The following is a 57,341-nucleotide window of genomic DNA, read 5'->3' on the forward strand; positions in this document are numbered from 1 at the left end:
TGACGGACGGGGCCTGTGAGCACCGGTAGTTGTTGCCCGAGGCCGTGTGGTGCACGAAGGCGGCCTTGACCTTCTTCGTGTAGACGAAGCCCCTCTCCCGCAGGCTCTCGTCCGCGCCCCAGCCCCGCCGCGTCACGATCCGCGGGCGCGGCCCGATGTACGGCTTGACGCGCTCGCCCCCGGCCGGTTCCGCGGAACGCCGGGCGAGCAGGTCGCGTTCGGTGGCCTGCCGGCTGAGGGCCGGGATCTCGACGGCGCCTAGGGGGGCGACGTCGGTGTTGACGGCGGAGGCGGCGGTCGCGCCCTCGTCCAGGTACCCGGCGCGGGGGGCGTCGGCCGGGGAGCCCATGAGCGCGGGTTCCGCGCCGGGGTCGACGAGTTCCAGTCGCAGCCCCGAGGGGAGCGGTGAGGTGAGGGTGCCGGCGCGGCCGTCGCCGGACGCGCCTTCGGCCCGCACCCGTACCTCCACGCCGTCTGAGTCGCCCACCCACAGCGGCGCCGTCGCGCCGTGCAGGCGCCCCGAGGAGCCTTCGGCGGTGCCCGGGTCGGCGCCGTGGTCGGCGTGCGTCTCGACGGTCTGCCAGCCGGACCACGCACCGGTGGCGGCCGCGCGGGTACGGACCTGGACCCCGCCGTGCAGGGCGGTGGCCGGGTCGTCCCAGATGACGCCGACGAGCGAGAAGTGGCGTACGTCCCTGCGCTGCAGGCCCTGTTCGGTGACGGCGCCGAGGGCGCGGTCACGCCTGAGCGGGACCAGGGGCAGGGACTGAGTGGTGCCGGGAGCGGCACGGCCCGCCTGGGGCGCGGGTCTCGCGGGCGCAGCGGAAACGGGTGCGGCGGACAGGAGGAGGGCGGCCGCGCAGGTGACACCGACCGAGGAGGTGAGGATTCCACGCATGCCTCAGATCTTGTTCATATTCATACCTATCCGGCTATCCGGGAATTGACGGGCCGTCGGTTCCCGTTCGCCCGAACCGGTGCGTCCCCGTGGCCTCGCCGCCCGGTGCGGCCGCACGCCGCCGCGTACGCTTGCCCGGGTGAACGCCACCGACCGCACCCCTGCCGACCTGCTGCGTTCCGCGCTCGCCGCGGACCCCGGACGCCCCCTGGTGACCTTCTACGACGACGCCACGGGCGAACGCGTCGAATTGTCCGTGGCCACCTTCGCCAATTGGGTGGCCAAGACCGCCAACCTCCTCCAGGGTGACCTCGCCGCCGAGCCCGGCGCCCGCGTCGCACTGCTGCTGCCCGCGCACTGGCAGACGGCGGTGTGGCTGCTGGCGTGCTCCTCGGTGGGCGCGCTCGCGGACGTGGACGGTGACCCGGCGGCCGCGGACATCGTCGTCAGCGGACCGGACTCGCTGGAGGCGGCGCGGGCCTGCCGCGGGGAGCGGGTCGCCCTCGCACTGCACCCCCTGGGCGGCCGATTCCCGCAGCCGCCGGAGGGCTTCCTCGACTACGCCGTCGAGGTGCCGAGCCAGGGCGACCGTTTCGCTCCGTTCGCTCCCGTCGACCCCGAGGAGCCCGCGCTGATCGTGGCCGGGGCGGAGCTGACGGGTGCGGAGGTCGTCGAGCGGGCGCGGGCGGACGCCCCGTCGCTGGACCTGACCGGCCCCGGCTCCCGGCTGCTGTCCGGGCTGCCGTACGACACCTGGGAGGGGCTGAGCGCCGGTCTGTACGCGCCGCTGGCCGCCGGCGGCTCGGTGGTGCTGTGCCGGAACCTGGACCGGCTGGGCGAGGACGCCCTGGCCAAGCGCATCGACAGCGAGCGGGTGTCGGCCACCCGCCACTGACGCGGGCGCCCGGCCGGCGGGAGAGCGGCAGACGAGCGCCGTCGGCGGGAGAGCGGTCGCATTGTCGGGCAGCCTCTCCCTCCCCGCACCCCGAGCCGACCGGATTCACCCGGACGGCTCAGCACGGGCCGCCCTCGCGCCACCCCGGGGCCATCGTCGTAGGAGCAGGACGACACGCTCGTACGTCTCCTCGTACGTCTCCTCGTACGTCATGAGGGGTGGGCCCGCCCGTGACCGATGCCGCACGTTCGTCTCCCGGAGGCACCCACGGCCCGGGCGCGGGTGCCTCCGCCACCGGGGACGGGCTGATACGCCGGCACCGACGGCGGGTGACCCGGTGGGCGGCGCTGGGGCTCGGGGTCCTGCTCGTCGCGGCGGGCGGCGGCGGATGGGCGGTGTACACGAAGCTCAGCGGCAACATCACGGCCGACGAGGCGGCCGCCGCCGAGCTCGCCAAGTACGAGCGCGAGCGGCCCACGGCGCTGGTGCACGGCGCCCAGAACATCCTGGTGATCGGCTCCGACACCCGCAAAGGGGACGGCAACACCGGGTACGGCCGCGACACGGGCACCGAGCGCTCCGACACCGCGATCCTGCTGCACCTGGCCGCCGACCGGCGCAGCGCCACCGCCGTGTCCCTCCCCCGCGACCTGATGGTCGACGTCCCGAGCTGCGCCCGCCGTGGCGGCGGCCGCAGCGCCCAGGCGTTCGCGATGCTCAACTACGCCTACGAGGTGGGCGGTTCGGCCTGCACGATCCGCACCGTCGAGAAGCTGACGAACGTTCGGATCGATCACCACATGGTCGTCGACTTCCACGGCTTCAAGGAGATGGTCGACGCCGTCGACGGGGTCGACGTGTGCCTGAGGAAGCCCATAGACGACAAGGGCGCCAAGCTGAAGCTGCCCGCGGGGAAGGTCACGCTCGACGGCGAGCAGGCGCTCGGGTACGTCCGCGCACGCAAGTCGCTCGGCAACGGCAGTGACACGGACCGCATGAACCGCCAGCAGCAGTTCATGGCGGCGCTCGTGCACAAGGTGCGCGGCGAGGACGTACTGCTCAACCCGGTCAAGCTCTATCCGCTGCTGGACGCGGCCACGTCCTCGCTGACCACCGACCCCGACCTGGCCAGTCTGCGCGGTTTGTACCAACTCGTTCGCGGCGTGCGGGACATCCCTACGGAACGTGTGCAGTTCCTGACGGTTCCGAGGGAGTCGTACGCCTACAACGCCAATCGCGACCAGCTCGTGGAGCCGGCGGCCCGAAATCTCTTCGGGCGGCTGCGTTCCGACGCCCCACGTGGAGGTCGCGGGGAACGGGGCGCCGCGCTCTCCACAGGGCGCCCGTTCCGGGAGCGAGCCCTCCGACGGCCCTTCCCCCGCACCCACGTTCCGCGGGAACACCGCCGCCGAGAACGGGTGCGAGTAAAGCGAGCCCCAAAGCCACAAACTTCTGTTCAGGAAAATAGAACGGATTGCCCGGTTGTAGCCAGGTGTTGCACGGTTGCGTGTCCGTGGAATTCGTCACCGCCGTCGCTCGTCACTGAAGTGGCCGGATAGTGTGAGCGATCCGGTGCACCGCTCGCGAGATGCGTCCTGTGGTCGTGCGCCGTTTGAACGAGACCCGAGCGCCTTGTGGGGGCAAGGCGCCGCGTGGCCCCGACGGAGGATTCGGACAACCGTGGACGCGCAAAGCCGTGGGCGGGCGGACAACATCGATCCCGCAGACCAGTGGGTGTTCAATCCGAACACCGGCGAATACGAAATGCGACTGGCTCCTTCCGCACCGCAATCACCGGTGCCTGGGCCCCGCAGACGAGCTCCGCGGAATGCCGGCGGCGCGCCGCGTGGCCGCACGGCCGCGCCCGAGCGCGCACCGGGGCGAGGGGGCCGGGGCGAGGGCCGTGAGGTCCCGCCGCAGCGCAGTCGGCGCCGGGGCAGCGAGCCCGAGCCGCCGCCCGGGCGCCGCGGCCGGCGGACGGGCAACGCCAAGGGCAAGGCGAAGGCCAAGAAGGTCCTGCTGTGGACCGGCGGCACGATGGCGTTCGTGCTGGTCGCGGCCTCGGCGGCGGGCTACTTCTATATCGAGCATCTCAACGACAACATCACGTCCGTCTCGGACGACGGTGCGAGCACCGGTGGCTTCCGTTCCGACAGGGCGATCAACATCCTGCTGATCGGCACGGACAAGCGCACGGGCAAGGGCAACGAGGGCTACGGCGACAAGGGCAGCGTCGGGCACGCCGACACCAACATCCTGCTGCACGTCTCCAAGGACCGGTCGAACGCGACCGCGCTGAGCATCCCGCGCGACCTGATCGTGGACGTCCCGGACTGCCGGACCAGACAGGCCGATGGCACCGACAAGGTCATCCCGGGCACAGACGGCGTCCGCTTCAACACGAGCCTCGGCCAGGACGGCCGTACGGCGAGCTGCACCATGCGCACGGTCACCGAGCTGACCGGCGTCAAGCCCGACGACTTCATGATCGCCGACTTCAACGCGGTCAAGACGCTCTCGACGGCCGTGGGCGGTGTCGACGTATGCCTCAAGCACCCGGTGGACGACAAGTCCTCGCACCTCAAGCTGCCCGCGGGCAAGTCCACGGTCGAGGGCGAGCAGGCGCTGGCCTTCGTGCGCACCCGGCACTCCGTCGGCTTCGGCGGCGACCTGAGCCGGATCGAGCTCCAGCAGCAGTTCCTCAGCTCGCTGATGCGCAAGCTGAAGGCCAACGACACCCTCACCAGCCCGTCGAAGATGCTGAAGCTGGCCGACGCCGGCACCAAGGCCCTCACGGTCGACGACAAGCTGAAGGACATCGGCAAGCTCAAGGACCTGGGCCTGGAGCTGGGCAAGCTCGACCTGAAGAACCTGACGTTCACCAAGGTGCCGGTCGTCGACAACCCGGCCGAGAAGGTGCCGACCACCGTCGTCCTCAACGACTCGCAGGCGCCCGAGGTCTTCGACGCGATCAAGAACGACGTCTCCTTCACCGCGGTCAAGAAGAAGAAGGAGAAGCAGAAGAAGGACGCGGCCGCCGACCGCCTCAAGGGCTCGAAGGCCGACGCCTCCGAGGTGCGGGTGCGCATCATGAACGGCGGGGCCGCCGGCGGTTCGGCGCAGGACGTCCTGGAGTGGCTGCAGAACAGCGAGGGCGTCCTCAAGTCGGAGAACGCCGGCAACGCCCCCGCCCCGCTCGACAAGACCACCCTCGAGTACGCCCCCGACCAGGCGGACCAGGCCCGCAGGCTGGCCGACATCATGGGGCTGCCGGGCTCCGCTCTGAAGCCGGGCGAGAGCGTGACCAACGCCCAGGGCCTGCCCACGATGTCGCTGACCCTGGGCAAGGACTTCAAGGGAGCGGGCGAGTCGCTCACCGCTCCGACGAAGGCTCCGGACGTGGAGAAGTCCACGGCCGACAAGGAGCAGTGCGCTTCGTAGTTTTCGTAGGTAACCCAACGGGCCCGTCGTGCGTCTAACTCGACGCGGGACGGGCCCGTGTCAGGTCCAGGGCGGGAGGGGCAGCGAAATTGACGCAGAGCGGTGCACGAGGGGAGGCCTCCGCGGGCGGGGACACGATGTCACCCTCCCCGTGGAAGGGGCACGAAGACCCGGGCGGGCCCACGGGTGCAGGACACCCGGGCGGCTCGCGCTCCGGGGGACGGCGCCGCAGGCGGCGGGCCCTTCGCTGGTCGGCCACGGTTCTGGCGGTGGTGATAACGGGCACCGCCGGTGCCGGTTATCTCTACTACCGGCACCTCAACGGCAACCTCAGGAAGGACGACCTGTTCCTCGGTGACGCCAAGGACAGGGCGGCCGCGCCGAAGGCGAACGCGGCCGGGCAGACCCCGCTGAACATCCTGCTGATCGGCTCGGACGCGCGCGACTCCGCGGAGAACCAGAAGCTCGGCGGCGCCCGGGACACCTTCAACACCCCTCCGCGCGCGGACGTCCAGATGCTGCTGCACGTCTCGGCGGACCGCAGCAACATGGCGGTCGTCAGCATGCCGCGCGACACCCTGGTGGACATCCCGCAGTGCACCGACCCCGACAACGGCAAGGTGTACGGCCCGCTCACCTCGACGATCACGAACGAGTCGCTGGGCCGCGGCGGTCCCGGCTGCACGGTCGCGGCCTGGGAGAAGCTCACCGACATCCACATCGACCACTTCATGATGATCGACTTCGCCGGTGTGGTGTCGATGGGCAACGCCATCGGCGGCGTACCGGTCTGCGTGGACGCCAACATCTACTCCCGCTCCTCCGACGGCCACGGCTCGGGACTGAAGCTGAAGGAGGGCACGACGTACATCAAGGGCCAGCGCGCCCTGCGGTGGCTGCGCACCCGCTACGGCTTCGAGGACAACACCGACATCGCGCGCGCCAAGGCGCAGCACCAGTACATGAACGCGATGGTCCGCCAGCTGCGCGAGAACGCCACGCTCAGCAGCCCGAACAAGCTGCGCAAGCTCGCCGAGACGGCCACCACGGCCCTGACCGTCGACACCGGCCTGGGATCCGTGGCGAAGCTGTACGACCTGAGCAACGAGCTCAAGAAGGTCCCCACCGACCGCATCACCATGACGACCATGCCCTGGCAGTACTCCACGACCAACAGCGGCCGGGTCGTGCCCAGGCCGGGGGACGCGGAGAAGCTGTTCCGGCTCATCCGCGACGACATCGCCCTGGACGGCAAGGACAAGAAGAAGCACTCGAAGGCGACGCCGGCCGCGACGGCGTCGGCGGACCCGGCCACGGCGGACGACCAGATCGCCGTACAGGTGCAGAACGGCACCCGCTCCGCCACCGAGGCGCCGGTCTCCGGGCGGGCGGCGGCGGTCAGCCAGCTGCTCGCCGGCAAGGGCTTCACCAAGGCGGTGGCGGACACCTCGGTGACTCCCAGCCAGGACACGACGGTGATCCGCTACCCGAGCGACGACCTGAAGGGCGACGCCCAGCAGGTCGCCAAGGCGCTCGGCCTGCCGGACGACGCCGTGGAGAAGTCGGCGTACGTCTCGGGCGTCACGCTGGTCGTCGGCGCCGACTGGCGCACGGGCACGACGTACACCGCGCCGCAGGAGGACGACACGACCCCGAAGACGGCCCAGGCCATCAACGGCGCGGACAAGTCCCAGTGCATGCACGTGAACCCGGCCTACACCTGGACGCCCGGCCCGACGGACTGAGAAACGTCCGCGGGCCCCGGTCGTGACCGAGACCCGCGGACGGGCGACTCAGGGTCTTACTTCGCGCCGAGCACCGCGGGCCGCCGCGAGGCGATGACCCGCTTGGCCAGTGACTTCGGGCTGGTCAGGAAGCCCCAGCCCCACGACATGTGCATGGTGGCGAGGGCTACGGGGATCTGCAGGCGGGCCTTGGCCGGCAGGCCCTTGCCCGCCGGGACCGAGCCGGCGGCGATCGCCGCGAGGTAGCCGGCCGGAACCACGAAGCCCCACGGGGTGAGGGCGGCGCCGACCACGAGGCCGGCGGCTATCGCGCACACCGCCGTCGGCGGGGCGAGGTAGCGCAGGTTGATGGAGCCCTCGTGGTAGCGGGCGACGACATGCCGCCAGCGCCCGTAGTCCTTGTACTGCTTGGCCAGCGCCCGCACGCTCGGGCGGGGACGGTACGACACCCTCAGCTCCGGCGAGAACCAGATCAGCCCGCCTGCCTCGCGGATGCGGAAGTTCAGCTCCCAGTCCTGGGCGCGGATGAACTCCTCGTTGTAGCCGCCCTGCTGCTCCAGCGCCTCGCGGCGGAAGACACCCAGGTAGACGGTCTCGGCGGGGGCGGCCGCGCCTCCGGTGTGGAAGGCGGCGTTGCCGACCCCGATCTTCGAGGTCATCGCCGCGGCGACGGCGTGCTCCCAGTCGTTCTCACCCTCGGCGTGCATGATGCCGCCGACGTTCTGCGCGCCGGTCTCCTCCAGGAGCCGTACGGCGGTGGAGATGTAGTTGGGGGAGAGCATGCCGTGCCCGTCAACGCGCACGACGATCGGGTGGCGGGAGGCCTTGATCGCCGCATTGAGCGCGGCGGGCGTGCGGCCGGTCGGATTGGGGACGGTGTGCACGCGGGGGTCTTCTGCCACGAGTTCGGCCGCGATCTCGTCCGTACGGTCCGTGGACGGACCCAGGGCGATCACGACCTCCATCTCGCCGGCGTACTCCTGCGCGAGGATCGCTTGGACGGCTCCGCGCAGATGCCGTTCCTCGTTGAGGACCGGCATGATCACAGAAACTGCGGGGAGGCGCACGTCGGGCTTGGCGTTCATAGGGGGCTCACGTTACCGCGAACGAGGGACACGGGTGCGCGCCAGAGGGCCGCTGCCGCGGGCCGGAGATCGTATGGGCCTACGGTGCTCACGGAGTCCCACGTTCGGCCCTCATCCGGCCCCCGTCCGGAGGTGTCCTCCTTGTCCAGCCCGCCCAGGTCCCCGTCCCGGCCCCAGCCCCGCCCGCAGCAGTCCTCCCGCCGTGTGCCGCGTCCGCCCGTACGGCGCAAGCGGCCGCGCTGGGCCATGCGGGCGGCGACGACGCTGTCGGTGGTGGTGCTGGCCTCGGCCGGGATCGGGCATGCGGTGGTCACGAGCCTGGACGCGGACATCGCGCGAGTCGACCCGTTCAAGGACATGAAGAACCGCCCGCAGGCGGGCCACGGCATGAACGTCCTGCTCGTCGGCACCGACGGCCGGGACCGGATCGACGAGCGCGAGCGGCGGGCGTACCACCTGGGCGGGGCGCCCTGTCACTGCACCGACACGCTGATGATCGTGCACATCTCGGAGAACCGGAAGCGGGCCAGCGTGGTGAGCCTGCCCCGCGACTCCTACGCCGAGGTGCCCGCGCACGTCGACGAGACCACCGGCGAGCGCCACCAGCCGCACCCCATCAAGATCAACGCGGCGTACGCGGAGGGCGGCCCGCAGCTGACCGTGCGCACCGTCGAGAACATGACCCGCGTGAAGATCGACCACTACATGGAGGTCGACTTCAGCAGCTTCATGAAGACCGTGGACGTGCTCGGCGGGGTCCGGATCTGCAGCGCCCGCCCGCTGAAGGACTCGTACACCGGCCTCGACCTCCCGGCCGGCACGCACACGGTGCGGGGCGGGGAGGCGCTGCAGTACGTGCGCGCGCGCCATGTCGACGGCGCCTCCGACCTCGGCCGGATGCAGCGGCAGCAGCGCTTCCTGGCCTCGCTGATCGAGCAGGCGACCTCCTCCGGGGTGCTGCTGAACCCCATGAGATTCCGGGACGTGACGCGGGCGGTGCTGAGCTCGGTGCGGGCCGACAAGGGCTTCGGCACGGACGAGCTGCTCGACCTGGGCCGGGCGATGCGGAACTTCTCGCCCTCCTCGTCCGAATTCACCACCGTCCCGATCGGCCGGATGGGATACGCGGTCAAGGGCATCGGCTCGACGCTGAAGTGGGACCGGGCCAAGGCGGACAAGCTCTTCCAGTCCCTGCGCGAGGACCGGCCCCTGACCGTGAAGCGGCCGCCCCGCGTGCAGCCGACGGTCGTGGAGGTGCCGCCGCAGCAGATCCGGGTTCGGGTGGAGAACGGCACCCGCACCGCCGGGCTGGGACGACAGGTCGACGCGGCCCTGGCGGCCACGGGCTTCGCCACCGACCGGCATCCGGTGACCTCCACCGACCAGTCCGCGAAGCGCACGGTGATCATCTACGACCCCCGCTGGGACCGTTCGGCCCGCTCCCTCCAGGCGGCACTGCCCGGCAGCGAGCTACGCGCGAACCGCGGACAGGGCCCGGTGCTCAAGGTGATTGCCGGAGCGGACTTCCGCAACGCGCGCAAGGTACGCGGCGAGGAACCGGCGAAGCCGGACGACGGGGCGGTACGGGGCGACGAGGTGGTGTGCTCCAAGGGCGCGTGACCGCTTGGCGCGCCTGGGGTCCCCCGCCCCAGATCCCTCCAGTCGACGCTTCCCGGCAGCCGGCAGCGCCCGGCGCGCGGGCAGGACCCCGCGCTCAAGGTGATCGCCGGAGCGGACTTCCGCAACGCGCGCAAGGTACGCGGCGAGGAACCGGCGAAGCCGGACGACGGGGCGGTACGGGGCGACGAGGTGGTGTGCTCCAAGGGCGCGTGATCGCTCGGCGCGCTCCGGGAGCCCGGGTGCCTCAGTCCTCGATCCCGTCCGCCGCCCGCTGTTCGCGCAGCTCGCGGATGGCGCGGCGGCGGGCCAGGCGGTGGGTGCGGCGGATCTGGGCCTCCTGGTAGCGGCGCTTGTCGCGCTCGGTCTCGGGGAGGACGGGCGGGACCGGGCGGGGCTTGCCGTCGGCGTCGACCGCCGTGAAGACCAGGTAGGCCGAGCCGACCTGGGTGGCCGGCGCCGATTCGTTCCAGCGCTCGGCGAGGACCCGCACGCCGACCTCCATCGAGGTGCGGCCGGTCCAGTTGACCTGCGCCTTCACATGAACCAGGTCGCCCACGCGCACCGGCTCCAGGAAGGCCATCTCGTCCATGGAGGCGGTGACGGCGGGGCCGCCGCTGTGCCGGCCGGCCACCGCGCCCGCCGCGTCGTCCACCAGTTTCATGATCACGCCACCGTGCACCGACCCGAGGAGGTTGGTGTCGTTGTGGGTCATGATGTGGCTGAGGGTGGTGCGGGAGGCGGACGTGGGCTTGCCCGGGATCTCCGGGAGCTCCTGGGTGTCCCGGGAGACCGTGGTGTCCTGGGTGTCCGATTCCACAGCTGGGGCCTGGTCTGTCATGGCCTCCACCTTATGCCGAGGTGACATTCACGGACTTTGTGTTGGCTTCGCAACAGCCCGGCCCTGATTTGCCACCGACCCTTGTAAAGGACGGGGTCCGGCCCTGCACACTGGGGCGCATGAATGATTGGCCCGAGGGATGGTCCGACGACAACCGCGGCAGACCGTACGGACGCGGCAGCGCCAGCGCGCACCCCGAGGGTGCCCGTGTGATGCGCCAAGTCCGGCGCGGTCCGGCGGCCCCGCCCGGCCAGGGCGGCGCGTACGGCGGCGGGATCCCGCAGCAGCCGTACGGCGACGGCTACGGCCGCCAGGACCCGTACGACAGCGGGTACAACACGGGCCAGGTCTACGGCGGCGGTCGCGGTGGCAGCGGCTTCGTGCCCAACGACAACGAGCCGGATCCGTACTACGGCCAGTACGCGCAGCGCCCGAACTGGGGGCGCCGTCTCAAGCGGATCACGCTCGCGGTCGTCGTGGTGCTGGTGGCCGCCTCCGTGGGCACGTACTTCTGGGCCGACTCCAAGCTGCACCGGGACGTCGACCTGTCCAAGGTCATCGACCGCCCCGAGACCGGCGCGGGCACGAACTACCTGATCGTCGGTTCCGACAGCCGGGCCGGCATGACCGCCGAGGACAAGAAGCGCCTGCACACCGGCTCCGCCGAGGGCAAGCGCACCGACTCGATGATGATCCTGCACGTCGGCGGCAACGGGGACACCCTCATATCCCTGCCGCGTGACTCGAACGTCACCATCCCGAAGTTCAAGGGCTCCGAGTCCGGCCAGATCAAGGGCCCCCTCGGCCCGAACAAGCTGAACGCGGCATACGCGTTCGACGGCCCGCAGCTGCTCGTGCGCACCATCGAGTACAACACCGGGCTGCACATCGACCACTACGTGGAGATCGGCTTCGGCGGCTTCGCGAACATCGTCGACGCGGTCGGCGGTGTGGACATGACCCTGGACCAGGGCTTCAAGGACAAGTGGTCCGGCGCCGACTTCAAGGCGGGCAAGCAGACACTGAACGGCCAGCAGGCCCTGGCCTTCGTGCGTACCCGGCACGCCTTCGCCACCTCCGATCTCCAGCGCACCAAGAACCAGCAGAAGTTCCTCTCCGCGCTGGCCAACCAGGTGGCCACCCCCTCGACCATCCTCAACCCCTTCAAGCTCTACCCGACCATGGGCGCGGGCCTGGACTCGCTGGTGGTCGACAAGGACATGAGCCTGTGGGACCTGGCGTCGATGTTCTGGGCGATGAAGGCGGTCAGCGGCGGTGACGGCAAGTCGATGAACATGCCCGTCTCCGGCTCCACCGGCGGCAATCTCGTCTGGGACCAGGCAAAGGTGAAGACGCTGGTCAACGAGCTGAAGAACGACGAGAAGGTCACCGTCTCCGGCAACTAGACGGTCCCGGAGGCCAGCAGCGCGACGTGGGGAAGGGCCAGGTGCCCTCCCCCGCTCTCGTGGGCGAACTCCGCGCTGAGCCGCTCGTACTCCCGCCTGATCCGTACGACGGTCCGCGCGTCCTGCGCGGTGACGACCAGCCCGATCGTTGCGATGCCGCCGGCGGCTCCGCCCCACCACTCCTCGACGGTCGTCCGGTGCTCCCACGCGAGCTCACCGGCCCGCACTCCCCCGAACCCGGCCTCCTGAAGGAGCCCGGCGAGACCCTCGGGCGTCCGCGCCCAGTCCTCGCCCGGATCCAGGCGCGGCAGGCCCGGCGGCGGTACGGCCCCGGCCGCCGCGCAGGCCTGCCCCAGCAGCTCCTGCCCGGCCCCGCGCCGCGCACCCCACGTCGTCACGGCGACCCGGCCTCCCGGGCGCAGCACCCGCCGCAGCTCGGCGAGCGCGGCCCGCGGGCGGCCGACGTGGTTGATCACGAAGTTCCCGACGACGGCGTCGAACGCGCCGTCCGCGAAGGGCAGCTCCGGCAGTACGGCGACCTCGGCGTCGACCCCGCGCGAGCGCGCGGCCGCGACCATCCCGGCATCGGCGTCCACGGCCCGTACCCGCGCCCCGCGCGCCCGCGCCGCCAGAGCGGCCGTGCCCGTACCCGTGCCGACGTCGAGCACCGCCGTCCCCGCGCGCACTCCCGCGGCGTCGAGCAGCGCCTCGACCGGGTGCGCGCACAGGTGCGCGAAGCTGTTGCCGTAGGCCTCGGCCCGGCCGGCCCACATGGCCCGTTCGGCGGCGTCGAAGGCCTCGGTCGCCCCGTTGATCGTCATGGGTGCCACCCAAGCAGAAAGGCGCCCCGCGGGGCGCCTTCCGGTGATCACCGCTAGGTCACGGCAGGTTGCGCGCCATCACGATCCGCTGAACTTGGTTCGTACCTTCATATATCTGCGTGATCTTGGCGTCGCGCATCATCCGCTCCACCGGGTAGTCCCGCGTGTAGCCGTAGCCGCCGAGGAGCTGGACGGCGTCCGTGGTGACCTCCATCGCCACGTCCGAGGCGAAGCACTTGGCGGCGGCGCCCTGGAAGGTGAGGTCGGCGTCGCCGCGCTCGGAGGCGGCCGCGGCCTGGTAGGTCAGGGCGCGGGCGGCGGCGAGCTTCATCGCCATGTCGGCGAGCATGAACTGGATGCCCTGGAAGTCGGCGATCGGCTTGCCGAACTGCTTGCGCTCCAGGACGTAGCCCTTGGCGTAGTCGAGGGCGCCCTGGGCGACGCCGAGGGCCTGGGCGGCGATGGTGATGCGGGTGTGGTCCAGGGTCTTCATCGCCGTGGCGAAGCCGGTGCCCTCCTCGCCGATCATGCGGTCGGCGGGGATGCGGACGTTGTCGAAGTAGACCTCGCGGGTCGGCGAGCCCTTGATACCGAGCTTCTTCTCCGGGGCGCCGAAGGAGACGCCCTCATCCGACTTCTCGACGACGAAGGCCGAGATGCCCTTCGAGCGCTTCGAGGGGTCCGTCACCGCCATCACCGTGTAGTACTCGGAGACACCGGCGTTGGTGATCCAGCGCTTCACGCCGTTGAGGATCCAGTGGTCGCCGTCGCGGACCGCCTTGGTCTTCATGCCGGCCGCGTCCGAGCCCGCCTCCGGCTCGGAGAGGCAGTACGAGAACATCGCGTCGCCCTGCGCGAGCGGGGTGAGGTAGCGCTTCTTCAGGTCCTCGGAGCCGGAGAGGATCACCGGGAGCGAGCCCAGCTTGTTCACCGCGGGGATCAGGGAGGAGGAGACGCAGGCACGGGCGACCTCCTCGATGACGATCACGGTCGCCAGCGCGTCGGCGCCGGCGCCGCCGTACTCCTCGGGGACGTGCACGGCGTGCAGGTCGCCCGCGACCAGGGCGTCGAGCGCCTCCTGCGGGAAGCGGGCCTCTTCGTCCACCGCGGCCGCGTACGGCGCGATCTTCGCCTCGGTCAGCGAGCGGACGGCGTCGCGGAGCATGTCGTGCTCCTCGGACGGGCGGTACAGGTCGAAGTCAGCCGATCCGGCCAAGGTCTCTCACGCTCCAAAGACGCAGTGATGATGACGCTAACTACCGTTAAGTAACCCAAATTTTAGAGGTCGCCCCGTGCCCCGCCTACGTGAGCTTGGCGACAGCAGGGAATTGCCCGCCGAAGAGCCGGAGCATGCCCCGGCTATGCTCGGGCCCGCATCCCCTGTCGTACCCCTCAGTCGTACCCCTTCTGGAGCATGCATGAGCCTCAAGATCACCGTGATCGGCACCGGCTACCTGGGCGCCACCCACGCCGCGGCCATGGCCGAGCTCGGTTTCGAGGTGCTGGGGCTCGATGTCGTACCCGAGAAGATCGCGATGCTGGAGCGGGGCGAGACCCCGATGTACGAGCCGGGCCTCGACGAGCTGCTGCGCCGGCACGTCACCGGGATCGAGGGGTCCACGGGCCGGCTGCGCTTCACGCGGGACTGGGCCGAGGTCGGCGCGTTCGGCGACGTGCACTTCGTGTGCGTGAACACCCCGCAGCGGCACGGTGAGTACGCCGCTGACATGAGTTACGTCGACGCCGCGTTCGCGTCCCTCGCCCCGCACCTCGCCGGTCCGGCCCTGGTGGTCGGCAAGTCGACCGTGCCGGTCGGCACCGCCCAGCGTCTGGCCGCCTACCTCGCCGAGCACGCGCCCGCCGGGGCGGACGCCGAGCTGGCCTGGAACCCGGAGTTCCTGCGTGAGGGCTTCGCCGTCGACGACACCCTGCACCCCGACCGGATCGTGGTCGGCGTGCACAGCGAGCGCGCCGAGAAGCTGCTGCGCGAGGTGTACGCGACGCCGGTCGGCGAGGGCACGCCGTTCGTGGTCACCGACTTCCCGACGGCCGAGCTGGTGAAGACCGCGGCGAACTCCTTCCTCTCCACGAAGATCTCCTTCATCAACGCGATGGCGGAGGTGTGCGAGGCCGCGGGCGGCGACGTCGTCAAGCTGGCCGAGGCCATCGGCCACGACGACCGGATCGGGAAGAAGTTCCTGCGCGCCGGCATCGGCTTCGGCGGCGGCTGCCTGCCGAAGGACATCCGGGCGTTCATGGCCCGCGCCGGTGAGCTGGGCGCCGACCAGGCGCTGACGTTCCTGCGGGAGATCGACTCCATCAACATGCGCCAGCGCGGCCAGATGGTGGAGCTGGCCCGCCAGGCGCTGGGCGGCGGCTCGTTCCTCGGCAAGCGGGTCGCGGTGCTCGGCGCCACCTTCAAGCCCGACTCGGACGACGTCCGGGACTCGCCCGCGCTCAACGTGGCCGGGCAGATCCACCTCCAGGGCGGCCAGGTGACGGTGTACGACCCGAAGGGCATGGACAACGCCCGCCGCCTCTTCCCGACGCTGGGCTACGCCCCCTCCGCCCTCGACGCCGTGCGCGGCGCCGATGTTGTGCTGCACCTCACCGAGTGGCGGGAGTTCCGCGAGCTGGACCCGGCCGCGCTGGGCGAGGCGGCCGCGGGCCGCGTGCTTCTCGACGGGCGCAACACCCTCGACCCCGAGCTGTGGCGGCGGGCCGGCTGGACGTACCGTGCGATGGGCCGTCCGACCGCGTAACGCCCGTACGACAGGCGCCGGTTGGGCCGAGACTCACTCGGCCGGACCGGCGTCTCGCGCGTCATGGCCCCCGGCCATCGCCGAACTCCCCTCCCCCTTCTGCCCCTTGGCCCGGTAGTGGCGCATCTTCGCGCGGGCCCCGCACACCTGCATCGAGCACCAGCGCCCCCGCCCGGCCGGACTGCGGTCCGCCGTCCGGCCCGTCAGCCGTCCAGCTCGGCGAGCCTCGCCGTGGACGGCTGGCGGCGTTGCCGGGCCTCCTGGGCCGTGCAGTGGGCGCTGCGCAGCACCCGCTGGACGTTGCCCCAGGTCAGCAGGGTGATCTCGGTGTCGGACCAGCCGCGGTGGATCAGCTCGGCGACGAGGTGCGGGTAGCGGGAGGGGTCCGCGAGGTCCTGGGGGTGGGCGGCGCCGGTGTCGTAGGTGCCGGACAGGCCCACGGACTGCGGTCCGGCCACGGTGCGGACGTGGTCGAGGTGGTCGGCGACGTCCTTCACGCTCGGGCCGGTCTGCGCCGCCGTCAGCGGCACCAGGCACAGGCCCTGCGCGGCGCCCAGCTCGGCGAGCAGTTCGTCGGGGAGGTTGGCGGGGTGCGGGCGCAGGCTGCGGGCGGCGGAGCGGGTGCACAGCACCGGCGTCCGGGAGAGAGCGAGGGTGCGGCGTACGACGGCGTCGCCGGCGCCGGAGAGGTCCGCGAACATGCCGAGCCGGTTCAGCTCGTGCACGACCTCCTCGCCGAAGCGGGTCAGTCCCGCCTCGCCCGCCCAGGAGGTGCCCGACAGGGTGAGGACGCGCAGGCCGAGCGAGTGCAGTATGCGCAGGATGCCGAGGGAGTCGTCGAGCGCGGCGGCCCCGGCCGGCCCGAGGACGACGGCGGTACGGCCGCAGTTGCGGGCGTCGATGATCTGGCCGGCGGTCCGGGCGAGCCGCAGGCCCTCGGGGTGCTGCGCGACGACGGTGCGGGCCAGGTCCAGCTGTTCGAGGGTGGCGCCCACGGCCCGGGTCGCGGGCAGCCCCTCGGGCAGGTGCAGCGCCCAGAACAGCGCGCCCACGTGTCCCTCGCGCAGCCGGGGCACGTCCGTGTCGACGTTGCTGTCGCCCAGCTCCAGGTCGTAGCGGGGCAGCAGCGGCAGGGCGCGGGACAGTCCGCTGCACCCGTCGGCGACGGGGTGGGCGGTCAGCAGGGCGTGGGCGCGCTCCAGCGGTCCGGCGTCCGGGGGGCAGTCCGGGACGAGTGACTGACCGGCGGTCGGGAACGGGTCGTCGGGCAGATCCTCGTCGAGGTCGTCGGGCGGGGCGGTGACCTCGGTCGCGGTGGGCAGCTCGTCCCTGAGGTCGGCCATGCGGGGCTCCGTACGTCGTCGTACACGTCGATCGCGGCACGTCGATCGCGGCACGTCGATCGCGCTACGGTCACCGTCGCACGGGGCCGGGAGGGCTTCCTGGTGGGCGGGGCGTTCGGGGGTACCGGCGCCCCGCCCGGTGCTCAGTCGGCCGGGCCGTCGAGCTCCTCGATCGTGGCGTTGGAGGGGGCGTGCGTGGCCTGGAGGTCCCGGGCCACGTCCTCGGCCGCGCCCAGCACCCGTACCGCGTTCTGCCAGGTCAGCTTGGCCAGGTCGGTCTTCGACCAGCCGCGGTCCAGGAGTTCGGCGATGAGGTTGGGGTAGCCGGAGACGTCCTTGAGGCCCTCGGGGGTGAACGCCGTGCCGTCGTAGTCCCCGCCGATGCCGAGGTGGTCGATGCCGGCGACCTCGCGCATGTGGTCGAGGTGGTCGGCGACCGTGGACACCGTGGCGATCGGGCGGGGGTTCGCCTCCTCGAAGGCGTGGTGCAGCTTCATCGCCTCGGCGGTGGTGTCGAGGGGGTGGAAGCCGTGCGCGCGCAGGTTCTCACCGGCGGCGACGGTCCACTCGCCGGCCGCCTGGAGCACGAACTTCGGCACGAACGTCACCATCGCCATGCCGCCGCCCGCGGCCATCCGCTCCAGGACGTCGTCCGGGACGTTGCGCGGGTGGTCGCACACGGCGCGCGCCGAGGAGTGGGAGAAGATCACCGGCGCGGACGTGGTGTCCAGCGCGTCCCGCATGGTTGTCGCGGCCACGTGGGAGAGGTCGACGAGCATGCCCGCGCGGTTCATCTCCCGTACCACCTCGCGGCCGAAGGCCGACAGGCCGCCGACGTTCGGCTCGTCCGTCGCCGAGTCCGCCCAGGCCACGTTGTCGTTGTGGGTGAGGGTCATGTAGCGCACGCCGAGCGCGTACAGGGCGCGCAGGGTGGCCAGCGAGTTGTCGATGGAGTGGCCGCCCTCGGCGCCCATGAGGGAGGCGAGCCGGCCCTCGGCGCGCGCGGCCTCCATGTCGGCGGCCGTGAAGGCGGCCCGCAGCCGGTCCGGGTGCCGGTCGATCAACTGCCGTACGCAGTCGATCTGTTCCAGCGTCGCCGTGACCGCGCCCGGCAGGTCGGAGCGGACGTACACCGACCAGTACTGCGCGCCGACGCCGCCCTCGCGCATCCGCGCCAGGTCGGTGTGCAGGTGGGCGCGCTGGTCGGTGGCGATGTCGCGGGCGTCGAGGTCGTAGCGGACCTGTTCGCGCAGCGCCCACGGCAGGTCGTTGTGCCCGTCGACGACGGGGAAGGAGCGCAGCAGCTCCCGGGCTTCGTCCAGCGAGGACTGTGAGGACGGTGAGGACGGTGAGGTCATGTCCGTCACTTTCCGAACCCGAAGGCGCTCGAACCCTCGACCTTGGCGCGCAGGCGCTTGCCCTTCTCCGTGGCCTGGTCGTTGAGCTCCTGCTGGAACTCCCGCATACGGGCGAGGAGTTCCTCGTCGTGCGCGGCGAGCATGCGGGCCGCGAGGAGACCGGCGTTGCGGGCGCCGCCGACGGAGACGGTGGCGACGGGCACGCCGGCCGGCATCTGCACGATCGACAGCAGGCTGTCCATGCCGTCGAGGTACTTCAGCGGGACCGGTACGCCGATGACCGGCAGCGGGGTGACCGAGGCGAGCATGCCGGGCAGGTGGGCGGCGCCGCCCGCGCCCGCGATGATCACCTTCAGCCCGCGGCCGGCGGCCTCCTCGCCGTACGCGACCATCTCGCGCGGCATCCGGTGCGCGGAGACGACGTCGACCTCGTAGGGGATCTCGAACTCGTCGAGGGCCTGGGCGGCGGCCTCCATCACGGGCCAGTCGGAGTCCGATCCCATGACGATGCCGACAACGGGGCTGGAGCTCATTCGGTGATCGTGCCTCTCAGGTAACCGGCAGCGTGACGTGCGCGCTCGAGAACGTCGTCCAGGTCGTCGCCGTAGGTGTTGACGTGACCGACCTTGCGGCCGGGCTTCACGTCCTTGCCGTACATGTGGATCTTCAGCTGGGGGTCGCGGGCCATGCAGTGCAGGTACGCCGCGTACATGTCCGGGAAGTCGCCGCCCAGCACGTTGGCCATCACGGTCCACTTCGCGCGCGGGCGCGGGTCGCCGAGGGGCAGGTCGAGGACCGCCCGGACGTGGTTGGCGAACTGGCTGGTGATCGCGCCGTCCTGGGTCCAGTGGCCCGAGTTGTGCGGGCGCATGGCCAGCTCGTTGACGAGGATGCGGCCGTCGCGGGTCTGGAACAGCTCGACGGCGAGATGGCCGACGACCTCCAGCTCCTGGGCGATGCGCAGGGCCATCTCCTCGGCCTGGAGGGCGAGCGCCGGGTCGAGGCCTGGGGCGGGCGCGATGACCGTGTCGCAGACGCCGCCCACCTGGCGGGACTCGACGACCGGGTAGGCGACCGCCTGGCCGTGCGGCGAGCGGACGACGTTGGCGGCGAGCTCGCGCACGTAGTCGACCTTCTCCTCTGCGAGGACCGGGACGCCGGCGCGGAAGGGGTCCATGGCCTCCTCGGCGGACTCCACCACCCACACGCCCTTGCCGTCGTAGCCGCCGCGGACGGTCTTGAGGACGACGGGGAAGCCCTCGCCCTCGGCCGCGAAGCGGACCACGTCCTCAGGGTCGGACACGATGCGGTGCCGCGGGCAGGGCACGCCGATCGCGTCGAGTCTCGCGCGCATCACGCCCTTGTCCTGGGCGTGCACCAGCGCGTCGGGCCCGGGGCGGACGGGGATGCCGTCCGCCTCCAGGGCGCGCAGGTGCTCGGTGGGCACGTGCTCGTGATCGAAGGTGATCACGTCACAGCCCTGCGCGAACGCGCGCAGCGTGTCCAGGTCGCGATAGTCGCCGACGACGACCTCGTTCACGACCTGCGCCGCCGAGTCCTGGGGTGTGTCACTGAGGAGCTTGAACCTGATGCCCAACGGGATGCCCGCCTCGTGTGTCATACGAGCGAGCTGGCCCCCGCCGACCATGCCGACTACCGGGAATGTCACGCTCCTAGGGTATCGGCCGCGCCGGGCGCCCCGCCCCGGCCGCCTCTTACCCTGCGCTTTCCCGGTCCTTGCCCGGCCGTTGCCCGGCTCTTGCCCGCCGCTTTCCGCCTGCCTCCGGCTTCTTCCCAGGTTCTTTCCGACGCGTCGGTGCGGCGTGCGCTCGCCCGCAGGCGCCGGAGGAGTCCGCTCGTTACAGTGGCTGAGTTGACGAAACCTACGGACGGGGGCCAGCGCAACCATGGAACGTAGTTCCTCGGGGCTGCGAAGACTCGTAGACGAGGTCGCCAAGTTCGGGGCGGTCGGCGGAGCAGGGATCCTCGTCAATCTGGGCGTCTTCAACCTGGTCAGGCACGCGACCGATCTCCAGGTGGTCCGTGCCGGTGTGATCGCGACCGTCGTCGCGATCACCTTCAACTACGTCGGCTTCCGCTACTTCACGTACCGGGACCGTGACAAGAACGGCCGTACCCGGGAGCTCACGCTGTTCCTGCTGTTCAGCGCGATCGGCCTGGTGATCGAGAACGGCGTGCTGTTCGTGGCGACGTACGGGTTCGGCTGGGACACCCCGCTGCAGAACAACGTCTTCAAGTTCCTCGGCATCGGCGTCGCGACGCTGTTCCGCTTCTGGTCCTACCGGACCTGGGTGTTCCGGGCCCTGCCGGTCCGGGAGAGCGGCGACGGCACGAAGGCGTACGTCGCCGCCCAGTCGTCGAAGAAGCAGCGCCCCCGGCAGCGGGTGCCGCAGGGAAGGCCTTAGGGGCTGCAGGGGCTGCAGGGGCTGTCCTAGCGGACCGTCGGCTCGTCGTCGTCCGGCTTCGGGGTCGGCGGGGTGCGGGACAGGAAGAGGCCGAAGACGGGCGGCTGGGCCTGGAGGAGTTCCAGGCGGCCGCCGTCGGCCTCGGCGAGATCGCGGGCCACCGCGAGGCCGATCCCCGTGGAGTTCCGCCCGCTGATCGTGCGCTCGAAGATCCGCGCGCCGAGGTCGGCCGGGACGCCCGGGCCCTCGTCGGTCACCTCGATGACCACCTGGTTCCCGGTGACACGGGTGCGCAGCGCCACCGTGCCCCGGCCGTGCATCAGCGAGTTCTCGATGAGCGCCGCCAGCACCTGGGCCACCGCCCCAGGCGTACCCACGGCCCGCAGATGCCGCTTGCCCGAGCTCACGATCGCGCGCCCCGCGCTACGGTACGCCGGCCGCCACTCGGCGAGCTGCTGGAGGATGACCTCGTCGAGGTCGAAGGTGACGGCGGAGCCGGTCCGCGGGTCGCGGGAGTTCGTGAGCAGCCGCTCGACCACGTCCGTCAGGCGCTCGACCTGGGTCAGCGCGACGTTCGCCTCCTCCTTCACCGTGTCCGGGTCGTCGGTGAGGGTGATCTCCTCCAGACGCATCGAGAGCGCGGTGAGGGGTGTACGGAGCTGATGGGAGGCGTCGGCGGCCAGGCGCCTCTCGGCGGTGAGCATGCGGGCGATGCGCTCGGCCGAGGAGTCCAGGACGTCGGCGACCCGGTCCAGCTCGGGGACGCCGTACCGCTTGTGCCGGGGGCGCGGGTCGCCGGAGCCGAGGCGCTCGGCGGTCTCCGCGAGGTCGGTCAGCGGGGAGGCGAGCCGGTTCGCCTGGCGTACGGCGAGCAGCACGGCCGCGACCACCGCGAGCAGCGCTACCGCCGCGATGATCAGCAGCGTGCGGCCGACCTCGCGGGTCACCGAGGAGCGCGGCTCCTGGACGGTGACCCGCTCGCCCTCCTCGCCGTCGGCGCTCGCCTCGATGACCTCGCCCTGCGGCTTGGTGCCGACCTCGATCGGCGAGCGGCCGGGGATGCGGATGACGGCGTACTGCTCCTCGGCGACCTGCTTGCGCAGCATCCCGGGGGTCACGTCCTCCGCGCCGACGATGCGGCTGTCCACGATGCTGGCCAGGCGCAGCGCCTCGGAGTCCACCCGTTCCTGGGCGCCCTTGCTGATGGTCCGGGTCTCGACGAGCACCAGTGAGACGCCGAAGACGGCGATCACGACCAGGACGACGGCCAGGGTGGACTGAATGAGACGACGACGCACGAGGCCCTCCGGGCGGTGGCTTTACGAGGACCAGTGTGCCTTGGTCACTGGAAACCCGGGTTCGGGGCAGCGCCCCAAAGGGGCGCGGGGAACTGCGCGACCAGCCCACGACCGCCCGCACCCACGCACCCACGCACCCACGCACCCACGCACCCACGCACCAGCCACAACCCACCACGACGCACAGCACGAAGTCGGCTGAGCCCCAGCGGCAGCGCCTAGCTCTTCTCGAACCGGAAGCCCACACCGCGCACCGTGGCGATGTACCGCGGGTTCGCCGCGTCGTCGCCCAGCTTCTTCCGCAGCCAGGAGATGTGCATGTCGAGGGTCTTGGTGGACGACCACCACGTCGTGTCCCAGACCTCCCGCATCAACTGATCCCGGGTGACCACGCGGCCGGCGTCCCGCACCAGCACCCGCAGCAGGTCGAACTCCTTGGCGGTGAGCTGGAGTTCCTCGTCGCCCATCCACGCGCGGTGCGACTCGACGTCGATGCGCACCCCGTGCGTGGCCGGCGGCTGCTGCGGCTCCGTGGCGCCGCGCCGCAGCAGGGCCCGGACGCGGGCGAGCAGTTCGGCGAGCCGGAAGGGCTTGGTGACGTAGTCGTCGGCGCCCGCGTCCAGGCCGACGACGGTGTCCACCTCGTCGGCGCGCGCGGTCAGGATGAGGATGGGCACGGCGTGGCCCTCGGCGCGCAGCCGGCGGGCGACCTCGAGGCCGTCCATGCCGGGCAGCCCCAGGTCCAGCACCACCAGGTCGACGCCGCCCTGCATTCCGGCGTCGAGCGCCGCGGGTCCGTCCTCGCGCACCTCGACCTCGTAACCTTCCCGGCGCAGGGCGCGGGCCAGCGGCTCCGAGATGGACGCGTCGTCCTCGGCGAGCAGTACACGGGTCATGAGGTGATGGTAGACCGCCCGCGCGTGGCCGCGGGGCGGGACCGGGAGCCCGTGGTTCTTACCTTGCCGCACATTGGTACGAACCTATGAGGGAAGGGTGAGATCATAGGAGGGACCTTCGAAAAGGCGCCTCTGGTTCCCCGAAGCCCTGTGATCCGTGTCTCAAGTCCTTCCATTTCCGGCAGTGTCCTGCCGTATGGTGAGCGGAACGCCTGTAGTACACCAAGGACCTTTGGCGCCACTTGACGCTGAGGGTCTCTTTTGTGTACGGGCTGATGCACATCAGCCTCGAAAGGAATGACCTCTGGCCGGGCTCCGAACGCGCTGACGCGTTCCGGGGCGTGGATCCCGGTGGTCGCCGTCCACTGCTTCCCCGTTCAGCAGGGAGCGGAGCTCCCCTGGGCGTGGGGTGGACGGTGCCCAGCCGGTGCCGGCCGCACCGTCACCGGGCGCGCAACGCTCCAGCGCGCGTCCCGATCAGCAAGGAACGACCATGGCGTCCAGCCTGACGAAGGACTCGGTTCAGCCGGAGACTCCCGGTGCCGACAAAGCCTTCTTCGGCCACCCTCGCGGACTGGCCACCCTCTTCTTGACCGAGATGTGGGAGCGTTTCTCCTACTACGGCATGCGGGCCCTGCTTCCGCTCTACCTGGTGGCCCCGGCCGGGCTGCACCTGGACGCGGCCTCGGCGACCGCGATCTACTCGGTGTACCTGTCCCTCGTGTATCTGCTCGCGCTGCCCGGCGGCTGGATCGCCGACCGCATCCTCGGCCCCCGCAAGACGGTCGCCGTCGCGGGCACGATCATCATGCTCGGCCATCTGACCCTGGCCCTGCCGAGCGCCGGCACCTTCTACGCGGGCCTCGGCCTGGTCGCCATCGGTTCCGGTCTGCTGAAGGCCAACATCTCCACCATGGTCGGCCACCTCTACAACGGTCCGGAAGACCCGCGCCGTGACGGTGGCTTCACGCTCTTCTACATCGGCATCAACCTGGGTGCCTTCGCCGCGCCGCTGATCATCGGCACCGTCGGTCAGAGCGTCAACTGGCACCTGGGCTTCGCCCTCGCCGCGCTCGGCATGGGTCTGGGTCTGGCCCAGTTCCTGCTCGGCTCGCGTCACCTGAGCGACCGGTCGAACGTCGTCCCGACCCCGCTGTCGGCAGAGGAGAAGACGTCCACGCTGCGCAAGGCCGGCCTGTGGGCGGGTATCGCTGCGGTCTTCTACGCGATCGTCGGCTTCTCCGGCGTCTACACGCTGAACTGGGTGATGGTCCCGATCATCATCGCCGGCCTGGTCATCCCGGTCGTCGTCCTCGCCCGCATCAAGCGCGACAAGGACCTCGACGGCACCGAGCAGTCGAAGATGACGGCGTACATCTGGTTCTTCATCGCCGCGGCCGTGTTCTGGATGATCTACGACCAGGGCGGTTCGACCCTGTCGATCTTCGCGGACGGTTCGGCCAAAAACACCATCGCGGGCTGGAACTTCCCGGTCTCCTGGTACCAGTCGGTCAACCCGGTCATGATCATGGCGTTCGCGCCGGTCTTCGCCTCGCTGTGGCTCGCCCTGAACCGCAAGGGCAAGGAGCCGAGCACGGCGACGAAGTTCGCCCTGGGCCTGGTCCTGATCGGTGTCTCCTTCTTCGTCTTCCTGGCCCCGCTCGCGATCGCCGACGGCGGTCACAAGGCGGCCGCGCTGTGGATGGTGGCCATCTACTTCGTCCAGACCGTCGGCGAGCTGCTGCTCTCCCCGGTCGGCCTGTCGGTCACCACGAAGATGGCGCCCGCGAAGTACGCCTCCCAGATGATGGGTGTCTGGTTCCTGGCCGTCACCGCCGGTGACGCCACGACCGGTCTGCTCAGCACCGCCGGCGTCGACCTCAACACGACGGGCATCGTGGCCCTGGAGGCCGCGCTCGCCGTCGCCGCCGGTGTCGCGGTGTGGCTGTACCGCAACAAGGTCAAGCAGCTGATGGGCGACGTCGCCTGACGTCCGCCCGAGGCACGAAGAGGGCCACCGCATCCCTGGGGGATGCGGTGGCCCTCTTCGTATGCGCACGGACCGTGGTGGTCCTGGGGTCTTCTCCTCGGGGCTTTCGTACGGATCAGGCCGGAGCACCGAGTTCCGCCCACACCCTCTTGCCCGTCAGGCCCGGGATCCGCACCACGCCCCAGTCCAGGCAGAGGCGCTGCACGATGAACATCCCGTGGCCGCCGGGGCGTCCGGCGCGATGCGGGGTGCGCGGGGCGGGCTGGCCCGTGCCGCGGTCGGCGACCTCGATACGGATCACCTTGTTGTCGCGGGCGAGGAACATCTCCTCGGGCCCCTCGGCGTGCAGACACGCGTTGGTGACGAGCTCGGAGACCACGAGCAGCACGTCCTCGGCGGCCGCCCGCTGGTCCGCGGTGGCGGCGGGCAGCCAGCCCCACGCGTACAGCGCCTGGCGGGCGAAGTCGCGCGCCAGCGGGACCACCCCGCTCTCGCCGTCGAGCCGCAGCCTGCGGACCTCACGGGCCCGCGGGGCCTTGGACGGTACGGCCGCTGTCGCCACGGATACGCCGTCGGACGGCGCATCCTCCTCGGACGTACCCGGAGCGCCTGCGGGCTCCGGGCTGCGGTCGCCCGGCGAGCAAGGCCGGGTGGTGCTCATCAGCGCTTCACCTCACCGATTCACCGGTTCACGATTCGGACTCAGATTCACATTCAGCAGTTCACGTTCGGCAGTTCACGTTCGGCAGTTCACGTTCGGCAGTTCACGTTCGGCGCGCATGTCCGGCAGTTCGCGATTCAGCAGTCGGACCTGCTGGTATCGGTCGGATACGTACGCCGCGCGCGGGCCGTTCGCCCGGCGCAGTGCCGAGGGCCGGCCAACGGGTCCACGAAGTCTCTCCTGCCCGACTGACCGGGCGAAACACCCCCTGATCCGGACGCGTCGCGCTCGGGGCCACGAACAAGGCCCGGACGGCCGTGGAACGCGCGCCGAACAGCGCCCGACGTCAAGGGAATTCCCGGTTCTTCCCGGGGGCAGGACGCCGGTGGGTGGCGCGGATCAGCCGGCGCCGCAGGCCTCGCCGGGCTCACTCGACGCGCCGGACTCACCGGCCAGCGCCGCGTTGACGGAGTCGTGGACCGTGAAGACCGTCTGGGCCCCGGTGATCTCGAACACGCGGGCCACCACCGGCCGCATCGCGGCGAGATGCACCCCGCCGCCGGCCGCCTCCGCCTTCAGGCGGGTGCCGAGCAGCACGTTCAGACCCGTGGAGTCGCAGAACTCCAGCTGTGAGCAGTCCACGACGAGTCGCGCGAACCCCTTCGAGAGGAGCTCGTCGAGCGGCTCGCGCAACAGATCGGCGGTGTGGTGATCGAGCTCACCCGCCGGCGTCACGACGGCGCTGGAGCCCTCTTCTCGCACCTGCACCCGTAGCCGGCCCGACTGGGCGCTGCCGACCGTCCCGCGGTCCATGCCGTCTCTCACTCCTGAGGTCGTGGCTGCTGTCTGATGCACTGACGATGCCCTGCCGCTGTGCTGCTCATGCGCTGCGGGCTCCGCGTCGATGCCCTCGAACACTACGCCTTCCGTCAGCACTCCGACAGCCGAACAACCGCTCATAGTCGGACACATCACAGCAGAAGGCACTTGCGACGGGCTCAATGAAGCGGGTAGGCCTAGTAGGGACACGCAAACCGACACGGCCGGCTATGGAGGCGCCGCACACCGCAGTGCACGCACGGCTTCGGCAGCCTTATGCCGAGAACGATGGAGGACACCATGTCACCCCGGCTCGACGCATCGCCTACCCCGGAAGCGGCGTCGACACCCGCACCGGAACATCTGGATCCCATCGAGGGGCTCCCCGAGATCCCTCCGTACGACGAGATCGGCCCCGTCGACGCACGGGCCCTGTCCAAGACCCTCTTCGAGCGGCTCCAGTCGCTGGAGGAAGGCACGCACGAGCACGCGTACGTCCGCAACACCCTCGTCGAACTCAACCTCGCGCTCGTCAAGTTCGCCGCCTCCCGCTTCCGCTCCCGCAGCGAGCCGATGGAGGACATCATCCAGGTCGGCACGATCGGCCTGATCAAGGCGATCGACCGCTTCGAACTCTCCCGCGGCGTCGAGTTCCCGACCTTCGCGATGCCGACCATCATCGGCGAGATCAAGCGCTTCTTCCGCGACACCTCGTGGTCCGTGCGCGTACCGCGCCGCCTCCAGGAGCTGCGGCTGGACCTGGCCAGGGCCGGTGACGAGCTGGCCCAGCGGCTGGACCGCGCCCCGACCGTCGCGGAGCTCGCCGAACGCCTGGGCATCACCACCGAAGAGGTGGTCGAGGGCATGGCCGCGTCCAACGCCTACACGGCCTCCTCGCTGGACGCCCAGCCCGAGGAGGACGACTCCGAGGGCGCCCTCGCCGACCGCATCGGCTACGAGGACCACGGGATCGAGGGCATCGAGTACGTCGAGTCGCTGAAGCCACTGATCGCCCAACTCCCCTCGCGGGACCGGAAGATCCTCTCGCTTCGCTTCGTCGCGGGCATGACCCAGTCGGAGATCGGCGAGGAGCTGGGCGTCTCGCAGATGCACGTGTCGCGGCTGCTGTCCCGGACGCTGGCACGGCTGCGCAAGGGCCTGACGATCGACGAGTGATCCTCCTGGCGGGCCAAGTGACGTCTCGGCCCGGGGACTTGGGAAGCGGTCCGGCGCACGGCGCGCCGGACCGCTTCCGTGTCCGCCGGACCGACGTGGCGCGACCGTCCGCGGATTACCCCCGGAGTACCGCCGGTTACCTTCGAGTAGCACCTTTCCATCCAAGCCCCCCCTCCACCACTATGGGCACCCCAAACTGGCTGGTCCGTCAGGAGCACGGCCGCGGGCAGGCGACCGCGCCGGGCGGGAGGAGGGCTCAGGAATGGCTCAGGGCGACGGCGCCGAGGACGACGGCGGCAACGCACAGGCGCCGGACGCACGACTCATCGAACTGCTGCGCGCGGCCACTGCGACCGCGTACCCGGCGCTGCGCGAGCTGCGCGCGCGCCACCACCGGGCCGTTCTCACCTACGCCCGCCTGTGCACCGCGAGCGACGCGGCGGCCCGGCAGCTGACGGCGCAGACCTTCACCACGGCAGCGCGCGAGACGGCGCGCGGCATCGAACCGCGCGTCCCGCTGCGGCACCAACTCCTGCTGCTGGCCGCCCGGTCGGCGGGCGCCTGGGCGCGCGACCAGCGCGCGGCGGGCCTGGACCCCGGCCTGCTGCTGGTCCTGAACACGACCGGCACCGCGGAGGGCCCCGTCCCGCCCATGATGACGGCGTTCCAGTCGCTGCCCTCCCGGCTTCAGGGCCTGATCTGGTACGGCCTCGTGGAGGCCGAGCCCGAGGAGCGCACGGCCGTCTTCCTGGGCCTGACCCGCGAGGACGTGGCGTACGGCACCGAACAAGCCCTTCAGGCCATGGCGCAGGCCTGTCTGAAGTCGCGGCTGGCCGCCTCCGACGATCCGCGCTGCGGGGACTTCCGCCGGCTGATCGAGGAGGCGGCGCGCCCCGGCACCCCGCGCCACAGCGCCGATCTGCAGGCCCACATGGCGCAGTGCCCGTACTGCACGGCCGCGTTCGAGGACCTCACCGCCCTGCGGGACCATCCGCGGACGGCCCTGGCGGAGGGCCTGCTGCCCTGGAGCGGCACCGCGTACGCCCGGGACGAGAAGCCGGCCCCGCGGCCCGACACGGCCGCCCCGCAGCGCCGTTGGCCCCCGTCGCGCCGGCTGTTACTGACCTCGGCGGCCCTGAGCGTGGCCGTACTCCCGCTGCTGGTCCTGCTGTTGGCGCCCGCCGACTCCCATGAGCAGGGCTCGGTGTCCGCGACGGCGCTCCCGTCGAGCCCGCCGGTGACGGTGACGACGACGGCGACGCTCTCCCCGTCTCCGGCGCCGACCCGTCGGCCGCCCTCCAAGTCCCCGTCGCCGTCCCGCAGCTCGCCCCCGCCGCGGACCACGCCCCCGCCTCCGGCGCCGAAGCCCACCCCCGAGCCGTCGCCCGCCCCGGTGCCGCCGGGCGGGACGTACGCCCAGGTGGTGAACCTCGCCACGGGCCGCTGCCTGGACATCCGCGACGGCGATCTGGACAAGGGCACGGACGTCGTCACGGCCCGCTGTTCCTCCGCCCCGACCCAGCGCTGGCGGTTCGACGCCGACGAGCAGGCGCTGAGGTCGTACGCCGACTCCGACTTCTGCCTGGACAGCCGGGGCGACGTCGACCGGGGTGTCGGCATCTGGGCGTGCTCGTCGCTCGACGGCGACCACGGCGACAACCTGCGCTTCACCGTGGACCCCGACGGTGTCATCCGTCCGGCGATCGCCATCGAGACTGCGGTGGCGCCTGACTGGGGCGACGGGGTGGAGCTGGATCCGCTGAACGGACGGGCCGAGCAGCGGTGGCGGGCGGGGGCGCGCTGACGCGTCCCGCGCCCTGGCTCAGACCACGCGCTCTCCGCGCCGCCACACCTGGGTCACGAGGGGCACGCCCGGCCGGTAGGCCAGGTGCACATGGCTCGGCGCGTCCAGCAGCATCAGGTCGGCGCGGGCACCGGGGCTCAGCCGTCCGATGTCCGTGCGCCGCAGGGCCGCCGCGCCGCCCGCCGTGGCGGACCAGAGCGCCTCGTCCGGCGTCATCCCCATGTCCCGTACCGCGAGCGCGATGCAGAAGGCGACGGAGGAGGTGAAGGAGGAGCCCGGGTTGCAGTCCGTCGACAGGGCGACCGTGGCGCCCGCGTCGAGCAGGCGGCGGGCGTTCGGCCACTCGGCGCGGGTGGAGAACTCGGCGCCGGGCAGGAGCGTGGCGACCGTGGAGCTGTTCGCCAGGGCGTCGACGTCCGCGTCCGTGAGGTGGGTGCAGTGGTCGGCGCTGGCCGCGTCGAGTTCGACGGCGAGCTGGACGCCGGGGCCGTAGGAGAGCTGGTTCGCGTGGACTCGCGGGTACAGGCCCTTCGCCTTGCCCGCGGTGAGGATCGCCCGGGCCTGATCGCCGTCGAAAGCGCCCTTCTCGCAGAAGACGTCGATCCAGCGGGCGTGCGGGGCGCAGGCGTCGAGCATCTCGCCGGTGACCAGGGCGACATAGGCGGCCGGGTCGTCGGCGTAGTCGGGCGACACGATGTGGGCACCGAGGTACGTCACCTCCTCCGTGTGGGCGGAGGCGATGCGCAGGGCGCGCGACTCGTCCTCGACGGTCAGGCCGTAGCCGGACTTCGTTTCGAACGTCGTCGTGCCCTGGCGCAGGGCCTCGGACAGGTAACGGGTGAGGTTCGCCTCCAGTTCCCCGTCCGTGGCGGCGCGGGTGGCGGCGACCGTCGTACGGATGCCGCCCGCGCTGTACGGGCGGCCGGACACCCGGGCGTTGAACTCCTGCGTGCGGTCGCCCGCGAAGACCAGGTGGGAGTGGGAGTCGACGAAGCCCGGAAGCACCGCCCGGCCACCGGCGTCGACCCGATTGTCAGTGGCGGGTGCTTTGCTGGATTCACCGGTCCACACGACGCGGTCGCCCTCGATGACGACGGCCGCGTCCTGGATCAAACCAAGGGGAGAACTGTCACCGAGGGAGGGGTCGTTGGTGACCAGGACGGCGATGTTGGTGATGAGCGTGCTTGCGGTGCTCGCTGAGTGGGCGGGGCTGACGTTCGTCGCGTTGCTCATGGCGTCCTTGGTGGCCTTCTCGGCGGTGGGGTCGGGTTCGGAGGCGGACGCGGGCCGCGCGCAGGGGCGGCCCGGAGTCATCCGCGCAGGGCTTCGACGGCGTCCGCGAGGGCTTGCGGCACATCCGGTACGAGGGTGTGGACCCCGTCCCGTACGACGTGCCGACCTCCCACGACCGTATGCGACACGTCTGCTGCCGACGCGGCGAATACGGCCGTCTCGGCCCCGAGCCGCGGAAGCGGCCCTGCCGTCCTGACCGAGTCGAGCGCGATCGTCGTGAAGTCGGCGAGCGCGCCGGGCTCGATGGTGCCCGCCTCGTCCCAGCCGAGGGCGGCGTGGCCGTCGGCACTCGCGGCGCGCAGCAGGGCGGCGGCCGTCCAGTGGCCGCGGGTGCGGGTGCGCAGCCGCTCGTTCAGCTCCATCGCGCGCGCCTCTTCGAGCAGGTCGATGACGGCGTGGCTGTCGGAGCCGAGCGAGAGCGGCGAGCCGGCCCGCTGAAGGGCGGCGGCGGGCCCGATGCCGTCCGCCAGGTCGCGCTCGGTCGTCGGGCACATGCACGTACCCGTGCGCGAGCCGCCGAGCAGTGCGATGTCCTCATCGGTGAGGTGCGTGTTGTGCACGCCGGTGGTGCGTGGGCCGAGGACGCCGTGGTCGGCGAGCAGCCGGGTGGGGGTACATCCGTGGGCGGCCTGGCAAGCCTCGTTCTCGGCGGTCTGCTCGGACAGGTGCACATGGAGCGGGGCCCGCCGCTCCTCGGCCCACCGCGCCACGGTCGCCAACTGGTCGGCGGGCACGGCCCGTACGGAGTGGATCGCCGCCCCGATCCGCGCGTGATCCCGTTCCTTGAGAACTGCACAGCGTTCGGCCCAGGCCTCCGCCGTCCCGTCGGAGAAGCGGAGCTGGTGGGTGTTGGGCGGCTGTCCGAAGCCGGAGGAGAGATAGGCGGTGTCGAGGAGGGTGATACGGATGCCGGCTTCGGCGGCGGCCGCGATGAGCGCCTCGCCCATGGCGTTCGGGTCGGCGTAGGGGATGCCGCCGGGGGCGTGGTGCACGTAGTGGAACTCGCCGACGGCGGTGATGCCGGCGAGCGCCATCTCGGCGTAGGTCGCACGCGCGAGCGAGAAGTACGTGTCAGGTGTGAGCTTGTCGGCGAACGCGTACATCACCTCACGCCAGGTCCAGAATGAATCTGGCGCCCGCCCGTCGTCCTGTCCCCGCCGACGCGGGGGTGATCCGGCGTGACTGTGCGCGTTGGCCAGCCCGGGAAGCACGAGACTGCTCGCTGCCTGGACGCTGCCGCGCAGGGCGCGGTGGAACGCATGGCTATGGGCATTGCACATGCCCGGCAGCGTGAGACCGCGCAGCACTTCGGCCCCCGGCGGCGGTGCGGGTGCCCCCTTGCGGACAGTCGTGATGCGCCCGTCCGCCACCTCTACGACCACCCCCGGCTCAACCCGGTCGTCGAGCCAGGCGTGCTCCAGCCAGTACGTGCGCGTCACTTGCAGGCCAGCCCTTCGAGTACGTCGGCGAGTGCGGTCACCCCGGTCACGCAGTCGTCCTCGGCGGCGAACTCGGCCGGGGAGTGCGAGACGCCGGTGGGGTTGCGTACGAACAGCATGGCGGTCGGGACGGCGGCGGAGAGGATCCCGGCGTCATGTCCGGCTCCCGTGCCGAGGACGGGGACGGGGCGGCCGGCCTTCTCACCGAGGATGCGGGTGAGTTCGTCGCGCAGGGCGTGCTCGAACTCCACGACGGGGGTGAACGACTCGCGGCTGACGGCGAGTTCGACGCCGTACGTCGCCGCGTGCCCGCGGGCCGCCTTCTCGATGCCGGTGACGACCGTGTCGAGGGTCGGCTCGTCGGGGGCGCGGGAGTCGAGCCAGGCACGGACCAGGGAGGGGATGGCGTTGACGCCGTTCGGCTCGACGGAGATCTTGCCGAAGGTGGCGACGGCACCGGCGCGTTCGGCCTCGCCGCGGGCGGCGAGCACGGCCTCGGCGTACGGCAGCATCGGGTCGCGGCGGTCCACGAGCCGGGTGGTGCCGGCGTGGTTGGCCTCGCCGCGGAAGTCGAACCGCCAGCGGCCGTGCGGCCAGATGGCGCTGGCGACGCCGACCGCGTCGCCGCTCAGGTCGAGGGCGCGGCCCTGCTCGACGTGCAGTTCGACGAAGGCGCCGATCCTGGCGAGCCGCTCGGGGTCGGGGCCGAGGCGCGAGGGGTCGTACCCGGCGCGCTCCATGGCCTGCGGGAGGGTGACGCCGTCGGCGTCGGTGAGCCGGTGTGCCTGCTCGGCGGTGAGCTGTCCGGTGGTCAGCCGGGAGCCGGCGCAGGCGATCCCGAACCGGGCGCCCTCCTCGTCGCCGAAGTTGGCGATGGCCAGCGGCCGGGTGAACCGCGCGCCCCGGCCTCGGAGTTCGTCCAGGGCGGCGAAGGAGGAGACGACGCCCAGGGGCCCGTCGAAGGCGCCGCCGTCGGGCACGGAGTCCAGGTGCGAGCCGGTGACGACGGCGTCCCCGGCGGCGGGGTCGCCGAGCCAGGCCCACTGGTTGCCGTTCCGGTCGACCTCGTAGGCCAGCCCGCGGCTCTCGGCCTGGTCCTTGAACCAGGCCCGGCAGTCGGCGTCGGCGCCGGTCCACGCGAACCGGCGGTAGCCGCCGGAGGCGGAGCTGCGGCCGACGGGCAGCAGCTCCGCCCACATGCTGTGGAAGCTCAACGCGCGCCGCCCTCGGTGTCCGCAGTGCCCTCAAAGCCCTCGCGCATCGGCACCCGCACGCCCCGCTCGTCGGCGACGGACTCGGCGATGTCGTATCCGGCATCGACGTGCCGGATCACGCCCATCCCGGGGTCGTTGGTGAGGACGCGGCGGATCTTCTCGCCGGCCAGCTTCGTGCCGTCGGCGACCGTGACCTGCCCGGCGTGGATCGAGCGGCCCATGCCGACGCCGCCGCCGTGGTGCAGGGAGACCCAGGAGGCGCCGGAGGCCACGTTGACCATGGCGTTCAGCAGCGGCCAGTCGGCGATGGCGTCGGAGCCGTCGAGCATGGCCTCGGTCTCGCGGTACGGGGAGGCGACGGAGCCGCAGTCGAGGTGGTCGCGGCCGATGGCCAGCGGGGCGGCCAGCTCGCCGCTCGCGACCATGTCGTTGAAGCGCTCGCCGGCCTTGTCGCGCTCGCCGTAGCCGAGCCAGCAGATGCGGGCGGGCAGGCCCTGGAAGTGGACGCGCTCACCGGCCATCTTGATCCAGCGGGCGAGGGACTCGTTCTCGGGGAACAGGTCGAGCATCGCCTTGTCGGTCTTGGCGATGTCAGCCGGGTCGCCGGACAGGGCCGCCCAGCGGAAGGGGCCCTTGCCCTCGCAGAACAGCGGGCGGATGTAGGCGGGGACGAAGCCGGGGAAGGCGAACGCCCGCTCGTACCCGGCCAGCTGGGCCTCGCCGCGGATGGAGTTGCCGTAGTCGAAGACCTCCGCGCCGGCGTCCATGAAGCCGACCATGGCCTCGACGTGACGGGCCATGGACTCGCGCGCGCGGGTGGTGAAGCCGGCCGGGTCCTTGGCGGCGGCGTCGGCCATGTCCTCGAAGGCGACGCCGACGGGCAGGTAGGCCAGCGGGTCGTGGGCGCTGGTCTGGTCGGTGACGATGTCGATCGGCGCGTTCATCGCGAGCAGCTGCGGGAGCAGCTCGGCGGCGTTGCCGAGGACGCCGATCGACAGCGGCCTGCGCTGGTCGCGGGCCTCGGTGGCGAGCTGGAGGGCGTGGTCGAGGCTGTCGGCCTTCACGTCGAGGTAGCGGTGCTCGATACGGCGCTCGATGGCGCGCGGGTCGCAGTCGATGCAGATGGCGACGCCGTCGTTCATCGTCACGGCGAGCGGCTGGGCGCCGCCCATGCCGCCGAGGCCGGCGGTCAGGGTGATGGTGCCCGCGAGGGTGCCGCCGAACTTCTTCGCGGCGACGGCGGCGAAGGTCTCGTAGGTGCCCTGGAGGATGCCCTGGGTGCCGATGTAGATCCAGGAACCGGCGGTCATCTGGCCGTACATGGTCAGCCCGAGGGCCTCCAGGCGGCGGAACTCCTCCCAGTTGGCCCAGTCGCCGACGAGGTTGGAGTTGGCGATGAGGACGCGCGGGGCCCACTCGTGGGTCTGCATGACGCCGACGGGGCGGCCGGACTGGACCAGCATGGTCTCGTCCTGCTTGAGGGTGCGCAGCGTGCGGACCATGGCGTCGAAGGAGCGCCAGTCGCGGGCGGCCTTGCCGGTGCCGCCGTAGACGACGAGCTTGTCGGGGTGCTCGGCGACCTCGGGGTCGAGGTTGTTCTGGAGCATCCGGAGGGCGGCCTCCTGCTGCCATCCCAGGGCGCTCAGTTCCGTACCGCGTGGTGCTCGTACGGGGCGGGGTCCTGACATGGTCTGCCTCCTAGCGGCGTTGCTCCCGGCGGGCTGTTACTGCGTTTATTCACATCCTTGCCTCCTGAATAGACCTAGTCAATACCCCGGTGCGCCAGCGCGGGCGCGCCGCAGGTGTTTGGCTGGACGCATGGGCGCAGGCAACCGCACACCGGGGGGCGCTGTGGACGGCGGCAACGGCAGACACGCGGGCGACGGCGAACGGGCCGTGCGGCGGGACGAGGCGGTGCGCGCCGCCGTCGAGCAGGGGCTGCTCGGAGCCGGTACGCCCGTCGCCGCCCTGCTGGACGTCACCGGCATCCGGGAGTCGGCGGCGGCGCTGCGGGCGGCGTTCGACGCGGCGGTGGCGCCGGGGACGCCGGTGCTGCATGCCTTCGCGGTGAAGGCGACCCCGCTCGTCGCGGTGCTGCGCCTGCTCGACCAGGAGGGCATCGGCGCGGAGGTGGCCAGCGCGGGCGAGCTGGCGCTGGCGCGGGCGGCCGGGGTGGCGCCGGAGCGGATGGTGTTCGACGCGCCCGCCAAGACCGACGCCGAGCTGCGCGAGGCGCTCGCCCTGGGGGTCGCGGTCAACGCGGACAACCCGCAGGAGCTGGACCGCCTGGACGCCCTCGTCCAGGCCTCCCCCACCCACTCCCCGCTGGGCCTGCGGGTGAACCCGCAGATCGGCGGGGGCACGATCGCGGCGACCTCGACGGCGACCGCGACCTCGAAGTTCGGGGTGGCGCTGCGCGACGAGGGCGCCTGGGAGTGGGTGGTCAGGGCGTTCCTGGACCGGCCGTGGCTGACTCGGCTGCACACGCACACCGGCTCTCAGGGCATACCGCTGTCCCTGATGGCGCAGGGCGTGGCGGAGACGTACCGGCTCGCCGAGGAGATCAACGCGCGGGCCGGCCGGCGCCAGGTCGACACCCTCGACATCGGCGGCGGCCTGCCGGTGAACTTCGCGTCGGAGGCGACCACGCCGACGTACGCGCAGTACGCGCGCCTGCTGGGCGAGAGCGTGCCGGGGCTGTTCGGCGGGCGGTACGGGCTGGTGACGGAGTTCGGCCGGTCCCTGCTGGCCCGGCACGGCACGGTGGTGGCGCGGGTGGAGTACGCCAAGAGCGCGGGCGGGCGCCGGGTCGCGGTCACGCACGCGGGCGTGCAGCTGGCGACACGCACGGTGTACGCGCCGGGGGCGTGGCCGCTCAGGATCGCCGCGTACGACGCGAAGGGCTGCCCCAAGCCGGGCCCCGAGGCGGTGCAGGACATCGCGGGTCCGGCCTGTTTCTCGGGCGACCTGCTCGCCCAGGGGCGCACGCTCCCGCTGCTGGAACAGGGCGACTACGTGGCCGCGCTGGACACGGGCGCGTACTACTTCGCGCACCACTACGCGTACAACTCCCTGGCGCGCCCCGGGGTCTACGGCTTCGCCCCGGACGGCTCGGGCGGCGTGGCCTTCGCGATGGTGCGCGAGCCGCAGACGATCGAGGAGATCGTGGCCGACTCGGGCGGGGCGCACACGGACGCCCTCACCGTCCTGCGGGCACCCGGGCGCTCTTGACGCGGCCGCCCGAGGGGCTGGGCGTCAGTCCACGAACAGCCCCCGTGCCGCCGCCGTCGCGTCGAACTCCTCCAGTCGCGCCTGTGCCTCGGGCAGGTGGTCGCACATGGCCTCCAGGAGGACGCGGCCCAGCAGCATCGGGGCGCAGGCCGTGTCGAAGGCGAGGCCGGTGCCGACCGGGGCCGGGAGGAGGACGTCGGAGGCCTTGGCGACCGGCGCGAAGGCGGAGTCGGCGACCGTGACCACGGCGAGGCCGGCTTCCTTGGCGTAGGCCAGGGCGTCGAGGACCTCGCGCGGGTGGCGCGGCAGCGCGAAGCACATGAGGGCCGTGGCGCCGGCCCGTACGGCCGCGTCGATGCGGTCCTGGAGCAGCGTGCCGCCCTCGTTGAGCAGCCGGACGTCCGGGTGGACCTTGGCGGCGAAGTAGGCGAAGCCGTGCGCCTGGGCGGCGGCGGCGCGCAGGCCCAGCACGGGCAGCGGGCGGGAGGCGGCCAGCAGGCGGCCCGCCTTCCGCACCGGGCGCGGGTCGGCGAGGACCTCCGCCAGGTGCCGCAGGTTCTCGATCTCGGCCTCGACGGCCTGCTGGTACTCGTTGTACGAGGTCGCGTCCGCGGCCGGTTCGGCGGGGACGACCTCGCGCAGGTGCTTGCGCAGGGCCGGGTAGCCGTCGAAGCCGAGGGCGACCGCGAAGCGGGTCACCGACGGCTGGCTGACACCGGCCAGTTCGGCCAGCTCGACGCTGGACAGGAACGGCACGTCGGGGGCGCGCCGCACCATGCTGTGCGCGATGCGCCGCTGGGTCGGTGTGAGCCGGCGCCCCTCGAACAGCGCCTGAAGACGCGCGGCCGGGCTGTCGGTCACGCTCATGACGTGCTCCCCCTCCAGAGGTCGGTGAACCGGTCGAGCAGGGCGGCCGCGGCGGTCACGTCCTGGGTGAGCGGGCGGTCGGCCGCGTCCTCGTCGAGCACCGACTCGGCGAGCGCCAGCGCCCGTGCGGCCGGCAGCTCCGGTTCGGGCCGCAGGTCGCGCTGGCGCAGCGCCCGTACGGCGGCGACGAGTTCGCAGCCGACCACCAGTCGGAACGCGGCGCACGCCCGCAGCGTCTGCCGAGCGGCGAGCGAGGCGAAGCTGGCCTGCTCCTCGACGCCCCGGGAGAGTACAGCGTGGCCGAGGGACGCGGGGGCCGCGAAGGCGCGCAGATCGCCGAGGGCGGCGCCGGCGGCGTACTCCAGGATCATCACGCCGGAGGAGGCGGGCTCCTGGTCGGCGAGGAAGGGGCGCAGCCGGGTGTAGGCGGGCTCGTTGAGGGTGGATAGCCGGGAGCTGGACAGGCGGGCCACCTGGACGACGGACAGCCTGAAGTGGTCGAGCGCCAGCGCCAGTTGGGACTGGTAGAAGCCGCCGTGGTGGTAGGCGGCGAGGTCGTCCGCCGAGATGAGGGGGTTCTCCGCGGCCGCGTTGATCTCGATGGCGAGGACCGTCTCCAGGGCGTCGGCGGCGTCGAGGGCGGGGCCGTGGATCTGGGGCAGGCAGCGGAAGCCGTACGGGTCCTGGAGCCGGCCGAGCGGCGGCGTGGGCCGGTCGGCGGCGCCGATCAACTGCCGCATGCGGCGGGCGACTTCGGTGCTGCCGGGGTGCGGGCGGGCGGCGTGGACGGGTGCCGCGTACGCCTCGTGCGAGCCGTCGACGGCGAGCAGGGACAGCGCGGCGACGACCTGGGTGGCGCCGATGAGCCCGCGCAGCTCGTGCAGGGCGAGCGCGGACTGGCCGAGGGTGAGCGCGTTGCTGCTGATCAGGGCGAGGGCGTCGTTGTTGTCGAGCGGCTGGGGCGCGGGCGCGCCCGCGCCGCGCCAGGGGTGCTCGCCGGCCAGCGCCAGCCCCATCTGCGCGAGCGCCGCGAGGTCGCCAGTGCCGACGGAGCCGAACTCGTTGACGACCGGGTAGGCGCCGGCCTCCAGCGCCTCGCACAGCGCGGTGACCACGCTGGGGCGCAGTCCGGCGCCCCCGGCGAGCAGTTGGTTGGCGCGCACCGCGAGCATCGCGCGCACCTGCCGGGCGGGCAGTTCGCCGCCGATGCCGCCGGAGTGGCTGCGCAGCAGGCGCAGGCCGTGTCCGGCGGCGGCCTCGCTGGGCACGTCCTCGGTGCGGTTGGCGCCGACGCCGGTGGAGCGGCCGTAGACGCGTCCGGTGGCGGCGATCCGCCGGGCGGCGTTCCAGGACTCCTCGGCCCGGCGCATCGCGTCCGTGCCGGCGACCGGAAGCGCGGCCCCGTCGGCGAGGCGTACGACGTCCTCGACGCCGAGGCCGACCCCGTCGAGGACGACGACTCGGGCGGGGGCGTCCACGACCCGCGGCGACATCACGCGCACTCCCTCCTCGATCCGGACATCCCCGCTCACTTCTCGGCCCTCCGTCATCGCAGATCGGCGCCTGGGCATTGACATTCCATTCAGACGCCATGAACTCTGCATGCCGTTATACAGCCGGACAAGGGAGTTCGCATGGCCCAGCTCGTCGAACTGCGCTCCATCGACGTCGTCCCCGACGAGGAACGCCACGGCACGGCGTTCTCCCAGTTCACTCTCTGGCTCGGGGCCAACCTCCAGATCACCGCCGTCGTCACCGGCGCCCTCGCGGTCGTCTTCGGCGGCGACGTGCTCTGGTCGATCGCCGGGCTGCTGCTCGGCAACCTGCTCGGCGGCGCGGTCATGGCCCTGCACTCGGCGCAGGGCCCGCGCCTCGGACTGCCGCAGATGATCCAGTCCCGCGCCCAGTTCGGGGTGCGCGGGGCGGTCGTCCCGCTGCTGCTGGTGATCGTCATGTACGTCGGCTTCTTCGCGTCCGGCAGCGTGCTGGCCGGGCAGGCGGTCGGCGAGCTGACCCACACCGGCGACACGGCCGGCATCGTCGTCTTCGCCGCGCTCACGGCGTTCACGGCGGCGGTCGGCTACCGGATCATCCACACCCTGGGCCGGGTGGCGAGCGCGGTCTGCGCGCTGGCCTTCGTCTACCTGGGCATCCGACTGCTGGACCGCGCCGACCTCGGCGCCCTGCTGCACGACGCCCACTTCTCGCTGCCGATGTTCCTGCTGGCGATGTCGCTGTCGGCGTCCTGGCAGCTGGCGTTCGGCCCGTACGTGGCGGACTACTCGCGCTATCTGCCGCGCACCACCTCGCCCAAGGCGACCTTCTGGTGGACGCTGTCGGGCTCGGCGCTGGGTTCGCAGTGGTCGATGACGTTCGGCGTGCTGGTCGCGGCGACGGCGGGGGAGAAGTTCCTGGCGAGCCAGGTCGACTACGTCGTCGCGCTCGGCGGCACCGGCCTGGTCGCATCGTTCTTCTACTTCGTCATCGCGCTCGGCAAGCTCACCGTGAATGTGCTCAACACCTACGGCGGCTTCATGTCGATGGTGACGAGCGTGAGCGGCTTCCGGGGACAGCGGGCGCTTTCGCGGCGCGGGCGGGTGGTCTACATCGCCCTGATCATGGTGGCCGGCACCGCGGTGGCCCTGCTCGGCAAGGACAGCTTCCTGCCCGCCTTCAAGGACTTCCTGCTCTTCCTGCTGGCCTTCTTCACCCCGTGGTCGGCGATCAACCTGGTCGACTACTACCTGATCTCCAAGGAGCGGTACGACATCCCGGCCCTGGCCGACCCCCGCGGCCGCTACGGCGCCTGGCGCTGGGACGCGCTCGGCGTCTACGCGGTGGGCCTGCTCGCCCAACTCCCCTTCCTGGCCACGGGCTTCTACACCGGCCCGTTCGTGGCGCGGCTCGGCGGCGCGGACGTGTCCTGGATCGTGGGTCTCGCCGTACCGGCGCTGCTGTACTGGCTGCTCGCCCGGCGCGGCGATGCCAGTGACACGGGGGTCAGCCCCAGTGCGGTGGGCGCCACGGCTCCCTGACGTGACCGCATGACCGGAATCGACGCGCGGGACACCGACCTGAAGAAGGAACTCGACGCCACCCTGCGGGCCCGCGGGGAACTGGGCGAGGAGTACGAGTCCGCGCTGGTCGACTCGTTCCTGGAGAAGGCCGACCGGCGCATCGACGGGGCGGTGGAGCGCCGCTGCGCGGGCAGTTCGCCGAGCAGCGGACGCGCAACGCCCAGGCCGCCCGCGGCGGGCAGGGATCCGACTCCTGGGGCGAGCGCTTCGGATTCGGCATCGTCTCGCTGGTGCCGGCGGTCCCCCTGTCCGCGATCGGCGCTGGCGTCGCCCACCTTCCGGGCCTGCTCGTCACCTGGGCGGGCATCGTCGGCGTCAACGCCTTCCAGGCGGCGCACGCCCACCCGCATCTGTTCGGCGGCCGGCGCGAGGCGGCCGGGGCCGACGACGACTGGCGGGACTGAGCCGACCGGCGGACAGGAGATGACCACGGGGACCGCCGCACCCCCCGTGTCGGGGGTCGGGACGGCGGCGGTCCCCGTGCGGGACGCAGGGCGGCCGGCCGGGCCTGGTCCCCGCGTCCGAGGCGTCCATGGAGGTCCGGGAGCCGCTCCGGAGGTCCTGACGCCGTTCGGCGCCGGCCGGGCGGGAAGGCCTCCCCCGTGCTCACCCGGGGGGTGCTCCCTCGCCCTGCCGACGCCTTCACTGTGCCGGAGCCGTGTTAAGCGGGTGCTGCACGCACGTGACGTGCTCGTACCGCTTACGCGAAGTCCCCCGGCATCACCCGGCGTTCGCTACGCCTTCTCGCCCTTGGCCAGGAAAGCGAGCAGGTCCTGGCGGCTGACGACGCCCTTCGGCTTGCCCTCGACCAGCACGATCGCGGCGTCGGCCGCACCGAGCACGGACATCAGGTCCGCGACGGGCTCGCCGGAGCCGACCTGCGGCAGCGGGGCACCCATGTGCTTCTCCAGCGGGTCCTCCAGCGAGGCGCGGTTGTGGAACAGGGCGTCGAGCAGCTCGCGCTCCACGACGGAGCCCACGATCTCGGCGGCCATCACGTCGGGGTGGCCGGCGCCCGGCTTCACGACCGGCATCTGCGAGACGCCGTACTCGCGCAGGACCTCGATCGCCTGGCCGACGGTCTCGTCCGGGTGCATGTGGACGAGGGACGGGATAGAGCCGCCCTCCTTGTCGCTGAGGACGTCGGAGACACGGGCGCTGGGGCCCTCGTCCTCCAGGAAGCCGTAGTCGGCCATCCACTCGTCGTTGAAGATCTTGGTGAGGTAGCCGCGGCCGCTGTCCGGCAGGAGCACGACCACGACGTCGTCCGGGCCGAGCCGCTCGGCGGCGCGCAGCGCGGCCACGACGGCCATGCCGCAGGAGCCACCGACCAGGAGGCCCTCCTCCTTGGCGAGCCGGCGGGTCATCTGGAAGGCGTCCTTGTCGGACACGGCGATGATCTCGTCGACGAGCGAGCCGTCGTACGCGGTGGGCCAGAAGTCCTCACCGACGCCCTCGACGAGGTACGGGCGACCGGAGCCGCCGGAGTAGACCGAGCCCTCCGGGTCGGCGCCGATGACCTTGACCTGGCCGTCGCTGATCTCCTTGAGGTACCGGCCGGTGCCCGAGATGGTGCCGCCGGTGCCCACGCCCGCGACGAAGTGGGTGAGCTTCCCCTCCGTCTGCTCCCACAGCTCGGGGCCGGTCGAGTGATAGTGCGAGAGGGGATTGTTGGGGTTGGAGTACTGGTCCGGCTTCCAGGCGCCGGGGGTCTCGCGCACGAGGCGGTCGGAGACGTTGTAGTACGAGTCCGGATGCTCGGGATCCACGGCGGTCGGGCAGACGACGACCTCGGCACCGTATGCGCGCAGCACGTTGATCTTGTCGGTGCTCACCTTGTCAGGGCAGACGAAGATGCACTTGTAGCCCTTCTGCTGGGCCACGATGGCCAGACCCACGCCGGTGTTTCCGCTGGTCGGCTCGACGATCGTGCCGCCCGGCTTGAGCTGCCCGCTCTCCTCGGCGGCCTCGATCATGCGCAGGGCGATGCGGTCCTTCACGGAACCGCCCGGGTTGAAGTACTCCACCTTGGCCAGGACGGTGGCCTGGATGCCCTTGGTCACGTTGTTGAGCTTCACCAGCGGGGTGTTGCCGACGAGGCTGATCATCGAGTCGTGGAATTGCACCGTTGTCTCCGGTTGCTTGCAAAAAGTGTGGTCGTACTGGTGCCGCCAGCCTAAGGCCCCCGGAGGGCTGAGGAACGCCCGTTCACTCCCCGTCGAGATTGGGCGACGGGCGGTACGGGGCAAGGAGTGGATGTACGGCTACGAGGAGGTGGCGGCGACGTATGACGAGCATGTCGAGGGCGAGGGTGGCCCGGCGGATCGCGGCCGGCGCGGCGTACGGCGGCGGCGGGGTCGGATTGGTCGGCGCGGCGGCCGTCGGGCTGCTGCTGGCCGAGATGCAGCTGGCCCGGCGCCATGTGGGCAACGGCACGAGCGGCCGCGTCCCGTCGGCGGAGGGCCTGTACGGCGACGCCTACGACAGCCATGACGAGCCGCCCCTGCTGCTGGCGATGCTCGGCGACTCCACGGCGGCGGGCCAGGGCGTGCACCGGTCGGGACAGACGCCGGGCGCGCTGCTGGCGTCCGGGCTCGCGGCGGTGGCCGAGCATCCGGTGCAGCTGCGCAACGTCGCCCTACCGGGCGCGCAGTCCGACGACCTGGACCGGCAGGTCGGCCTGGTGCTCGCACCGCCCGGACCGATGCCGGACGTCTGCGTGATCATGATCGGCGCGAACGATGTGACCCATCGCATGCCGCCGACGCGCTCGGTACGGCATCTGTCGTCGGCGGTACGGCGGCTGCGCACGGCCGGCTCCGAGGTGGTCGTCGGCACGTGTCCCGACCTGGGGACGATCGAGCCGGTGCAGCAGCCGCTGCGCTGGCTGGCCCGGCGAGCCTCCCGGCAGCTGGCCGCCGCCCAGACGATCGGGGTGGTGGAGCAGGGCGGGCGGACGGTCTCGCTCGGTGACCTGCTCGGGCCCGAGTTCGCGGCGAACCCGCGCGAACTGTTCGGACCCGACAACTACCACCCCTCCGCCGAGGGCTACGCCACGGCGGCGATGGCGGTCCTGCCGACCGTCTGCGCCACGCTGGGGCTGTGGCCCGCGGAGGAGGAGCGCCCGGACGTCCTGCGGCGCGAGGGCTTCCTGCCGGTGGCCCGTGCGGCGGCCGAGGCCGCGTCCGAGGCGGGTACGGAGGTCACGGCCGCGATGCCGACGGGCCCGCGCGGCCCGTGGGCCCTGCTGAAGCGCCGCAGGCGCCGCCGGGTATCCGAACCCGACCCCGCCCCCACGGCACCGTCGGTATGACCCACACCTGGGGGCTCCGCCCCCCCAGCCCCCCGGCCTAATGCCCACCCACCACCCGTTCGCGGTGGGCCAGGAGGTGAACCCTTCAACCCGCCGAGTCGGGCGGCGGGTGGGCATAGGTCCCGGGGGTCCAGGGGGCAGAGCTCCCTGGGACGGCGCCCCCTGCACCCGCACGATTCCCGCCCGACCGCCGGAGGCCAAAGCAAGCGCTTAGCAAATTGCGGTCAGGGTCACACCGCGACAGCCGTGACCCGGACCATACGTGCGGGTAACTTCCAAGCAACCCGACACCCCGTCACGTATACGCCGATGGAGCCGTGATGCCTGAAGCCGTCATCGTCTCGACCGCCCGCTCTCCCATAGGCCGCGCCTTCAAGGGCTCCCTCAAGGACCTGCGCCCGGACGACCTCACCGCCACGATCATCCAGGCCGCGCTCGCGAAGGTCCCCGAACTGGACCCGAGGGACATCGACGACCTTATGCTCGGCTGCGGCCTGCCCGGGGGCGAGCAGGGCAACAACCTGGGCCGGATCGTCGCCGTGCAGATGGGCATGGACCACCTGCCGGGCTGCACGATCACCCGCTACTGCTCCTCGTCCCTGCAGACCTCCCGCATGGCGCTGCACGCCATCAAGGCCGGCGAGGGCGACGTCTTCATCTCGGCCGGTGTCGAGATGGTCTCCCGCTTCACCAAGGGCAACTCCGACAGCCTGCCCGACACGCACAACCCGTTCTTCGCCGAGGCCGAGGCCCGTACGGCCGAGGTCGCGCAGCAGGAGGGCACGACCTGGCACGACCCGCGCGAGGACGGCCTCGTCCCGGACGCCTACATCGCGATGGGGCAGACCGCGGAGAACCTGGCCCGCTGGAAGGGCGTCACCCGCCAGGACATGGACGAGTTCGGCGTCCGCTCGCAGAACCTCGCCGAGGAAGCCATCAAGAACGGCTTCTGGGAGCGCGAGATCACCCCGGTGCCCCTCCCCGACGGCACGGTCGTCAGCAAGGACGACGGCCCGCGCGCGGGCGTCACCCTGGAGGGCGTCTCCGGCCTCAAGCCGGTCTTCCGTCCCGACGGCCTGGTCACGGCGGCCAACTGCTGCCCGCTGAACGACGGCGCGGCCGCGGTCGTCATCATGTCCGACACCAAGGCCCGCGAGCTCGGCCTCACCCCGCTCGCCCGCATCGTGTCGACCGGCGTCTCGGGCCTGTCCCCCGAGATCATGGGCCTCGGCCCGGTCGAGGCCTCGCAGCAGGCCCTGCGCCGTGCCGGCCTGACCATCGACGACATCGACCTGGTCGAGATCAACGAGGCCTTCGCCGCCCAGGTGATCCCCTCCTACCGGGACCTCGGCATCGACCTCGACAAGCTGAACGTCAACGGCGGCGCCATCGCCGTCGGTCACCCCTTCGGCATGACCGGCGCCCGCATCACCGGCACGCTGATCAACTCGCTCCAGTTCCACGACAAGCAGTTCGGCCTGGAGACCATGTGCGTCGGCGGCGGCCAGGGGATGGCGATGGTCATCGAGCGCCTCTCCTGAGCACCGCTCCTTGTAACCGTCGCGGGACCCACCGTGACCTGCGGCCCGGCCTTCGGGAGTCTCCCGGACGCCGGGCCGATTCGTGATCCAATCTCCCCCAGGATGTGACCTATCTCCCTCGGGGGAGCATCGGCGCAGGTCAGCGCGGAGAGAGGGGCCCTCCTGGGGCCGACCCCCTGTCCGTTTCGTGACGTTACGCACTGACAGCTGGTTAGTCCTCCCTTCAAGCTGATGTAGGAAGTCGGGGGTCGACTTTGAACCAGGGAGTTCGTACGTGAGCGTCATGCCCATAGCCCTGCTGGTCACCACGGCCGCCACCGGCGCCGTGGGTGTCGCCGTCCTGCGCACCGTTCTGAAACTGCGCCGCCAGGTCGCGGACCTGCAGGCCCAGCTCGCCGAGAACGCCGCGAGCCACGCCGCCGCCACGCGCGCGCTGCTGCCGTCCGCGCGCACGAGCGACGCCACCACGAGCGACGCCACCGCGATCCGGGCGGCCGTGGCCGAGGCGCTCGCCGAGGAGCGGGAGCGGGAGCTGGCCGAGGCGCGCGCGTTCTGGGCCGCCCAGGAGTCGCGGGACATCTCCGACGCGCCCACGCTGCTGGGCCTGGCCGACAGCGAGCTGTTCCTGCCCCGGCAGGCCGATCTCGCGGGCCTGGACCCGCTGGAGCCGGTGACCGAGCAGGCCGCCGACCCCGACGAACTCACGGACTTCCTCCAGCAGGGCGCCTCGGGCGAGTCGGCCGAGCTGGCCGCGGCCCGCCGCCGCCACCCCTCGCACCCCGACTTCGTCCCCGTGCAGTCCCCGGTCGTGAGCGACCACGAGCGCACGGTCGCCACCCTGGAGCAGCTGGCCGAGGAGCGAGTCGAGCTGACCGACGTTCGCCCGGGACCGCTGGGCACCCTCGACGTCTACGTCTTCGCCGACGGCACCACCCTGTGCATGACGCCGGGCCACCGCGAGACCGCGGAGCGCCTGGCGGCGACGCTGCGCTCGGGCGACACCGCGTATCTGCTGGGCGGCTCGGGCATATCCGGCGCCTACACGCTGACGTTCGCGTGCGGCGAGGAGAGCGTCTACATCCTGGCCGACCGGGTCATAGCCTCGCTCTAGGGCCTGTCCTGGTCGCGCGCCCCCCGGCGCGCGGCAGTCCCCTCACACACCGGCGCGCTTCTGTGCCTCCTCCACCAGCCGCACCGCTTCCTCGACTCCGGCGTCGGTGCTCAGCACGACCGCCAAGTCGTGCCCGGCGACGGTGATCTGGTCGGCGGCCGCGAACATCCCGGCGTCCGGCATCTCGCGCGGCTGACCGGACGGATCCTCGATGAGCTGGGCGCGCACGGCCAACTCCCTGGCCAACCGCAGCGCCTCGGCGGCGGCCCCGCGCTGGAGACGGCTCTGCGGCGCCGCCCGCAACCGGTCGGCGAAGTGATCCACTGCTCGGGCCAAGGGCGTCGTATCAACCACGCGGTGAGCGTAACGCGTCGCACCGGGACTGTTGCCAACGCACCGGCGCTCAGGCACGGTGGCCTAGGGCCTTTCGCCCGCGACCCCGGCACGATCCGGAAGAGAGGCCCTGAAGACCGGCTTCGTCGACAGCGTCCGGAGGCGCCGATGTCCCAAGTCTTCTCCGAGGAGACCCATCGCAATCTGCTCGCCCGCATCCCCCACTGCACCGGTCGTGAGATCGCCGACTGGCTGCGCACCGTAGAGGAAGGCCCGGCCCTCCGCTTCGAGGAGAAGGTCAGCTGGCTCCGTCACGAGTACGACCTCGCGTACGGGCACGCCAAGGCGATCATCCACGAGCACGACCTGAGAAGGGCCGCGCGCAATCTGCGCTAGCCGCGCACCCCACCTCATGACGAAGGGCCCCGGGTTCGCGCCCGGGGCCCTTCGTCGTGACGGTCGGCGTCAGTCGTTGTTGCTGAAGATCGCCACCAGGCGCAGCATCTCGACGTAGATCCACACCAGGGTCATGGTGAGGCCGAACGCGGCCAGCCAGGCCTCGTTGCGCGGGGCGCCGTAGGTGATGCCGTCCTCGATCTGCTTGAAGTCGAGCGTCAGGAAGAACGCGCCGAGCAGGATCGCGATGATGCCCACGATCGCACCCAGCGGGCCCATGCTGCGCAGACCGCCGCCCTCGGCGACGCCGAACACGACCAGCAGCAGGTTGACCGCCATGACCACGATGAACGCGAGGGCAATGGCCATGCCGATGCGGGCGTAGCGCGCGGTGACGCGGATCCAGCCCGCCTTGTAGACGAGCAGGGTCGCGCCCGAGACCGCCATGGTGCCGAGCACCGCCTGGAACGGGGCGCCGCTCCACGCGGTGTTGAACATCTCGCTGATGACGCCGAGGAAGACGCCCTCGAAGGCGGCGTAGCCGAGGATGAGCGCGGGCGACGGGGTGCGCTTGAAGCTCTGGATCACGGCCAGGACCATCGCGACCAGGGCGGCGCCGATCGCCAGGCCGTAGCTCCCGGGCGAGACCGGCAGCAGGGCCCAGGCGAGGACCGCGCCGAGGACGACCACGCCGAGCGTGGTGGCCGAGCGCATGACGACGTCGTCCATCGTCATCCCGCCGGTGGAGACCGGGGCCTGCGGCGGGGCGTACTGCTGGCCCTGCTGGGCGTACGGGTTCGTCGCGTAGGGGTTGCCCTGGGCGTACCCGGCCTGCGGCGCGGTGCCGAAGCCCGCGTAGCCGGCGTCGCGGCTGAACCCCCGTCGCGAGAAGACCGGGTTGCTGCTCCTCATGTCGCTCCTCCATGGCCACCCTGCGCGGCCTTGGCTCAAGGGTAATGGATTGGCAAAGGAGGGACAGTCCTCCGTGGGGAGGATCTTTCCCTCGCTCTGCCGGGCAACACGGTACGCGGGCGCCGGATTCCCGGCCAGGGAGATCCTCGCGCGCGCCGAAGGGGCCGCCGGGGGCGAGGAGAACGAGAGGGAAGCGGCAGGGGAAGGTGCCCGGAACCGGACTTGAACCGGTACGCCCGCGAGGGGCAGCGAGGTTTAAGCTCGCCGTGTCTGCTATTCCACCATCCGGGCAGGCCATGGGCTCCGCTGTCGAGGCTCCGAGCCTATCGGGATACCTCTGCCTGGCTGCCGGCGAGAGATCCCGATGTTGTCTTATTTTATTGATGTCTGAGGGAGCATCAGACCACGGTATGAGCCGTCCGCACTTGCCACCAGCGTTGCGTGCGAGGGGGGCGCTCGTACGGGGAATGACGGAATTTCACCGTCCGAAGAAGGGGGCTCCCCCCGTTCTCGTCATCCCCAGGTATGAGGCGGCGCCGCGCGCTCAGACCGCAGTCGGCCCCCGGAACCGGAACAGCGGCTGACGTCCCGCGCGCGGACGGAGGAGACGATGGACGACGTCCCCGAAACCGCCGCCCCGACAGGAGCCCTCTTCCGTGACCATCACACCCCTCGCCGGCAAAGCCACCGCCGTGGCCGCACGCGCCACGGAGCTGTCGAAGATCTACGGGCAGGGTGAGACCCAGGTGGTCGCCCTCGACCAGGTCTCCGTCGACTTCCGGCAGGCCGAGTTCACCGCGATCATGGGGCCGTCCGGATCGGGGAAGTCCACGCTGATGCACTGCGTCGCGGGCCTCGACACGTTCTCCTCCGGGTCCGTGCGGATCGGGGACACCGAGCTGGGCTCGCTGAAGGACAAGCAGCTGACCCGGCTGCGCCGGGACAAGATCGGCTTCATCTTCCAGGCGTTCAACCTGCTGCCGACACTGACCGCGCTGGAGAACATCACGCTCCCCATGGACATCGCCGGCCGCAAGCCGGACAAGGAGTGGCTGAACACGGTCATCGAGATGGTGGGCCTGTCGGGACGCCTCTCCCACCGGCCCGCGCAGCTCTCCGGCGGCCAGCAGCAGCGCGTCGCCGTGGCCCGCGCCCTGGCCTCCCGGCCGGACATCGTCTTCGGTGACGAGCCGACCGGAAACCTCGACTCCCGCTCCGGCGCCGAGGTGCTGGGCTTCCTGCGCAACTCCGTGCGGGAGCTGGGGCAGACCGTGGTGATGGTGACCCACGACCCGGTGGCCGCGTCCTACGCGGACCGCGTGGTGTTCCTGGCGGACGGCCGCGTCGTCGACGAGGTGCACGAGCCGACGGCGGAGACGGTGCTGGACCGCATGCTGGGTCTTTCCGGAGGGAACCCCCAGACCCCAGGGACCCCCGGGTTCGACGCCAAGGGCCGTACCAGCTGACCTTCCTGACGACTCGTAGCTCTGGACTGAGACAACACATGTTCCGCACCGCCTTGCGCAACGTGCTCGCGCACAAGGCCCGGCTCCTGATGACCGTGCTCGCCGTGATGCTCGGCGTCGCGTTCGTGTCAGGGACCCTGGTCTTCACCGACACCATCTCCGACGCCTACCGCACCAGCTCCGCCAAGGGCTTCGACCGCGTCGACGTCGCCGTGACGCCGAAGGCGGGGAAGGCCGGGGGCAACGCCCTCGGCGAGCCCGCCGCGCTCACCCGCACCCAGCTCGACGCGAGCGCGAAGGTGCCCGGCGCCGCCTCCGCCGTCGGCGTCGTGAACGGCTTCACCGCGATCGCCGACCGGCACGGCAAGCTGATCGGCGGCGGCTGGCAGTCCCAGGGCGGCAACTACTGGGGCGCCAAGGACTCCCGGTACCCGCTGAAGGACGGCGCCGCCCCGCACGGCCCGCACCAGGTCGCCATCGACTCCCACACCGCCGCGCGCGCCGGCTACCAGGTCGGCGACACCGTGCGCCTGTCCGTCGACGGCCCGGTCCTGAAGCCGAGGATCAGCGGCATCTTCACCACGGACGACGGCAACGTCGCCGCGGGCGGCAGCCTCACCCTGTTCGACACCGCGACCGCGCAGCGGCTCTTCGGCAAGCAGGGCACGTACGACGAGATCGATGTCACGGCGAAGCCCGGCACCAGCCAGGACGCCCTGAAGGCGCAGCTCGACAACGCGCTGCCCGCCCATCTCGTGAAGACCGCCACCGGCGAGAAGCTCTCCGACGACCAGGCCGAGCAGATCGCCTCCGGCATGAGCGGGCTGCGTCAGGGCCTGCTGGTCTTCGCGGGCATCGCCCTGTTCGTCGGCACGTTCATCATCGCCAACACCTTCACCATGCTGGTCGCCCAGCGCACCAAGGAGCTGGCCCTGCTGCGCGCGGTCGGCGCCTCCCGCCGCCAGGTCACCCGCTCGGTGCTGATCGAGGCGTTCGTGGTCGGCACGGTCGCCGGTGTCACCGGTCTCGCCGCCGGCATCGGCATCGGCGCCGGACTGCGTTCGCTGATGGGCTCGTTCGGCGCGACGGTGCCCGACGGGCCGCTGGTCCTCGCGCCCGCCACGGTGGCCGCCGCGCTCGTGGTCGGCGTCGTCGTCACCATGCTGGCCGCGTGGATCCCGGGCCGCCGGGCCGCGAGGATCCCGCCGGTCGCCGCGATGAGCAGCCTGCACGCGGCGGCCACCACCAAGTCGCTGGTGCTGCGCAACACGATCGGCGCGCTGTTCTCGGCCGCGGGCGCGGCCGTGGTCGTGGCGGCCACGACGATGGACGGCTCCGACGGCCAGGGCCCGATGGGACTCGGCGCGGTCCTGCTCATCATCGGCGTGTTCATCCTGACCCCGCTGCTGTCCCGCCCGCTGATCGCGGCCGCCGCCCCGCTGCTGCGCGTCTTCGGCGTCTCGGGCAAGCTGGCCCGCCAGAACGCGGTCCGCAACCCGCGCCGTACGGCCGCCACCGCCTCCGCGCTGATGATCGGCCTCACCCTGATCACCGGCATGACGGTGATGGCGGGCAGCCTCCAGACGTCGATCGACAAGATGGCCGCCTCGGCGATCCACGCCGACTACGTGGTGTCGATGGCCAACGGCACCATGCTCTCCCCCGACGTCGGCAAGAAGCTCGCCGCGACCGACGGGGTCACCGCCAGCAGCCCGCTGCGCAACGCCCCCGCCCGCATCGGCCGGAAGACCGAGTACCTGACCGGCGTCACCGGCCCGGCGATCGGCAGGCTGACCGACCTGAGCGTCGCCGACGGCTCCTTCGAGGTCGGCGGCGCCCGGATCGTCGTCGACGAGCACACCGCCAAGAAGCACCACTGGAAGGCCGGTTCCACCTTCACCGTCCACTACCGGGACGGCAGGTCGCAGCGGCTGACGGTCGCCGGGCTCTACGAGAGCATCGCCATGATCAGGGGCATCCTGATCGACAACACGACCCTGAGCCCGCACCAGACGGCCTCCGCCGACATGCGGGTCCTGGTCAGGACGGCGGGCGGCGCGACCGGCGCGAACAAGGACCGGCTGGAGAAGGCCCTCGGCTCCAACCCGGCGATCCAGGTCCAGGACAGGAAGGACCTGTCCAACTCCATCGCGCGGATGTTCACCCTGATCCTGAACATGGTCTACGGACTGCTCGCCATGGCGGTGCTCGTGGCCGTCCTCGGTGTCATCAACACCCTGGCCATGTCGGTGTTCGAGCGCGCGCAGGAGATCGGCATGCTCCGCGCGATCGGCCTGGACCGCCGGTCCGTCAAGCGGATGGTGCGCCTGGAGTCCCTGGTCATCTCGCTCTTCGGCGGCGTCCTGGGCATCGGCCTGGGGGTGTTCTTCGGCTGGGCGGCCGGTGAGCTGCTGGGCACGAAGATGCCGACGTACGAGCTGGTCCTGCCCTGGGGCCGGATCGCGCTCTTCCTGCTGCTGGCCGGGGTGGTCGGCGTGCTGGCAGCGCTGTGACCGGCCCGCCGGGCGGCACGCCTGAACATGCTGGCATCCATCAAGTCCGAGTAGCCGCACGCGGATCGAGACACAGACCGAGGCCCCGTTCCCGGAAGGGAGCGGGGCCTCGTGCGTGCTCAGTTCCAGGTGCGCGACCGCAGCGCGAGCCCGGAGTCACCGGACTCGGGCGTACGCACCGCCAGCACCTGGTTGACGCCGATGCGGTTGCGCTCGAAGGCGAGCGCGCAGGCCGCCATGTACAGCTGCCACACCCGGGCGCGGCCCGCACCGGCGAGCCGTGCCGCGCGGTCCCAGTCGGCCTCCAGACGGGCGACCCAGCGGCGCAGGGTGAGGGCGTAGTGCTCGCGGATCGACTCCACGTCGCGGACCTCGAAACCGGCACGCTCCAACTGGGTCACGGTGGTGCCGAGCGGGGCCAGCTCGCCGTCGGGGAAGACGTAGGAGTCGATGAACCGGTCGACGTGGTACTCCTCTTCGTCGCCCTGCGGGCGGCGGGCGATCTGGTGGTTCAGGAGCCGTCCGCCGGGCTTCAGCAGGGCGTACAGGTCGTGCGCGTACTCCAGGTACCGTTCGGCGCCGACGTGTTCGGCCATGCCGATGGAGGAGATCGCGTCGTAGGGGCCGTCGGTCACGTCCCGGTAGTCCTGGACGCGGATCTCGACGCGGTCGGTCAGCCCCTCGTCGGCGACGCGCTTACGGGCGTACGCCGCCTGCTCCTGGGAGAGGGTGACACCGACGACGTGCACGCCGTGCTCGCGGGCCGCGTGGATGGCCATCGAACCCCAGCCGCAGCCCACGTCGAGCAGCCGCTGACCAGGCGTCAGCCCCAGTTTGCGGCAGACGAGTTCGAGCTTGTCGCGCTGGGCCGACTCCAGGCTCCCGCCGACCTGCCAGTAGGCGCAGGAGTACACCATGGACGGGCCGAGGACGAGTGCGTAGAAGTCGTTGCCGACGTCGTAGTGGTGGCTGATGGCGCGCCGGTCGCTGTGCCGGGTGTGCAGATGGCGGCTGCGGCGGACCTCCTCGCGCGGCGGCGCGGGCGGGATCGGGGGTCCGGCCAGCTTGAGCAGCTGGCGCACGGCGGCGCGCGCCTCGGGGTCGCGCAGCGCCTGGAGGGGGGTGCGGCCGCCGTCCTCGCGCTCCCACACCAGCCCGGACATCAGGCCGAGCGCCTCGTACAGGTCGCCCTCGATCGTCAGGTCACCGGCGACCCAGGCGCGGGCGAGGCCCAGTTCGCCGGGCTTGAACAGCACTCGGCGCAGGGCGCGCCGGTTGCGCAGGACCAGGGTCGGTGCGCCGGGTGGCCCGGCCTCCGAACCGTCCCAGGCGCGGACACGCACCGGGAGCGGCACTCCCAGCAACTGCTCGGCAAGACTCGTCAGCCGCCACGCGGCGTCGGCCATGGCGCACACCTCCGTGAAAGGAACAGGCCCACAGGTTCCGGTCGTTCGGGAAACGATCGTGCCCGTCCACCTCATTCCCCGCCGTACGCCCCGCCGTGCAGTCAGTCACCGAAGATCAGTCGCCGCAGTCCCGTGTACGCCGAAGGGGCCGCCCGCACCACGGATGGCGGGCGGCCCCTTCGGGCTGTCGGTACGACCTGAGGTCAGGAGGCCTTGACCTTGGCGTCGGTCTTCGCCTCGGCCTTCGCCTCGCTCTTGTCGGCACCGGCGGCGGCCGGGACCGGCGCGGGCTTGGCCGCCTCGTAGAACTCCTCGCGCGGCTTCTCCATGGCGCCGAGCGACACGACCTCGCGCTTGAGGAACATGCCGAGCGTCCAGTCGGCGAAGATGCGGATCTTGCGGTTCCAGGTCGGCATGGCCAGACCGTGGTAGCCACGGTGCATGTACCAGGCGAGACGGCCCTTGACCTTGATCTTCGTCTTGCCCAGGACGATCATCGCGACGCCCTTGTGGAGGCCGAGACCGGCCACCGCGCCCTTGTTGGCGTGCGCGTACTCCTTCTGCGGGAAGCCGCGCATGCCGGCGATGACGTTGTCGCCGAGCACCTTGGCCTGACGCAGCGCGTGCTGGGCGTTCGGCGGGCACCAGGCGTTGGGGTTGCCCGCGCGGCGGCCGACCATGTCGGGCACCTGGGCGTTGTCGCCCGCGGCCCAGATGTAGTCGGTGCCCGCGACCTGGAGGGTCGGCTCGCAGTCGACGTGACCGCGCGGGCCGAGCGGCAGACCGAAGCGGGCCAGCGCCGGGTTGGGCTTGACGCCCGCCGTCCACACGATCGTGTCGGAGTCGACCTCGAGGCCGTTCTTCAGCACCACGTGGCCGTCGACGCAGGAGTCCATCGAGGTGGAGAGGTAGATCTCCACACCGCGGCTCTCCAGGTGCTCCTTGCCGTACTGGCCGAGCTTGGGGCCGACCTCGGGAAGGATCTTGTCCGCGGCGTCGACGAGGATGAAGCGCATGTCGTCGCGCGAGACGTTCTTGTAGTACTTGGCCGCGTCCCGGGCCATGTCCTCGACCTCGCCGATGGTCTCCGCACCCGCGAAGCCACCGCCGATGAAGACGAACGTGAGCGCCTTGCGGCGGATCTCCTCGTCGGTCGTGGAGTCGGCCTTGTCGAGCTGCTCGAGCATGTGGTTGCGCAGGCCGATGGACTCCTCGATGCCCTTCATGCCGATGCCCTGCTCGGCGAGACCGGGGATCGGGAAGGTACGGGAGACGGCGCCCAGCGCGACGACCAGGTAGTCGAAGGGCAGCTCGTACGCCTCGCCCACCAGCGGGGCGATGGTGGCGACCTTGCGGTCCTGGTCGATGGTCGTGACCCGGCCGGTGAGGACCTCCGCCTTCGGCAGCACGCGTCGCAGCGGGACGACGACATGGCGAGGGGAGATGTTGCCGGCGGCGGCTTCGGGGAGGAAGGGCTGGTAGGTCATGTACGACCGCGGGTCGACGACCGTGACGGTCGCCTCGGCGTAGCGCATCTTCTTGAGGATGCGCCGAGCCGCGTACAGGCCTACGTACCCACCGCCTACTACGAGGATCCTGGGACGCTCCGTGGTGCTCATGCCATCGAGTATCCACCCGCCCCAGGGGGGTCGCTCGTGCGCCCCTTCACAAGCTTATGTAAGGGCTGTGTTAGACTCCGCGGCCCGCGTGACCCAGATCATGTTCACGGCAGGGAACCGCCACCCGGCACACACCGTTGTCAATGGCCCCTGAGCTGCCGATCCGTCCGATTGGCCCTCCGATGGACCCCCTCGCGCCCCTTCGCCGACACCCTCCCGCAACACCGCCGAAACGCTCGCCTGAGCGCACCTCGACGGCCATTGAGCCCTCCTATGGGTCAATCGGCCCGCCCGATCGACCTCCGATCGACCTCCGATCGACCTCTCGGGCGGAATTCCTTGTGAAGAACTTCACGAAGGTTTCCGACGGGGCGTCACCGGCACCCCGCCCAAGTGCCGCAAAAGCCCTCGGCCGGCGGTGCGTCGCGCACCGCCGGCCGAGGGCTCCAGGGTCCGAAGTCCCCCTGCGGACGACCGGGTCAGGCCACCGACCAGGCGATCCCGTCGAGGATGTCGTGCTCGCTGACGACGACCTCCTCGGCGCCGATCCGCTCCATGATCGCGAGCAGGACGAGGGCACCGGCGCCGATCACGTCGACGCGGCCGGCGTGCATCGAGGGCACCGCGGCCCGCTCGGCGTGCGTGGAGTGCAGCAGCCACTCGGTGATCTCGCGGACGCGCTCGCGGGAGAGGCGGGAGTGGTGGATGCGGGCGGAGTCGTACTCGGGCAGCTCCTGGGCGATCGCCGACACCGTGGTGACCGAGCCGGCCAGCCCCACCAGCGTGTGCGCCTCGCGCAGCGGCACGGTCTCCTCGGCGAGGTCGAGGGCGGCCTCGACGTCGGCCCGTATGGCCGCGATCTGCTCCTCGGTGGGCGGGTCGGTGACCGCGCCCTCGTGCACCAGGTGCCGCTCGGTCATCCGCACGCAGCCGACGTCGACGGAGCGGGCGGCGCGGACGTGGTCGTCGCCGACGACGAACTCGGTCGAACCGCCGCCGATGTCCACGACCAGGTACGGCCTGGTCAGGTCCGCGCGGCCGGTCAGCTCGCGGGTGGCGCCGGTGAAGGAGAACTCGGCCTCCTGGTCGCCGGAGATCACCTCGGGCTCGACCCCGAGGATGTCGAGGACACCGCGGACGAAGTCGTCGCGGTTCTCGGCGTCCCGGGAGGCGGAGGTGGCCACGAAGCGCAGCCGCTCGGCACCGAGCTCCTTGATGACCTCGGCGTACTCGCGGCAGGCGGCGAAGGTGCGCTCCAGCGCCTCGGGGGCGAGCCGTCCGGTGCGGTCGACGCCCTGGCCGAGCCGCACGATGGTCATGCGCCGGTCCAGCTCGATCAGTTCACCGGTCTCCGGCTGCACGTCGGCGACGAGCAGCCGGATCGAGTTCGTACCGCAGTCGATGGCGGCGACACGGGTCACTGGGCCTCCTCCTCGGCCTGGGCGGTGCAGGCGTCGTCCGACGCGAGCGTCACGCAGGCGCCCTTGCGCCACCACTCCGGCAGCATCGCGAGGGCCTCGTCGCCGAGCGGGTTCACGCCCGGTCCGGCGGCCAGCGAGTGGGCGACCAGTACGTGCAGGCACTTCACACGGTCCGGCATGCCGCCCGCGCTCGGGAAGTTCTTGAGCTCTTCGATCTCGTCGCGGCGCCGGATGTAGTCCTCGTGCGCGGCGCGGTACGCGGCGGCCAGCTCGGGGTCGGTCCCCAGACGCTCCGTCATCTCCTTCATGACGCCGCCGGCCTCCAGCGTGCCGATGGCCGAGTTGGCCTTCGGGCACGTCAGGTAGTAGAGCGTCGGGAAGGGCGTGCCGTCGGGCAGCCGCGGGGCCGTCTCCACGACGTCCGGCTGTCCGCACGGACACCGGTGCGCGATGGCCCGCAGCCCGCGCGGGGGACGTCCCAGCTGCTGCTTGAAGGCCTCGACGTCCGCGTCGGTGGGCTCGGTGCGCGGAGTGGGCGGCGGAGGCGTTTCCATGACTGTCTTCAGGCTGTCTTTCTCTGTGTCTGTCAGTACTGCGGGTCTGTCAGTGCTGCGGGTCTGTCAGTGCTGCGGGTCTGTCAGTGCTGCGAGGGGCCGCGGGGGGGCTGCGGCACCGTGGGGGCCGGCCACGCGGCTGGTCTCACCAGTGTGCCGGGCTCACCGGTCCGAGGCGTCGGACTTGTCGACCCCGTCCCAGATGTTCGCGTACCAGGGGCGGTCGGCCGCCGTCTCGTCGGTGCGCGCCCGCTGGGCGGCGCCCGGGTCGATCACGACGTATCCGGTCTCGCCGGGGCGCACGTAGTGCAGCCGCTGGCGGATCTGCTGCTCGGCGTACGCGTCGTCCTGCC

At 71.6% G+C, this 57,341-nt stretch carries 46 protein-coding genes, 1 tRNA gene and 2 pseudogenes (2 of these 49 cut by a window edge); 20 read left to right on the plus strand and 29 right to left on the minus strand.

Annotated features, from left to right (window positions below):
- Positions 1-898, minus strand: partial view of an N-acetylmuramoyl-L-alanine amidase gene (locus QFZ74_RS12615; protein ID WP_307620908.1) — the 5' portion only. Its footprint begins 446 nt before the window's first position; only the first 898 of its 1,344 coding nucleotides appear in the window; its start codon is at positions 896-898; its stop codon lies off the left edge, out of view.
- Positions 899-1,037: 139 nt separating this feature from the next.
- Between QFZ74_RS12615 and QFZ74_RS12620 the strand changes: the two genes are divergently transcribed.
- The 4 genes and pseudogenes from QFZ74_RS12620 (at position 1,038) to QFZ74_RS12635 (ending at position 6,979) form a co-directional block, all read left to right on the plus strand.
- A complete protein-coding gene (locus QFZ74_RS12620; protein WP_307620909.1) occupies positions 1,038-1,793 on the plus strand; it encodes a TIGR03089 family protein in 756 nt (251 codons plus the stop codon).
- Between the two features lie 230 nt (positions 1,794-2,023).
- Positions 2,024-3,221 (plus strand): annotated as a pseudogene (locus QFZ74_RS12625) (LCP family protein).
- Positions 3,222-3,473: 252 nt separating this feature from the next.
- The gene (locus QFZ74_RS12630) at positions 3,474-5,234 is read left to right on the plus strand and encodes an LCP family protein (RefSeq protein ID WP_307620911.1); all 1,761 of its coding nucleotides are present in this window, start codon (positions 3,474-3,476) and stop codon (positions 5,232-5,234) included.
- A gap of 137 nt (positions 5,235-5,371) precedes the next feature.
- On the plus strand, positions 5,372-6,979 hold the full coding sequence (locus QFZ74_RS12635) for an LCP family protein (RefSeq protein WP_307620912.1): 1,608 nt from the start codon (positions 5,372-5,374) through the stop codon (positions 6,977-6,979).
- A gap of 56 nt (positions 6,980-7,035) precedes the next feature.
- Here the strand turns inward: QFZ74_RS12635 and QFZ74_RS12640 are convergent, their stop codons facing one another.
- Positions 7,036-8,064, minus strand: coding sequence for a glycosyltransferase family 2 protein (locus QFZ74_RS12640; protein ID WP_307620913.1), 1,029 nt, complete (start codon positions 8,062-8,064; stop codon positions 7,036-7,038).
- Between the two features lie 246 nt (positions 8,065-8,310).
- Here QFZ74_RS12640 and QFZ74_RS12645 point away from each other — a divergent pair, with 246 nt between their 5' ends.
- The gene (locus QFZ74_RS12645; protein ID WP_307624130.1) at positions 8,311-9,684 is read left to right on the plus strand and encodes an LCP family protein; all 1,374 of its coding nucleotides are present in this window, start codon (positions 8,311-8,313) and stop codon (positions 9,682-9,684) included.
- A gap of 244 nt (positions 9,685-9,928) precedes the next feature.
- Here QFZ74_RS12645 and QFZ74_RS12650 read toward each other — a convergent pair whose 3' ends face one another.
- Positions 9,929-10,522 (minus strand): acyl-CoA thioesterase, encoded by a 594-nt coding sequence (locus tag QFZ74_RS12650; RefSeq protein ID WP_373462377.1) that lies wholly within the window; start codon positions 10,520-10,522, stop codon positions 9,929-9,931.
- 119 nt (positions 10,523-10,641) lie between these two features.
- On the opposite strand from QFZ74_RS12650, the gene QFZ74_RS12655 reads away from it, so the two are divergent.
- Positions 10,642-11,928: an LCP family protein gene (locus QFZ74_RS12655; RefSeq protein WP_307620915.1), complete on the plus strand. Its 1,287-nt coding sequence runs from the start codon at positions 10,642-10,644 to the stop codon at positions 11,926-11,928.
- Here the strand turns inward: QFZ74_RS12655 and QFZ74_RS12660 are convergent.
- The gene (locus tag QFZ74_RS12660) at positions 11,925-12,749 is read right to left on the minus strand and encodes a class I SAM-dependent methyltransferase (protein WP_307620916.1); all 825 of its coding nucleotides are present in this window, start codon (positions 12,747-12,749) and stop codon (positions 11,925-11,927) included. The genes QFZ74_RS12655 and QFZ74_RS12660 overlap by 4 nt on opposite strands.
- Positions 12,750-12,807: 58 nt before the next feature.
- Positions 12,808-13,965 carry an acyl-CoA dehydrogenase gene (locus QFZ74_RS12665; protein WP_307620917.1) on the minus strand — a complete coding sequence of 386 codons (1,158 nt, stop codon included), beginning with the start codon at positions 13,963-13,965 and terminating at the stop codon, positions 12,808-12,810.
- Between the two features lie 202 nt (positions 13,966-14,167).
- Between QFZ74_RS12665 and QFZ74_RS12670 the strand changes: the two genes are divergently transcribed.
- Positions 14,168-15,511, plus strand: a complete 1,344-nt coding sequence (locus QFZ74_RS12670; protein ID WP_307620918.1) for a UDP-glucose/GDP-mannose dehydrogenase family protein — start codon at positions 14,168-14,170, stop codon at positions 15,509-15,511.
- Between the two features lie 33 nt (positions 15,512-15,544).
- On the opposite strand, the gene QFZ74_RS30425 is transcribed toward QFZ74_RS12670, so the two are convergent.
- The 5 genes from QFZ74_RS30425 to QFZ74_RS12690 all read right to left on the minus strand — a co-directional run bounded on the left by QFZ74_RS30425 (position 15,545) and on the right by QFZ74_RS12690 (position 19,881).
- Positions 15,545-15,664, minus strand: coding sequence for a hypothetical protein (locus QFZ74_RS30425; RefSeq protein WP_373462378.1), 120 nt, complete (start codon positions 15,662-15,664; stop codon positions 15,545-15,547).
- Between the two features lie 50 nt (positions 15,665-15,714).
- Positions 15,715-16,854 carry a dipeptidase gene (locus QFZ74_RS12675; RefSeq protein ID WP_307620919.1) on the minus strand — a complete coding sequence of 380 codons (1,140 nt, stop codon included), beginning with the start codon at positions 16,852-16,854 and terminating at the stop codon, positions 15,715-15,717.
- Positions 16,855-16,997: 143 nt separating this feature from the next.
- On the minus strand, positions 16,998-18,212 hold the full coding sequence (locus QFZ74_RS12680; protein ID WP_307620920.1) for a dipeptidase: 1,215 nt from the start codon (positions 18,210-18,212) through the stop codon (positions 16,998-17,000).
- A gap of 5 nt (positions 18,213-18,217) precedes the next feature.
- Positions 18,218-18,745 (minus strand): 5-(carboxyamino)imidazole ribonucleotide mutase, encoded by a 528-nt coding sequence (gene purE / locus QFZ74_RS12685; RefSeq protein ID WP_307620921.1) that lies wholly within the window; start codon positions 18,743-18,745, stop codon positions 18,218-18,220.
- Positions 18,742-19,881 carry a 5-(carboxyamino)imidazole ribonucleotide synthase gene (locus tag QFZ74_RS12690; RefSeq protein ID WP_307620922.1) on the minus strand — a complete coding sequence of 380 codons (1,140 nt, stop codon included), beginning with the start codon at positions 19,879-19,881 and terminating at the stop codon, positions 18,742-18,744. The genes purE and QFZ74_RS12690 overlap by 4 nt, the downstream gene beginning before the upstream one ends.
- Positions 19,882-20,119: 238 nt before the next feature.
- On the opposite strand from QFZ74_RS12690, the gene QFZ74_RS12695 reads away from it, so the two are divergent.
- The gene (locus tag QFZ74_RS12695; RefSeq protein WP_307620923.1) at positions 20,120-20,638 is read left to right on the plus strand and encodes a GtrA family protein; all 519 of its coding nucleotides are present in this window, start codon (positions 20,120-20,122) and stop codon (positions 20,636-20,638) included.
- Positions 20,639-20,664: 26 nt separating this feature from the next.
- Here the strand turns inward: QFZ74_RS12695 and QFZ74_RS12700 are convergent, their stop codons facing one another.
- The gene (locus QFZ74_RS12700; protein ID WP_307620924.1) at positions 20,665-21,936 is read right to left on the minus strand and encodes an ATP-binding protein; all 1,272 of its coding nucleotides are present in this window, start codon (positions 21,934-21,936) and stop codon (positions 20,665-20,667) included.
- Positions 21,937-22,154: 218 nt separating this feature from the next.
- Positions 22,155-22,832, minus strand: coding sequence for a response regulator transcription factor (locus QFZ74_RS12705; protein ID WP_307620925.1), 678 nt, complete (start codon positions 22,830-22,832; stop codon positions 22,155-22,157).
- Between the two features lie 493 nt (positions 22,833-23,325).
- On the opposite strand from QFZ74_RS12705, the gene QFZ74_RS12710 reads away from it, so the two are divergent.
- Positions 23,326-24,822 carry an oligopeptide:H+ symporter gene (locus QFZ74_RS12710; RefSeq protein WP_307620926.1) on the plus strand — a complete coding sequence of 499 codons (1,497 nt, stop codon included), beginning with the start codon at positions 23,326-23,328 and terminating at the stop codon, positions 24,820-24,822.
- Between the two features lie 115 nt (positions 24,823-24,937).
- On the opposite strand, the gene QFZ74_RS12715 is transcribed toward QFZ74_RS12710, so the two are convergent.
- Entirely contained in the window at positions 24,938-25,483 is a 546-nt protein-coding gene (locus QFZ74_RS12715; RefSeq protein ID WP_307620927.1) for an ATP-binding protein, read from the minus strand.
- 399 nt (positions 25,484-25,882) lie between these two features.
- The gene (locus tag QFZ74_RS12720; protein ID WP_307620928.1) at positions 25,883-26,296 is read right to left on the minus strand and encodes an STAS domain-containing protein; all 414 of its coding nucleotides are present in this window, start codon (positions 26,294-26,296) and stop codon (positions 25,883-25,885) included.
- A gap of 306 nt (positions 26,297-26,602) precedes the next feature.
- On the opposite strand from QFZ74_RS12720, the gene QFZ74_RS12725 reads away from it, so the two are divergent.
- Complete coding sequence (locus QFZ74_RS12725) at positions 26,603-27,478, plus strand: RNA polymerase sigma factor SigF (RefSeq protein ID WP_307624131.1); 876 nt, start codon at positions 26,603-26,605, stop codon at positions 27,476-27,478.
- Between the two features lie 262 nt (positions 27,479-27,740).
- Entirely contained in the window at positions 27,741-29,282 is a 1,542-nt protein-coding gene (locus QFZ74_RS12730; protein ID WP_307620929.1) for an RICIN domain-containing protein, read from the plus strand.
- An 18-nt stretch (positions 29,283-29,300) separates the two neighbouring features.
- Here the strand turns inward: QFZ74_RS12730 and hutI are convergent, their stop codons facing one another.
- The 4 genes from hutI to hutU are packed head-to-tail and all read right to left on the minus strand — an operon-like array spanning position 29,301 to position 34,916.
- Positions 29,301-30,596: an imidazolonepropionase gene (gene hutI, locus QFZ74_RS12735; protein ID WP_307620930.1), complete on the minus strand. Its 1,296-nt coding sequence runs from the start codon at positions 30,594-30,596 to the stop codon at positions 29,301-29,303.
- The gene (locus QFZ74_RS12740; RefSeq protein ID WP_307620931.1) at positions 30,593-32,014 is read right to left on the minus strand and encodes a formimidoylglutamate deiminase; all 1,422 of its coding nucleotides are present in this window, start codon (positions 32,012-32,014) and stop codon (positions 30,593-30,595) included. The genes hutI and QFZ74_RS12740 overlap by 4 nt, the downstream gene beginning before the upstream one ends.
- Positions 32,011-33,228 (minus strand): allantoate amidohydrolase, encoded by a 1,218-nt coding sequence (locus tag QFZ74_RS12745; RefSeq protein WP_307620932.1) that lies wholly within the window; start codon positions 33,226-33,228, stop codon positions 32,011-32,013. The genes QFZ74_RS12740 and QFZ74_RS12745 overlap by 4 nt, the downstream gene beginning before the upstream one ends.
- Positions 33,225-34,916, minus strand: coding sequence for a urocanate hydratase (gene hutU / locus QFZ74_RS12750; RefSeq protein WP_307620933.1), 1,692 nt, complete (start codon positions 34,914-34,916; stop codon positions 33,225-33,227). The genes QFZ74_RS12745 and hutU overlap by 4 nt, the downstream gene beginning before the upstream one ends.
- A 130-nt stretch (positions 34,917-35,046) precedes the next feature.
- On the opposite strand from hutU, the gene QFZ74_RS12755 reads away from it, so the two are divergent.
- Entirely contained in the window at positions 35,047-36,459 is a 1,413-nt protein-coding gene (locus QFZ74_RS12755) for a diaminopimelate decarboxylase (protein WP_307620934.1), read from the plus strand.
- 24 nt (positions 36,460-36,483) lie between these two features.
- On the opposite strand, the gene QFZ74_RS12760 is transcribed toward QFZ74_RS12755, so the two are convergent.
- The gene (locus QFZ74_RS12760; protein ID WP_307620935.1) at positions 36,484-37,326 is read right to left on the minus strand and encodes a MurR/RpiR family transcriptional regulator; all 843 of its coding nucleotides are present in this window, start codon (positions 37,324-37,326) and stop codon (positions 36,484-36,486) included.
- Positions 37,323-38,819, minus strand: a complete 1,497-nt coding sequence (locus QFZ74_RS12765) for an aromatic amino acid ammonia-lyase (RefSeq protein WP_307624132.1) — start codon at positions 38,817-38,819, stop codon at positions 37,323-37,325. Before QFZ74_RS12765 ends, QFZ74_RS12760 begins: the two co-directional genes overlap by 4 nt.
- A 141-nt stretch (positions 38,820-38,960) precedes the next feature.
- On the opposite strand from QFZ74_RS12765, the gene QFZ74_RS12770 reads away from it, so the two are divergent.
- A complete protein-coding gene (locus tag QFZ74_RS12770; RefSeq protein ID WP_307620936.1) occupies positions 38,961-40,361 on the plus strand; it encodes a cytosine permease in 1,401 nt (466 codons plus the stop codon).
- 9 nt (positions 40,362-40,370) lie between these two features.
- A pseudogene (locus QFZ74_RS12775) lies at positions 40,371-40,807 on the plus strand (hypothetical protein).
- A 330-nt stretch (positions 40,808-41,137) separates the two neighbouring features.
- On the opposite strand, the gene QFZ74_RS12780 reads toward QFZ74_RS12775, so the two are convergent.
- Entirely contained in the window at positions 41,138-42,529 is a 1,392-nt protein-coding gene (locus tag QFZ74_RS12780; protein ID WP_307620937.1) for a cystathionine beta-synthase, read from the minus strand.
- 161 nt (positions 42,530-42,690) lie between these two features.
- On the opposite strand from QFZ74_RS12780, the gene QFZ74_RS12785 reads away from it, so the two are divergent.
- The 3 genes from QFZ74_RS12785 to QFZ74_RS12795 all read left to right on the plus strand — a co-directional run bounded on the left by QFZ74_RS12785 (position 42,691) and on the right by QFZ74_RS12795 (position 46,368).
- Positions 42,691-43,716: an SGNH/GDSL hydrolase family protein gene (locus QFZ74_RS12785; RefSeq protein WP_307620938.1), complete on the plus strand. Its 1,026-nt coding sequence runs from the start codon at positions 42,691-42,693 to the stop codon at positions 43,714-43,716.
- A gap of 320 nt (positions 43,717-44,036) precedes the next feature.
- Positions 44,037-45,257, plus strand: a complete 1,221-nt coding sequence (locus tag QFZ74_RS12790; protein WP_307620939.1) for an acetyl-CoA C-acetyltransferase — start codon at positions 44,037-44,039, stop codon at positions 45,255-45,257.
- Positions 45,258-45,540: 283 nt separating this feature from the next.
- On the plus strand, positions 45,541-46,368 hold the full coding sequence (locus tag QFZ74_RS12795) for a hypothetical protein (protein WP_307624133.1): 828 nt from the start codon (positions 45,541-45,543) through the stop codon (positions 46,366-46,368).
- 42 nt (positions 46,369-46,410) lie between these two features.
- On the opposite strand, the gene QFZ74_RS12800 is transcribed toward QFZ74_RS12795, so the two are convergent.
- The gene (locus tag QFZ74_RS12800; protein WP_307620940.1) at positions 46,411-46,722 is read right to left on the minus strand and encodes a hypothetical protein; all 312 of its coding nucleotides are present in this window, start codon (positions 46,720-46,722) and stop codon (positions 46,411-46,413) included.
- Positions 46,723-46,869: 147 nt separating this feature from the next.
- On the opposite strand from QFZ74_RS12800, the gene QFZ74_RS12805 reads away from it, so the two are divergent.
- Positions 46,870-47,097 carry a DUF4287 domain-containing protein gene (locus QFZ74_RS12805; protein ID WP_307620941.1) on the plus strand — a complete coding sequence of 76 codons (228 nt, stop codon included), beginning with the start codon at positions 46,870-46,872 and terminating at the stop codon, positions 47,095-47,097.
- Between the two features lie 69 nt (positions 47,098-47,166).
- Here QFZ74_RS12805 and QFZ74_RS12810 read toward each other — a convergent pair whose 3' ends face one another.
- Positions 47,167-48,009 (minus strand): Bax inhibitor-1/YccA family protein, encoded by an 843-nt coding sequence (locus QFZ74_RS12810; protein ID WP_307620942.1) that lies wholly within the window; start codon positions 48,007-48,009, stop codon positions 47,167-47,169.
- Positions 48,010-48,216: 207 nt separating this feature from the next.
- Positions 48,217-48,300, minus strand: a tRNA-Leu gene (locus QFZ74_RS12815).
- A 365-nt stretch (positions 48,301-48,665) separates the two neighbouring features.
- Here QFZ74_RS12815 and QFZ74_RS12820 point away from each other — a divergent pair.
- Together QFZ74_RS12820 and QFZ74_RS12825 are read left to right on the plus strand one after the other, a co-directional pair.
- Positions 48,666-49,475, plus strand: coding sequence for an ABC transporter ATP-binding protein (locus tag QFZ74_RS12820; RefSeq protein WP_307620943.1), 810 nt, complete (start codon positions 48,666-48,668; stop codon positions 49,473-49,475).
- A 38-nt stretch (positions 49,476-49,513) separates the two neighbouring features.
- A complete protein-coding gene (locus tag QFZ74_RS12825) occupies positions 49,514-51,988 on the plus strand; it encodes an ABC transporter permease (protein ID WP_307620944.1) in 2,475 nt (824 codons plus the stop codon).
- Positions 51,989-52,107: 119 nt separating this feature from the next.
- Here QFZ74_RS12825 and QFZ74_RS12830 read toward each other — a convergent pair whose 3' ends face one another.
- The 5 genes from QFZ74_RS12830 to QFZ74_RS12850 form a co-directional block, all read right to left on the minus strand.
- Positions 52,108-53,394: a cyclopropane-fatty-acyl-phospholipid synthase family protein gene (locus tag QFZ74_RS12830; RefSeq protein WP_307620945.1), complete on the minus strand. Its 1,287-nt coding sequence runs from the start codon at positions 53,392-53,394 to the stop codon at positions 52,108-52,110.
- Between the two features lie 203 nt (positions 53,395-53,597).
- Positions 53,598-55,013, minus strand: coding sequence for an NAD(P)/FAD-dependent oxidoreductase (locus tag QFZ74_RS12835; protein WP_307620946.1), 1,416 nt, complete (start codon positions 55,011-55,013; stop codon positions 53,598-53,600).
- 479 nt (positions 55,014-55,492) lie between these two features.
- Positions 55,493-56,434 (minus strand): Ppx/GppA phosphatase family protein, encoded by a 942-nt coding sequence (locus QFZ74_RS12840; RefSeq protein ID WP_307620947.1) that lies wholly within the window; start codon positions 56,432-56,434, stop codon positions 55,493-55,495.
- Positions 56,431-56,988, minus strand: coding sequence for a DUF501 domain-containing protein (locus QFZ74_RS12845; protein ID WP_307620948.1), 558 nt, complete (start codon positions 56,986-56,988; stop codon positions 56,431-56,433). Before QFZ74_RS12845 ends, QFZ74_RS12840 begins: the two co-directional genes overlap by 4 nt.
- A 162-nt stretch (positions 56,989-57,150) precedes the next feature.
- Positions 57,151-57,341, minus strand: partial view of a septum formation initiator family protein gene (locus QFZ74_RS12850; RefSeq protein WP_307620949.1) — the 3' portion only. It continues 286 nt past the right edge of the window; 191 of the gene's 477 nt are visible here — the last part of the coding sequence; the start codon falls outside the window, past its right edge — the gene reads right to left on this strand; it ends in the stop codon at positions 57,151-57,153.

The organism is Streptomyces sp. V3I7 (assembly GCF_030817495.1).
Lineage (GTDB): Bacteria > Actinomycetota > Actinomycetes > Streptomycetales > Streptomycetaceae > Streptomyces.

Bases quoted from the DNA above. Each gene is read 5' to 3' on its own strand.
- QFZ74_RS12785 (WP_307620938.1), top strand. From the start codon at position 42,691: ATGACGAGCATGTCGAGGGCGAGGGTGGCCCGGCGGATCGCGGCCGGC.
- hutU (WP_307620933.1), bottom strand. From the start codon at position 34,916: ATGTCAGGACCCCGCCCCGTACGAGCACCACGCGGTACGGAACTGAGC.
- hutI (WP_307620930.1), bottom strand. From the start codon at position 30,596: ATGACTCCGGGCCGCCCCTGCGCGCGGCCCGCGTCCGCCTCCGAACCC.
- QFZ74_RS12765 (WP_307624132.1), bottom strand. From the start codon at position 38,819: ATGTCGCCGCGGGTCGTGGACGCCCCCGCCCGAGTCGTCGTCCTCGAC.
- QFZ74_RS12675 (WP_307620919.1), bottom strand. From the start codon at position 16,854: ATGGCCGACCTCAGGGACGAGCTGCCCACCGCGACCGAGGTCACCGCC.
- QFZ74_RS12770 (WP_307620936.1), top strand. From the start codon at position 38,961: ATGGCCCAGCTCGTCGAACTGCGCTCCATCGACGTCGTCCCCGACGAG.
- QFZ74_RS12660 (WP_307620916.1), bottom strand. From the start codon at position 12,749: ATGACGATCAACGGGGCGACCGAGGCCTTCGACGCCGCCGAACGGGCC.
- QFZ74_RS12680 (WP_307620920.1), bottom strand. From the start codon at position 18,212: ATGACCTCACCGTCCTCACCGTCCTCACAGTCCTCGCTGGACGAAGCC.
- QFZ74_RS12670 (WP_307620918.1), top strand. From the start codon at position 14,168: ATGAGCCTCAAGATCACCGTGATCGGCACCGGCTACCTGGGCGCCACC.
- QFZ74_RS12805 (WP_307620941.1), top strand. From the start codon at position 46,870: ATGTCCCAAGTCTTCTCCGAGGAGACCCATCGCAATCTGCTCGCCCGC.
- QFZ74_RS12650 (WP_373462377.1), bottom strand. From the start codon at position 10,522: ATGACAGACCAGGCCCCAGCTGTGGAATCGGACACCCAGGACACCACG.
- QFZ74_RS12635 (WP_307620912.1), top strand. From the start codon at position 5,372: ATGTCACCCTCCCCGTGGAAGGGGCACGAAGACCCGGGCGGGCCCACG.
- QFZ74_RS12760 (WP_307620935.1), bottom strand. From the start codon at position 37,326: ATGAGCGTGACCGACAGCCCGGCCGCGCGTCTTCAGGCGCTGTTCGAG.
- purE (WP_307620921.1), bottom strand. From the start codon at position 18,745: ATGAGCTCCAGCCCCGTTGTCGGCATCGTCATGGGATCGGACTCCGAC.
- QFZ74_RS12755 (WP_307620934.1), top strand. From the start codon at position 35,047: ATGGGCGCAGGCAACCGCACACCGGGGGGCGCTGTGGACGGCGGCAAC.
- QFZ74_RS12715 (WP_307620927.1), bottom strand. From the start codon at position 25,483: ATGAGCACCACCCGGCCTTGCTCGCCGGGCGACCGCAGCCCGGAGCCC.
- QFZ74_RS12835 (WP_307620946.1), bottom strand. From the start codon at position 55,013: ATGAGCACCACGGAGCGTCCCAGGATCCTCGTAGTAGGCGGTGGGTAC.
- QFZ74_RS12655 (WP_307620915.1), top strand. From the start codon at position 10,642: ATGAATGATTGGCCCGAGGGATGGTCCGACGACAACCGCGGCAGACCG.
- QFZ74_RS12640 (WP_307620913.1), bottom strand. From the start codon at position 8,064: ATGAACGCCAAGCCCGACGTGCGCCTCCCCGCAGTTTCTGTGATCATG.
- QFZ74_RS12825 (WP_307620944.1), top strand. From the start codon at position 49,514: ATGTTCCGCACCGCCTTGCGCAACGTGCTCGCGCACAAGGCCCGGCTC.
- QFZ74_RS12725 (WP_307624131.1), top strand. From the start codon at position 26,603: ATGTCACCCCGGCTCGACGCATCGCCTACCCCGGAAGCGGCGTCGACA.
- QFZ74_RS12695 (WP_307620923.1), top strand. From the start codon at position 20,120: ATGGAACGTAGTTCCTCGGGGCTGCGAAGACTCGTAGACGAGGTCGCC.
- QFZ74_RS12830 (WP_307620945.1), bottom strand. From the start codon at position 53,394: ATGGCCGACGCCGCGTGGCGGCTGACGAGTCTTGCCGAGCAGTTGCTG.
- QFZ74_RS12845 (WP_307620948.1), bottom strand. From the start codon at position 56,988: ATGGAAACGCCTCCGCCGCCCACTCCGCGCACCGAGCCCACCGACGCG.
- QFZ74_RS12810 (WP_307620942.1), bottom strand. From the start codon at position 48,009: ATGAGGAGCAGCAACCCGGTCTTCTCGCGACGGGGGTTCAGCCGCGAC.
- QFZ74_RS12730 (WP_307620929.1), top strand. From the start codon at position 27,741: ATGGCTCAGGGCGACGGCGCCGAGGACGACGGCGGCAACGCACAGGCG.
- QFZ74_RS12645 (WP_307624130.1), top strand. From the start codon at position 8,311: ATGCGGGCGGCGACGACGCTGTCGGTGGTGGTGCTGGCCTCGGCCGGG.
- QFZ74_RS12790 (WP_307620939.1), top strand. From the start codon at position 44,037: ATGCCTGAAGCCGTCATCGTCTCGACCGCCCGCTCTCCCATAGGCCGC.
- QFZ74_RS30425 (WP_373462378.1), bottom strand. From the start codon at position 15,664: ATGCAGGTGTGCGGGGCCCGCGCGAAGATGCGCCACTACCGGGCCAAG.
- QFZ74_RS12795 (WP_307624133.1), top strand. From the start codon at position 45,541: ATGCCCATAGCCCTGCTGGTCACCACGGCCGCCACCGGCGCCGTGGGT.
- QFZ74_RS12720 (WP_307620928.1), bottom strand. From the start codon at position 26,296: ATGGACCGCGGGACGGTCGGCAGCGCCCAGTCGGGCCGGCTACGGGTG.
- QFZ74_RS12710 (WP_307620926.1), top strand. From the start codon at position 23,326: ATGGCGTCCAGCCTGACGAAGGACTCGGTTCAGCCGGAGACTCCCGGT.
- QFZ74_RS12705 (WP_307620925.1), bottom strand. From the start codon at position 22,832: ATGACCCGTGTACTGCTCGCCGAGGACGACGCGTCCATCTCGGAGCCG.